Origin of the sequence: Neorhizobium galegae (genome assembly GCF_017877055.1) — a bacterium.
In the GTDB taxonomy this organism is placed as follows: domain Bacteria; phylum Pseudomonadota; class Alphaproteobacteria; order Rhizobiales; family Rhizobiaceae; genus Neorhizobium; species Neorhizobium galegae_D.
This window is the reverse complement of sequence record NZ_JAGIPG010000001.1, coordinates 287,157-344,827: the sequence shown is the minus strand read 5'-3', so window position 1 is coordinate 344,827 and position 57,671 is coordinate 287,157. Positions and strand designations below refer to the sequence as shown.

General features: G+C 63.3%; 47 protein-coding genes (1 of these 47 only partly in view). 18 read left to right on the top strand and 29 right to left on the bottom strand.

All coding sequences use genetic code 11. The features are described 5' to 3' along the window. The first annotated feature begins 107 nt into the window (after positions 1-107). The 3 genes from J2857_RS01375 to J2857_RS01365 all read left to right on the top strand — a co-directional run bounded on the left by J2857_RS01375 (position 108) and on the right by J2857_RS01365 (position 2,348). Complete coding sequence (locus tag J2857_RS01375) at positions 108-749, top strand: TetR family transcriptional regulator C-terminal domain-containing protein (protein ID WP_210008202.1); 642 nt, start codon at positions 108-110, stop codon at positions 747-749. A gap of 15 nt (positions 750-764) precedes the next feature. Beyond that, positions 765-1,973 carry a pyridoxal phosphate-dependent aminotransferase gene (locus J2857_RS01370; RefSeq protein ID WP_210008201.1) on the top strand — a complete coding sequence of 403 codons (1,209 nt, stop codon included), beginning with the start codon at positions 765-767 and terminating at the stop codon, positions 1,971-1,973. A 141-nt stretch (positions 1,974-2,114) separates the two neighbouring features. Next, positions 2,115-2,348, top strand: a complete 234-nt coding sequence (locus J2857_RS01365) for a tautomerase family protein (protein WP_038590168.1) — start codon at positions 2,115-2,117, stop codon at positions 2,346-2,348. Here J2857_RS01365 and J2857_RS01360 read toward each other — a convergent pair. Continuing rightward, on the bottom strand, positions 2,330-3,610 hold the full coding sequence (locus tag J2857_RS01360) for a DUF763 domain-containing protein (protein WP_210008200.1): 1,281 nt from the start codon (positions 3,608-3,610) through the stop codon (positions 2,330-2,332). The two genes, J2857_RS01365 and J2857_RS01360, sit on opposite strands and share 19 nt — an antisense overlap. 27 nt (positions 3,611-3,637) lie before the next feature. Continuing rightward, the gene (locus J2857_RS01355) at positions 3,638-4,810 is read right to left on the bottom strand and encodes an aminotransferase (protein WP_210008199.1); all 1,173 of its coding nucleotides are present in this window, start codon (positions 4,808-4,810) and stop codon (positions 3,638-3,640) included. Between the two features lie 103 nt (positions 4,811-4,913). Here J2857_RS01355 and J2857_RS01350 point away from each other — a divergent pair, with 103 nt between their 5' ends. After that, positions 4,914-5,576: a sulfite oxidase-like oxidoreductase gene (locus J2857_RS01350; RefSeq protein ID WP_210008198.1), complete on the top strand. Its 663-nt coding sequence runs from the start codon at positions 4,914-4,916 to the stop codon at positions 5,574-5,576. Positions 5,577-5,579: 3 nt separating this feature from the next. Here the strand turns inward: J2857_RS01350 and J2857_RS01345 are convergent, their stop codons facing one another. Continuing rightward, positions 5,580-6,179 (bottom strand): NADPH-dependent F420 reductase, encoded by a 600-nt coding sequence (locus tag J2857_RS01345; protein ID WP_210008197.1) that lies wholly within the window; start codon positions 6,177-6,179, stop codon positions 5,580-5,582. 111 nt (positions 6,180-6,290) lie between these two features. On the opposite strand from J2857_RS01345, the gene J2857_RS01340 reads away from it, so the two are divergent. Next, positions 6,291-7,244, top strand: coding sequence for a LysR family transcriptional regulator (locus J2857_RS01340; protein WP_210008196.1), 954 nt, complete (start codon positions 6,291-6,293; stop codon positions 7,242-7,244). A 34-nt stretch (positions 7,245-7,278) separates the two neighbouring features. Here the strand turns inward: J2857_RS01340 and J2857_RS01335 are convergent, their stop codons facing one another. From J2857_RS01335 to J2857_RS01325, 3 genes are read right to left on the bottom strand one after another with little or no spacing between them, the layout of a single operon-like run. Further along, complete coding sequence (locus J2857_RS01335; protein ID WP_210008195.1) at positions 7,279-9,567, bottom strand: xanthine dehydrogenase family protein molybdopterin-binding subunit; 2,289 nt, start codon at positions 9,565-9,567, stop codon at positions 7,279-7,281. Next, positions 9,564-10,547 carry an FAD binding domain-containing protein gene (locus J2857_RS01330; protein WP_210008194.1) on the bottom strand — a complete coding sequence of 328 codons (984 nt, stop codon included), beginning with the start codon at positions 10,545-10,547 and terminating at the stop codon, positions 9,564-9,566. The genes J2857_RS01335 and J2857_RS01330 overlap by 4 nt, the downstream gene beginning before the upstream one ends. Continuing rightward, complete coding sequence (locus tag J2857_RS01325; RefSeq protein ID WP_210008193.1) at positions 10,547-11,020, bottom strand: (2Fe-2S)-binding protein; 474 nt, start codon at positions 11,018-11,020, stop codon at positions 10,547-10,549. Before J2857_RS01325 ends, J2857_RS01330 begins: the two co-directional genes overlap by 1 nt. A 237-nt stretch (positions 11,021-11,257) precedes the next feature. Between J2857_RS01325 and J2857_RS01320 the strand changes: the two genes are divergently transcribed. Together J2857_RS01320 and J2857_RS01315 are read left to right on the top strand one after the other, a co-directional pair. Continuing rightward, a complete protein-coding gene (locus J2857_RS01320; protein ID WP_210008192.1) occupies positions 11,258-11,851 on the top strand; it encodes a TetR/AcrR family transcriptional regulator in 594 nt (197 codons plus the stop codon). A gap of 397 nt (positions 11,852-12,248) precedes the next feature. Continuing rightward, a complete protein-coding gene (locus tag J2857_RS01315) occupies positions 12,249-14,207 on the top strand; it encodes a methyl-accepting chemotaxis protein (RefSeq protein WP_210008191.1) in 1,959 nt (652 codons plus the stop codon). A gap of 32 nt (positions 14,208-14,239) precedes the next feature. On the opposite strand, the gene J2857_RS01310 is transcribed toward J2857_RS01315, so the two are convergent. The 3 genes from J2857_RS01310 to J2857_RS01300 all read right to left on the bottom strand — a co-directional run bounded on the left by J2857_RS01310 (position 14,240) and on the right by J2857_RS01300 (position 16,131). Continuing rightward, positions 14,240-15,067: a helix-turn-helix domain-containing protein gene (locus J2857_RS01310; RefSeq protein WP_210008190.1), complete on the bottom strand. Its 828-nt coding sequence runs from the start codon at positions 15,065-15,067 to the stop codon at positions 14,240-14,242. Then, on the bottom strand, positions 15,064-15,429 hold the full coding sequence (locus J2857_RS01305) for a nuclear transport factor 2 family protein (protein ID WP_210008189.1): 366 nt from the start codon (positions 15,427-15,429) through the stop codon (positions 15,064-15,066). The genes J2857_RS01310 and J2857_RS01305 overlap by 4 nt, the downstream gene beginning before the upstream one ends. A gap of 90 nt (positions 15,430-15,519) precedes the next feature. Next, entirely contained in the window at positions 15,520-16,131 is a 612-nt protein-coding gene (locus tag J2857_RS01300; protein ID WP_210008188.1) for a LysE family translocator, read from the bottom strand. Positions 16,132-16,268: 137 nt separating this feature from the next. Between J2857_RS01300 and J2857_RS01295 the strand changes: the two genes are divergently transcribed. Next, the gene (locus tag J2857_RS01295; RefSeq protein ID WP_210008187.1) at positions 16,269-17,420 is read left to right on the top strand and encodes a DSD1 family PLP-dependent enzyme; all 1,152 of its coding nucleotides are present in this window, start codon (positions 16,269-16,271) and stop codon (positions 17,418-17,420) included. On the opposite strand, the gene J2857_RS01290 is transcribed toward J2857_RS01295, so the two are convergent. The 5 genes from J2857_RS01290 to J2857_RS01270 form a co-directional block, all read right to left on the bottom strand. After that, complete coding sequence (locus J2857_RS01290; protein ID WP_210008186.1) at positions 17,417-18,199, bottom strand: ABC transporter permease; 783 nt, start codon at positions 18,197-18,199, stop codon at positions 17,417-17,419. The genes J2857_RS01295 and J2857_RS01290 overlap by 4 nt on opposite strands. A gap of 4 nt (positions 18,200-18,203) precedes the next feature. After that, positions 18,204-19,061: an ABC transporter permease gene (locus J2857_RS01285; RefSeq protein ID WP_210008185.1), complete on the bottom strand. Its 858-nt coding sequence runs from the start codon at positions 19,059-19,061 to the stop codon at positions 18,204-18,206. Next, positions 19,058-20,101 (bottom strand): ABC transporter ATP-binding protein, encoded by a 1,044-nt coding sequence (locus J2857_RS01280; RefSeq protein ID WP_210008184.1) that lies wholly within the window; start codon positions 20,099-20,101, stop codon positions 19,058-19,060. The genes J2857_RS01285 and J2857_RS01280 overlap by 4 nt, the downstream gene beginning before the upstream one ends. 89 nt (positions 20,102-20,190) lie before the next feature. Next, the gene (locus tag J2857_RS01275) at positions 20,191-21,228 is read right to left on the bottom strand and encodes an ABC transporter substrate-binding protein (RefSeq protein ID WP_210008183.1); all 1,038 of its coding nucleotides are present in this window, start codon (positions 21,226-21,228) and stop codon (positions 20,191-20,193) included. 92 nt (positions 21,229-21,320) lie between these two features. Next, entirely contained in the window at positions 21,321-22,295 is a 975-nt protein-coding gene (locus J2857_RS01270; protein ID WP_210008182.1) for an isopenicillin N synthase family dioxygenase, read from the bottom strand. A 116-nt stretch (positions 22,296-22,411) separates the two neighbouring features. Between J2857_RS01270 and J2857_RS01265 the strand changes: the two genes are divergently transcribed. The 4 genes from J2857_RS01265 to J2857_RS01250 are packed head-to-tail and all read left to right on the top strand — an operon-like array spanning position 22,412 to position 27,435. Then, positions 22,412-23,521, top strand: a complete 1,110-nt coding sequence (locus tag J2857_RS01265; RefSeq protein WP_245362975.1) for a carbohydrate kinase — start codon at positions 22,412-22,414, stop codon at positions 23,519-23,521. Positions 23,522-23,557: 36 nt separating this feature from the next. After that, the gene (locus J2857_RS01260) at positions 23,558-24,487 is read left to right on the top strand and encodes a pseudouridine-5'-phosphate glycosidase (RefSeq protein WP_210008180.1); all 930 of its coding nucleotides are present in this window, start codon (positions 23,558-23,560) and stop codon (positions 24,485-24,487) included. Positions 24,488-24,509: 22 nt separating this feature from the next. Next, positions 24,510-25,319 (top strand): enoyl-CoA hydratase/isomerase family protein, encoded by an 810-nt coding sequence (locus J2857_RS01255; protein WP_210008179.1) that lies wholly within the window; start codon positions 24,510-24,512, stop codon positions 25,317-25,319. A 10-nt stretch (positions 25,320-25,329) separates the two neighbouring features. Continuing rightward, the gene (locus J2857_RS01250) at positions 25,330-27,435 is read left to right on the top strand and encodes an acetate--CoA ligase family protein (RefSeq protein ID WP_210008178.1); all 2,106 of its coding nucleotides are present in this window, start codon (positions 25,330-25,332) and stop codon (positions 27,433-27,435) included. A 165-nt stretch (positions 27,436-27,600) separates the two neighbouring features. Here J2857_RS01250 and J2857_RS01245 read toward each other — a convergent pair whose 3' ends face one another. From J2857_RS01245 to J2857_RS01235, 3 genes are read right to left on the bottom strand one after another with little or no spacing between them, the layout of a single operon-like run. Then, positions 27,601-28,578, bottom strand: coding sequence for a nucleoside hydrolase (locus J2857_RS01245; RefSeq protein ID WP_210008177.1), 978 nt, complete (start codon positions 28,576-28,578; stop codon positions 27,601-27,603). A 27-nt stretch (positions 28,579-28,605) separates the two neighbouring features. Continuing rightward, a complete protein-coding gene (locus J2857_RS01240) occupies positions 28,606-32,082 on the bottom strand; it encodes an indolepyruvate ferredoxin oxidoreductase family protein (RefSeq protein WP_210008176.1) in 3,477 nt (1,158 codons plus the stop codon). Beyond that, entirely contained in the window at positions 32,083-33,495 is a 1,413-nt protein-coding gene (locus J2857_RS01235) for an FAD-binding oxidoreductase (RefSeq protein WP_210009981.1), read from the bottom strand. Between the two features lie 231 nt (positions 33,496-33,726). Between J2857_RS01235 and J2857_RS01230 the strand changes: the two genes are divergently transcribed. Together J2857_RS01230 and J2857_RS01225 are read left to right on the top strand one after the other, a co-directional pair. Then, positions 33,727-34,485, top strand: a complete 759-nt coding sequence (locus tag J2857_RS01230) for a FadR/GntR family transcriptional regulator (protein ID WP_210008175.1) — start codon at positions 33,727-33,729, stop codon at positions 34,483-34,485. 49 nt (positions 34,486-34,534) lie between these two features. Continuing rightward, positions 34,535-35,530: an MDR family oxidoreductase gene (locus J2857_RS01225; RefSeq protein WP_210008174.1), complete on the top strand. Its 996-nt coding sequence runs from the start codon at positions 34,535-34,537 to the stop codon at positions 35,528-35,530. Positions 35,531-35,751: 221 nt separating this feature from the next. Here the strand turns inward: J2857_RS01225 and J2857_RS01220 are convergent, their stop codons facing one another. The 9 genes from J2857_RS01220 to J2857_RS01180 form a co-directional block, all read right to left on the bottom strand. Further along, on the bottom strand, positions 35,752-37,134 hold the full coding sequence (locus J2857_RS01220; RefSeq protein WP_210008173.1) for a M20/M25/M40 family metallo-hydrolase: 1,383 nt from the start codon (positions 37,132-37,134) through the stop codon (positions 35,752-35,754). Between the two features lies 1 nt (position 37,135). Further along, the gene (locus J2857_RS01215) at positions 37,136-39,184 is read right to left on the bottom strand and encodes a hydantoinase/oxoprolinase family protein (RefSeq protein ID WP_210008172.1); all 2,049 of its coding nucleotides are present in this window, start codon (positions 39,182-39,184) and stop codon (positions 37,136-37,138) included. Next, entirely contained in the window at positions 39,171-41,057 is a 1,887-nt protein-coding gene (locus tag J2857_RS01210) for a hydantoinase B/oxoprolinase family protein (protein WP_210008171.1), read from the bottom strand. The genes J2857_RS01215 and J2857_RS01210 overlap by 14 nt, the downstream gene beginning before the upstream one ends. Then, on the bottom strand, positions 41,054-42,061 hold the full coding sequence (locus J2857_RS01205; protein ID WP_210008170.1) for an NADPH:quinone reductase: 1,008 nt from the start codon (positions 42,059-42,061) through the stop codon (positions 41,054-41,056). Before J2857_RS01205 ends, J2857_RS01210 begins: the two co-directional genes overlap by 4 nt. Positions 42,062-42,073: 12 nt before the next feature. Continuing rightward, positions 42,074-43,063 (bottom strand): ABC transporter ATP-binding protein, encoded by a 990-nt coding sequence (locus J2857_RS01200; protein WP_210008169.1) that lies wholly within the window; start codon positions 43,061-43,063, stop codon positions 42,074-42,076. Continuing rightward, positions 43,060-44,076 (bottom strand): ABC transporter ATP-binding protein, encoded by a 1,017-nt coding sequence (locus J2857_RS01195; RefSeq protein ID WP_210008168.1) that lies wholly within the window; start codon positions 44,074-44,076, stop codon positions 43,060-43,062. Before J2857_RS01195 ends, J2857_RS01200 begins: the two co-directional genes overlap by 4 nt. Next, entirely contained in the window at positions 44,073-44,987 is a 915-nt protein-coding gene (locus J2857_RS01190; protein WP_210008167.1) for an ABC transporter permease, read from the bottom strand. Before J2857_RS01190 ends, J2857_RS01195 begins: the two co-directional genes overlap by 4 nt. Continuing rightward, a complete protein-coding gene (locus tag J2857_RS01185) occupies positions 44,980-45,957 on the bottom strand; it encodes an ABC transporter permease (protein ID WP_040124667.1) in 978 nt (325 codons plus the stop codon). The genes J2857_RS01190 and J2857_RS01185 overlap by 8 nt, the downstream gene beginning before the upstream one ends. Before the next feature lie 120 nt (positions 45,958-46,077). Beyond that, complete coding sequence (locus tag J2857_RS01180; RefSeq protein WP_210008166.1) at positions 46,078-47,730, bottom strand: ABC transporter substrate-binding protein; 1,653 nt, start codon at positions 47,728-47,730, stop codon at positions 46,078-46,080. A 283-nt stretch (positions 47,731-48,013) separates the two neighbouring features. Here J2857_RS01180 and J2857_RS01175 point away from each other — a divergent pair, with 283 nt between their 5' ends. The 4 genes from J2857_RS01175 to J2857_RS01160 all read left to right on the top strand — a co-directional run bounded on the left by J2857_RS01175 (position 48,014) and on the right by J2857_RS01160 (position 54,003). Then, on the top strand, positions 48,014-48,814 hold the full coding sequence (locus J2857_RS01175; RefSeq protein ID WP_210008165.1) for an IclR family transcriptional regulator: 801 nt from the start codon (positions 48,014-48,016) through the stop codon (positions 48,812-48,814). Between the two features lie 177 nt (positions 48,815-48,991). Continuing rightward, the gene (locus J2857_RS01170) at positions 48,992-50,713 is read left to right on the top strand and encodes a M28 family peptidase (RefSeq protein WP_210008164.1); all 1,722 of its coding nucleotides are present in this window, start codon (positions 48,992-48,994) and stop codon (positions 50,711-50,713) included. A 265-nt stretch (positions 50,714-50,978) separates the two neighbouring features. Next, the gene (locus tag J2857_RS01165; protein WP_210008163.1) at positions 50,979-53,291 is read left to right on the top strand and encodes a xanthine dehydrogenase family protein molybdopterin-binding subunit; all 2,313 of its coding nucleotides are present in this window, start codon (positions 50,979-50,981) and stop codon (positions 53,289-53,291) included. Positions 53,292-53,382: 91 nt separating this feature from the next. Beyond that, positions 53,383-54,003, top strand: coding sequence for a nucleoside triphosphate hydrolase (locus J2857_RS01160; protein ID WP_210008162.1), 621 nt, complete (start codon positions 53,383-53,385; stop codon positions 54,001-54,003). 107 nt (positions 54,004-54,110) lie between these two features. Here the strand turns inward: J2857_RS01160 and J2857_RS01155 are convergent, their stop codons facing one another. From J2857_RS01155 to J2857_RS01145, 3 genes are all read right to left on the bottom strand, one after another. Continuing rightward, entirely contained in the window at positions 54,111-55,655 is a 1,545-nt protein-coding gene (locus tag J2857_RS01155; RefSeq protein ID WP_210008161.1) for an alkaline phosphatase family protein, read from the bottom strand. Positions 55,656-55,827: 172 nt separating this feature from the next. Continuing rightward, entirely contained in the window at positions 55,828-56,898 is a 1,071-nt protein-coding gene (locus J2857_RS01150; protein ID WP_210008160.1) for an ABC transporter ATP-binding protein, read from the bottom strand. Between the two features lie 22 nt (positions 56,899-56,920). Further along, on the bottom strand, positions 56,921-57,671 hold the 3' portion of the coding sequence (locus J2857_RS01145; RefSeq protein WP_210009980.1) for a carbohydrate ABC transporter permease. It continues 47 nt past the right edge of the window; 751 of the gene's 798 nt are visible here — the last part of the coding sequence; its start codon lies off the right edge, out of view; it ends in the stop codon at positions 56,921-56,923.

Here is a 57,671-nt window from a genome sequence, read left to right as displayed (position 1 = left end):
GGCCATGCGAAGGGATGGACGGGAAATTTGCTTGCGCGAATTATTCGAGCGTATAATAAGCGTCGGCAGCCGTGAGAAGAACGGCTGTGCCGTTCGGGAGATGAACCGTGAACCGCCGCACCTACCACAGGGCAAGCGAAGCCGAGCGGCGCGAGGATCTGATTGCCGCGACGCTCGATTGCATCGCCGAATCCGGCATCCAGGGTGCCACGGTCCGCCAGATTGCCATGCGTGCCGGTGTCACCGGCGGGCTCATCCGGCACTATTTCAGCGGCAAGGACCAGATGCTGCAGGCCGCCTACCGCAAGGTGATGGCCGGCATGACCGAGACGGCGGTTGCTGCCGCGATCGAGGGCGAGACGGCCCGCTCGCGCCTGCGCCGCTTCATCGTCGCCAATGTGACGCCGCCGGTGACCGACCCGCGCACGCTGTCGCTGTGGGCCGCCTTCATCAGCCATATCCAGACCGACCAGAGCTTCGCCGCCATCCACCGCGAGAACTATCTGTCCTTCCTGGAGGCGCTGGAAACCCTGTTGTCCGCCTTCTTCGTCGAAGAAAGGCGAGCGCTGAGCCCTGCCCAGTGCCGCACCTATGCGATCGGGGTCAACGCGCTGGTCGATGGCCTCTGGCTGGAGGGTACGCTTGCGGCCGATACGTTTGCGGAACACGAACTCGCAGAAAATGCCCTGATCTCGGTGGAGGCGCTGCTGCGCCTGCAACCCGGCGAGCTTACGGCCGAGCAACGATAAGAAAAGGAAACACCGATGCGCTATGCCTCGATCACCGACCGCCTCGCCCATCTCGGCTCCGGCCGCTGGGCGCTCCACCTGACCGCCCGCCGCATGCAGGCATCAGGCGAGGACATCATCGAACTCACCATCGGCGAACCGGACGCCAAGCCGGACAAGGCTCTGCTCGACGAGGCGACGCGCGCCATGTATGCCGGCCGTACCCGTTATTCCAACGGTCGCGGCGAACCATCGGTACTGAAGGCGCTGGTCGAAAAATATTCGAAGCGCCGCGCAGGTGTCACCGAGCGCAATTTCCTCTGTTTCCCCGGCACCCAGACCGCGCTCTACGGCGTCATGACCGGTCTCGTCGAAGCCGGTGACGGCGTGCTTGTCGGCGATCCCCTCTATGCGACCTATGAAGGCGTCATCGCCTCGACCGGCGCGCATATGATCCCCGTGCCGCTGCGCCCCGAGAAGAAATTCCATCTCCAGGCCGAGGACCTCGAACGGGCGATCACGCCGGAGGCCCGCGTCCTCCTCCTCAACACGCCGCACAACCCGACCGGCGCGGTGCTGACCGCCGCCGAGATCGCCGCCATCGGCGAGGTCTGCCGCAAGCATGACCTCTGGATCGTCTCGGACGAGGTTTACGAGCAGTTGATCTTCGAAGGCACGCCCTTCGCCTCGCCCTTCGATATTCCGGCACTGGCCGAACGCACCATCGCCGTCTCGTCGATCTCGAAATCTCACGCCGCCCCCGGCTTCCGCAGCGGCTGGGCCGCCGGTCCGGAAGAGTTCTGTGAAAGACTGCTGCCAGTCTCCGAGACCATGCTCTTCGGCGTGCAACCCTTCATCTCCGACATGACCGCCATGGCGCTGTCGCAGCATTTCGACACCGCCGACGTGATGCGGGCAAACTATCGCCGCCGCGCGACGATCGTCGAACAGGCCTTTGCCGGCAGCAACCTCGTCAAGCCGATGCCGCCGGAAGGAGGCATGTTCATCCTGCTCGACGTGACTGCCACTGGCCTCAACGGCGAGGAATTCGCCTGGGAACTGCTGCGCGAGGAGAAGGTGGCCGTCATGCCCGGCACTTCCTTTGGCGATCAGGCCGCAGGTTTTCTGCGCATCTCGCTGACGGTGCCGGATGATGTGGTTGCGACAGCCATGGACCGTATCGCAGACCTCGCGGGCCGCGTTGCATCCGCCGGCCGTGACCGCGCGATGACGCCGATGGCGTGAGCGGAATTCGGGTTGGCCCTTCCGCCAGGGGATAATCTGCCCACTCCGGACTTGCCGGCAGTTCCCGATTGATCTGCCAAAGCGAGGCGGTCTATCCTCGCTTCGGGTTGATTTGAAAACTGCACATTGGAGGAGCGCAACATGCCCCATGTTATCGTCAAAATGATCGAGGGCCGCTCCGAAGAGCAGAAGCAGGCGCTGACGGCGGAAGTGACCAAGGCGGTCATGACCGCCCTCGGCTCTGCCGAGAGTTCCGTATCGGTCGCAATCCAGGACTTCCCGCGGGACGCCTGGACGGACAAGGTCTACGTACCGGATATCCAGGGGCAACCGGAACTCGTCTACAAGAAGCCCGGTTACGATCCCTTCAAGTAATCGGCTGATCCCGGAAAATTGGCGATCTCTTCCGTCGGCGGCTCCCAACCGAAGACGCTGCGGCCGCCCCATTCGTGCGAGCGTCGGAACTCGCCGGCGACGATTTCCTTCAAGTCCGGGCCGGTCACATACCGTTCCATCTGGCGGGCCTGGTCGTCGAGCCGCTTCAGCGCCTGAAGCTCCTCCTCTCGGCCGAGCCTTGCCTTGCCGACCGCCGACTTCATCACCTTGATCGTTTCGTCATAGACTTTCAGCGGCACCGGAAACGGATGCCGGTCCTTGCCGCCATGGGCGAGCGAGAAGCGCGCTGGATCGGAAAACCGGCAGGGCGCGCCATGCACCACCTCGGCGACCATGGCGAGCGCCTTGACCGTCCGCGCCCCGACGCCCGGCATCAGCAGCAGGTTCTCGAAATCTTCAGGCCCGCGATCGGCCGCCGCCGCCAGCGTCCCATGCAGCCGTTTCATGTTGACGTCCTCCTCGCGGACATCGTGATGCGCCGGCATGATCAGGTGCGGCAGCATCGGCTGCGCCGTTTCCTTCGTCTTGCGAGCCGGTTCGATGGCGATCACCTCACGGACGATCCGGTCCGGCCCGAGCGTCGCGAGCAGGTCGAGCTGGCCTTTGCGGGAGGCCTCGGCGCGGTGGTCGGCGAGGTTGACAATCTCGCCCTGCTGCCGGCCCTCGATCGCCGCATGCGGGGAATCGACGAAGCTTTTCAGCCCCTCGGAAATCCAGTGGTAACGCCGGGCCTGGCGCTTGTCGCCGTTCATTCCCTGCTGCACCACCACCCATTTGCCGTCATCGGTGACGATGAAGCCGTGCAGATAGAGATCGAAACCGTCCTGCACCGCGGCGCTGTCCACCTTGGCGACCAGCCGGCTGGTGGTCGCAAGGCCGCTGCCGTCTATGCCGACGCGGTTGCCGATCGCGATCAGCTCGTCCGGCGTCTGCCTCGAATTTTTGCCGCGGCCGCCGCAGACATGGATGCCGAGTTCGCCGGCCATCGGCGCCAGCCCGCGTTTGAGGGCGCCGAGAACGCTGGTGGTGATGCCGGACGAGTGCCAGTCCATGCCCATGACGCAGCCGAAGGACTGGAACCAGAAGGGATGCGCCAGTCGCCGTAAAAGTTCGTCGCGGCCGTATTCGATGACGATCGCCTGGGTGATGACGGCGCCGAGCTTGGTCATGCGCTCGCCGAGCCACCGGGGAACCCGGCCGCCGTGAAGAGGAAGATCGGCGCTGCCTGCTCTTTGAACCATGCTCCGCTTATATACGGACGCCGATACTCACGATAGGGAAAAGTTCTGCAAACGTTCCCGCAGCAGCCCGATCGTCGGCACGTCCGCATTGGCAAAGGCGAAGCGCAGGTAATCCTGCTGGCTCTCCCCGAAATAGGCGCCCGGAATGCAGACGACGCCGGCCTGTTTCGCAAGCTTTTCCGCCACTTCCGCCGCGGTCCTGCCCGGGAAAGGATGCCGCACGAAGGCGAAATAGGCGCCGATCGCATCGAGCTTCCAGTCGTTGACGGAGCGCATCACCGCCTTCAGCGCATCGGCGCGGCGGCCGATCTCCTGGCGGTTTTCCTCGCGCCAGCCGGCGAGAAGCGGCAGCGCCTGGGCAACGGCAGCCTGGGCGGCGCGCGGCGCGCAGATCTGCAGGTTGTCCATGATCTTGGCGATCTGCTCCACCGCCACCGGGCCGGCCGTGATCGCGCCCAGCCGGTGGCCGGGGATGCAGAAGGATTTCGAAAAACTGTAGAGGCTGATCAGCATGTCTTCCCAGCCGTCGAGACTGAATAGCGTGTGCGGCGCCTGACCTGCCACGAGCAGAAAATCGCGATAGGTTTCGTCGAGGATCAGCCAGATACCCTTTTCCCGGCAGAGCCTGAAGATCACTTCGAGCAGCGACGGCGGATAGATCGCCCCGGTCGGGTTGTTTGGCGAGACGAGCGCCAGCGCCCGCACGTCGCCGGTGATCGCGGCTTCAAGCCGGACGAGATCCGGCAGGAAACCATTGGCGGCTTCGCACGCCACGAAAGCGGTCTTGACGTCCATCATCGCCAGCGTCGTTTCATGGTTGAAATAGAAGGGCTCGGTCATCAGCACCGTATTGCCGGGACCAGCCACCGTCATCGCTGCGCAAACGAAGGCCTGGTTGCAGCCGGATGTGATGTGAATGTTCTTGAGGCCGATGCCTGCGCCGTAAACTTCGGAGACATGTGCGGCATAGGCGGTCCGAAGCCCTGCCTCGCCCTCGATCGGGCCATAACCGGTGAACGCCGTCGAGGATGCCATCTCGCCAAGCAGCCTCAGCATCTCCGGATGGGCAGGATATCCGGGCACGGCCTGCGAAAGGTCGATCACCGGTCCCTTCGACCCGTCATAGGCACGCCCCCAGGCGGCGACGGACGGGACGGGCGGAGGGCTGAGCTTTTCGATAAGGGGATTGAAGGCAGGCATGATTTTCCGAGCGCAGAATTTCCAAAACAGACAATTGCCAAAACGGACAATTGATTGCCTTTCTTGTTTATCAGATTATCGGGCGACGCAAGGAGAACCGGATATGGCCGACGAGATTGAGCCCGAGGATTCGAAGCTCACCATCACCAAACGGAAATGGGCGGAGCAAGGCAAGTTCCTGACCGGCCGCATAACAAGACCGGAAACCGACCGGCTGCCGCCGGGCCAGCATCTGGTCAAGAACTGGCCGGTGCTGGACCTTGGCCAGCAGCCGCAGGTTTCGACCGAGCGCTGGAAACTCGACGTGCGCGGCCTCGTCAACAACCGCAGAACTTTGGACTGGGCGGCTTTCCAGGCCCTGCCGCAGACCGAGATGCGCTCCGATATCCATTGCGTGACCACCTGGTCCCGCTACGACAACAATTGGAAAGGTGTCTCGACCCGCGATTTCCTCGATCTCGTCGATCCGCAGGAAGAGGCCGTTGCCGTCATGCTGACCAGCTATGACGGCTACACCACCAACCTGCTGCTCTCGGATTTCGCCTCGCCGGACGCAATCATCGTCACGGAGTGGGAGGGCAAGCCGCTGAGTGAGGAGCATGGCGGGCCGGTGCGGCTGGTAGTGCCGCACCTCTATTTCTGGAAGAGCGCCAAATGGCTCAACCGGATCGAGTTCCTGGACCGGGATCAGGCCGGCTTCTGGGAGAAGAACGGCTACCATATGCGCGGCGACCCCTGGTCCGAGGAGCGTTATTCGGACGACTGAGGGTCAGCCGAAATTGACGAGATTCAGTCCAGGCAGCGGGCCGCCGGGGAACTGCGCCAGCTTGGCCCCGACCGCAAGAGGCCCGAGATCGATGCCGAAGAAACCGAGCTTCTCCGCCAAGGAGGCGACTTCCGTCTTTGCCGCCGCGTCGTCGCCCGAATAGAACAGCACCCGTTTTCCGCCCTCGGAAGACGGATCGGCCTCGACCAGCTTCGCGAACAGATGGTTGAAGGCCTTTACAACGCGTGCGCCAGGGACAAGATCCGAGACGATCTCGCTGGAAAGACGGCCATTGAGTTCGGCCGGCTTGTAGAGCGGCGCTTCGATCGGATTGTTCGCATCGATGACGATCCGGCCGTTCCAGGCCGGCAGGCCGGCGAGCGCGGTCGGCAGCTTCGACCACGGAACCGCGATCAGCACGATATCGGCGCTTGCGGCCTCTTCGATCGTGCCGGCCGAAATCCACGGCGAAAGCTCGGCCGCCAGTTCTGCGAGCGAGGCCGGGCCGCGGCTGTTGGCGATGGTGGCGCGCACGCCGCTACGGGCAAGAGCGCGGGCGAAAGCTGCGCCGATATTGCCGGCGCCGATGATACCGATAGTCATTATGTGATACTCCGCGTGTTTCGATGACGGGAATATCGCCTCTGGATTAGCCTTCGATAAGCCGGCAATAATGCCAATCACCTTCAATCGATCATTGAAAATCGGCTCACCATGGAAAGCCTCGCCAATCTGCAGTCCTTCGTGCGCAGCGCTGAACTCGGCAGCTTCTCCGCTGCGGCGAGGCGGCTGGCGCTGACGCCCGCGGCCGTCAGCCGCAATGTCGCGATGCTGGAGAAGAACCTCGGCACCCGCCTCTTCCAGCGCAGCACGCGAAGACTGACGCTGACGGAGGCGGGCGAGCGCTTCTTGTCGGAGATCCGCGATCACGTCGAGGCGCTCCAGGCCGCCATCGCTGCGGTCTCTTCGGAAGGCGTCGAACCGGCGGGCGTGCTGAAGGTCAGCATGAGCCCGCATTTCGGGACGGGTTATATCCTCCCTCTGCTGCCCGAGTTCATGGCCCGTTACCCGCTGATCCGGCCGGACTGGACGTTTGAGAACCGGCAGGTCGATATGATCGCTGAAGGATATGACGCCGCGATCGGCGGCGGCTTCGAACTGACGCCCGGCGCGGTCGCCCGGGTCCTGGCCCCGGCCCATATCGTCCTGGTCGCTTCGCCCGCCTACATGAGGGACAGGCCCATGCCGGCCAATCCGGCAGACCTTGCAAGCCTCGACGGCATCCATATGCGTTCCTCCAATACCGGTCTTATTCGCCAATGGGTGATGCGAAATGCCAGCGGTGACGAAATGCCGGTGGCCCTGAGGGAAAAGATGGTGCTCAACGACCCGGCCGCCATTGCTCACGCCGCAGGCCTCGGCCTCGGTGCCGCAATGATCGCGATGCCCGATGCCTTATCGTATATGGAGAGCGGTACGCTCGTCCGCCTGCTGCCCGACTGGTATGCGGATATCGGGCCGATCTCGATCTACTACGCCAGCAAGACGCTGCTGCCGGCAAAGACACGCGTCTTTATCGACTTCGTGGTCGAACATTTCCGGAAGGAGCGTCTGGCCGAACGTTTTGCCGGCAGCCTCGGGGCATCCAACATGCCGAAGCGAAAATAGGCGCACCCGGCCGAAACCGGACGCGCCAGATCGATCAGATCAGCTTTTCGAGCGTGATCGGCAGGTCGCGGACGCGTTTGCCGGTCGCGTGGAAGACCGCGTTTGCGATCGCCGGCGCGACGCCGACGATGCCGACCTCGCCCACACCCTTGCCGCCAAGCGCCGAGGCGCCGTAGTCGGGAACACCGACCGAGATTACCTCGATATGCGGCACGTCCGCGTTGGTGGGCACCAGATAGTCGCCCATATTGCCGTTGACGGTGCGGCCGTTGCGCTGATCGACGAGACCTTCCTCGAGCAGCGCCTGGCCGATGCCCATGATGATGCCGCCCCGCCACTGGCTTTCCACCAGCCGCGGATTGTAGAGCCGGCCGCAATCGAAGGCCGAGACAATCCGGGACACCCGTACCGTTCCAAAATCCTCGTCCACCCGCACTTCGGCGAAATGGGCGCACCAACTGTGCATGGAATATTCGCCCATGGTCGGCCCCTGAACCTTTGCCATGCTCGTCCAGGCCTGATGTTGCTCCTGGGCGGTAGCACCTTCCGGCAGCGTATTCCTCAGGATCTCGATCTCGTCGCGACCGAGCGCCGCCATCAGTTCCGAAAGCGTGAGCGACGGACCTTGATCGCGGGGAGCGGCAATTCGGCCACCGCTGAAGGTCAGCGTATTGGCGCCGGTATCGCGGAGCGGCGATTTCTCGTCGTTGAGCGCCAGCCCGATCAGTTCGTCACGGGCCGCCGTCGCCGCCTTGTGCACGGCACCGAGGATGGAGCCCGCCAGCATCGAGCCGCCGGCAATCGCCGCACCCGGCAGCCGGGAATCCCCAAGATGAACCTCGACCTGGTCGACGGGAATGCCGAACACTTCGGCTGCCGTCTGGGCAAGGATCGTGTAGGTCCCCTGCCCCATGTCGATCGCACCACTGACGACCTCGACGCGGCCATTGCCGAGGATGCGGATCATCGCCTCGCTCGGCGCCTGGATGACCGGGAACGTGCCGCAGCCGATGCCCCAGCCGATGAGCTGGTTGCCGTCGCGCATGGAGCGTGGTTCATGGCTGCGTTTCGACCAGCCGAAGGCTTCCGCACCTTCGGTCAGCGCTTCGCGCAGCCGGCGGGTCGACCACGGTTTCCCCGACTGATAGTCGTGATCGGCATAGTTCTTGAGCCGCAGTTCAAGCGGGTCCATGCCGAGCTTGTAGGCCAGTTCCTCCATCGCGCTTTCGATGCCGAAGGCACTGGGGTTCTTGCCTGGACCCCGCAGCGCGCCGGGCGTGACGGCGTTGACCGGCACGACCCGATGCTGCGACGAAAAATTCTCGACCTTGTAGAGGATCGGCGTCGCAGCACCTGTCTGCTCTGGCCAATCCGCATAGGTAGAGGTCTCGCTGGCGCCGCGATGAACGATCGCCTGCAGGATGCCGTCTTCCGTCGCACCGATCTTGATCCGCTGGCGCGTCGCGGCGCGACCGCCATAGTTGGTGAAATTCTGTGGTCGCGTCAGCGCAAGCTTTACCGGCCGGCCGAGCTTCCTGGACGCGAAGGCCGCCACCGCGCCATGGGCGAGCGCCGCCCCCTTCGAGCCGAACCCGCCGCCGATGAACGGAGAGATCAGCCGGACATTTTCATAAGGAATGCCAAACCATTCGGAATAGCTGCGCGCCATGCCATGCGACCACTGGCTCGGCTCCCAGACCGTGATCTGGTCGCCATCCCACTTTACGGTCAGCCCATGCGGCTCCATGGCGACGTGGTATTCACGCGGCGTCGAATATTCACCCTCGATCTGAACGGGTGCGTCCGCAAGTGCGGCCTCGGCATCCCCCCATCCGGAGGTGAGATTGTCCATCACCTTGCCTTCGCCGGCAGCCGTATCATTGAAGCTTGCGACATGCGGCGTCTGCTCATAGGTGATGCAGATCAGCCTTGCCGCCTCGACCGCCTGTTCGCGGCTTTCCGCGACGACGGCGGCGATCGACTGGCCATTGTATTGCACCTGCCGCGGCAGCGGATAATACGGCTGGTTTTCCGGGCGATTGCCACCCCAGTCGGAGGCAACCAGGAGACCCATGTCGTCATCCGGCGTCAGCACCATCAGCACGCCCGGGGCCGCAAGCGCCTTTTCCGCATCGACCGAAACGACGCGCCCAGCCGGAATGGTGCTCTGCACGAGGATGGCATAGGCGAGGCCTTCGACCGGATATTCCAGCGCATAGGTCGCGCCACCGGTGACCTTCAGATTGCCTTCGAAGCGCGTTTGACGACCGCCGACAGTCCCGTCGGAAGCATCGCCGTGTTTGCGGGGTTCCATGATGGTCATACGAGACCTCCAACTTTCAGGATGGCGCGGGCGACGACGCGCGGCGCAAGTTCGATCTTGTAGTGATTGGCGCCATGCGAAACGGCACCTTCCATGGCGAGCCGGCTCGCTACCTCGACGGTTTCAGGGCTGAGCACTTTGCCGGTCAGCGCCTGTTCGACGTTACGAGCCCGCCACGGCTTTGTGGCGACGCCGCCGAGAGCGACGCGGATATCGCGTACCGTCCTGCCGTCCGCCTCGAATTCCAGCCCGACGGCGGCACTCGCTGCGGCAAATTCATAGGACTGCCGGTCGCGGACTTTCAGATAGGTCGAGTTTTTCGCTGCGGCCGAGGCCGGCACGGTGATCGCGGTGATCATCTCGCCTCGTTCCAGCACGGTTTCGCGCTCCGGCGTATTGCCCGGCGTCAGGAAAAAATCGTCGACCGAGATCGTCCGACCTCCGAGTTCGACAACGGCGTCGAAAGCCACGAGGGCAACGGCGAGGTCACCGGGATAGCTCGCAATGCAGGTATCGCTCGTGCCGAGGACGGCATGGTTGCGGGTGACCCCGCCAAGCGCCGAACAGCCGGAGCCGGGATTGCGCTTGTGGCAGGCCGGAAACACATCCGGCTCGCGGAAATACGAACAGCGCGTCCGCTGCAACAGGTTACCGCCGATCGTCGCCATGTTGCGCAGCTGGGCGGAGGCCGCCAGTGACAGGGATTCCGAAACTGCCGGGAAAGCTGCACGGATGCCGGCGTGATCGGCGACCTCGCCCATCTTGGCAAGCGCGCCGATCGTTGCGCCGCCGGCATCGACGGTGATCCGTCCGAGCCCGGGGAGATGGGTGATGTCAACAACGGTTTCCGGCTCCATCACGCCGCATTTTGCAAGATCGAGAAGCGTCGTACCGCCGGCGAGCAGCATGGCGCCGGACTGCAGCGCCGCGTGGCGAGCCTCATCGGCAGACGAGGCTCGGTAATAGGAAAAATCTCTCATCACGCCATCTCCGCTGCTTCGCGCACCGCCGCGACGATGTTGTTATAGGCCCCGCACCGACAGAGATTGCCGGACATGTATTCGCGGATTTCCTCGTCGGATCCCGCATGACCCTCGCGGATGCAGGCAACTGCGGACATGATCTGGCCGGGCGTGCAATAGCCGCATTGGAATGCGTCATGCTCCACGAAAGCAGCCTGGACGGGGTGCAGCTCGCCGTTCTCGGCGGCGATCCCCTCGATCGTGGTGATCTGCCGGCCTTCGACCTGGGCCGCAAGCGTCAGACAGGAAAGCACACGGCTGCCGTCCACATGACAGGTGCAGGCACCGCACTGGCCCTGGTCGCAGCCCTTCTTGGTGCCGGTCAGCGCCAGATGTTCGCGCAGCGCATCGAGCAGGGTGACGCGTGGCTCGACATCGAGTTCGTGCCGCCTCCCGTTGATATCGAGCGAAAGATGGATGGTTCGTGTCATGGATCGAGCTCCTGCCATTGTCACGAGAATGAGAACTTTAAAGTCTGGAACGGACTGGCCAATTGGCTGTGATGCCCTAGATGATGTCCGGCGAGACAAACACCGGCACATTTCGGCATGACATCCGTCCTCCTCTGGACTAAGAAGTGGAAGGCAATCCGGATAACCGGAGGCGCCTCCGTTTAAACTAGTGGCTCACGGATTTTCGTCAAGCCCTCATTTGCCTGGAGCAATATTTTGGCCTCGGCCGAGCCGAAGACGACATCACCCGCATCGACCAGGCTTCGCGCCGATGCACGCCGCAACCACGAAAAGCTGGTCGAGGTGGCGGCCGCAGCCTTTGCGGAAAAGGGCGTCGAGACTTCGCTGGAAGATATAGCACGGCAGGCCGGCGTCGGCATCGGCACGCTTTACCGCCATTTTCCAAGCCGCGAGCATCTTGTCGAGGTGGTCTATCGCCGCGAGCTCGAAGGCCTGGCGAGCGCCGCCACGGAACTTGCAAGGCAACATTCGCCGGACATGGCGCTCGAGGAATGGATGCGGCGCTTCGTGGGCTACATCGCCACCAAGCGCGGCATGGCCAACAGCCTGCGCATCCTCATGACCTCCAACTCCTCTCTTTTTTCCGAGGGCTCGGGCCTCATCCGCGGCGCGCTGGAAAGTCTTTTGAAGACTGCAGCCGATGAAGGATGTATCCGCCGCGACATCGAAACGACCGATCTCCTGCACGCGTTGTCGAGCATCTATTCCATGCCGGAATCGCCCGAATGGCGTGAGCGGTCGCACCGCCTGATCGGTCTGCTGATGGACGGCCTGCGGACCCGCAGATAACACGTGCTACAGGCATCGGATCCGCATCGGAACCGCCTGTCACCTAGGCTAGATTTCGCATCTCGTTTGAACGGAAAATCAAGCAATCCAGGATTGACAGGTATCCTGTTACTACGCCCGCCCGATTCCAATATTATCATTATAAAATAAATGGATAGCAGAAGGGTAATTTCGGATTTTCTGCCTCAAAAAATCATCAAAAGTCATTCTATACTATCAAAATTCAATCTGTCGTTAAAGAGTTTGACCTTAATCTCCGGGTACCGCGCGACCGCCATCCGGTGTAGCGCAAGAGCCGGTATGAGACCGGTTCTCTTCCCACACTGCCAGATATCAGATCCGCGCGTGAAAACGCGTCGCCTCATTCGAGGCCTCACCATTTCCGGAGCCGAACCTCATGTCCCGACTCTCCATTCGCAGCTCGCTCATCGCCGTCTTCGGCGCGATTGCGGCGCTCGTCGCCGTTCTCGCCTGGGCGGCCATTTCCTCGCTCTCCAATGTCGCCGGAAATCTCACGACGATTTCGCAAAACTCGATGCCGAGCGTCCAGGCCTCGAAGAATATCGAGACGGCCCTTCTCGGAATGACGGTCGCTTATATGGGCCATCTGACGACGACCTCGGACTTCGGGATGGAGACTGCGGAAAAGCTGATCGCCCAGCAGTCCGGTGCTCTCAAGGCTGCTCTCCAGACCTACATGCCGCTGATCTCCAGCGATCAGGAAAAGCAGATCATCGACCAGATCCAGACGGGCATCGACAAATACGTCCTCAACGGGCAGAAGATGCTGGACTTCTCCCGCAAGGCCTCCGACGCGCGCGCCCGCGTTGAGATGGAAAAGATGCGCGTCACCATCCTGCCGGTCATGGAAGCCGTAACCAGGCTGGTCAAGTTGAACACGGACGAGGCGGCCCTCGAAACCGCCAAGGCGGAAACGACCTATTCCACCGCGCTCACCACGATGGAAATCATCCTCGGCATTGTCTTCCTGCTGATCGTTGGTGCCGCCGTCTACGTGATGTCCGGTATCGCCCGCCCCATCCAGCGCATCACGGCGTCGATGAGCGGCCTTGCCGCCGGCGACACCGCTACCGAAATCCCCTTTGCAGGACGCCGGGACGAAGTCGGCGCGATGGCCGGTGCCGTGGAAGTCTTCCGCCAGGCCGCGATCTCCAACAGGCAGCTTCAGGATCAGGCGGAGGAAGCCCGCGCCCAAGCCGAAGCCGACCGCATCCGCCTGCAGGAAGAGGCGGAAGCCTCCGCTCGGGACCGCCTCCAGCAAGCGACCTCCGGCCTCGCAGCCGGCCTGCGCCGCCTTGCCTCCGGCGATCTCGCCTTCCAGCTCAACGAGCCCTTCGCTCCGGATTTCGAAGCCCTGCGCGAAGACCTGAACTCCGCCGTGTCCGGCCTCGGCGCAGCACTCTCGGAAGTCGCCGGCTCCGCCCAGTCGATCGACAGCGGTTCGCGTGAAGTCAGCCAGAGCGCCGACGACCTTTCCAAGCGGACCGAACAGCAGGCAGCCTCGCTCGAAGAGACCGCCGCCGCCCTCGACGAAATCACCGCTAACGTCTCGAACTCTTCCAAGCGTGCGGACGAAGCAAAGATGATCGCCCTGCAGGCAAATTCCAGCGCCACCCAGTCGGGCGCGGTCGTCGCCAACGCTGTCGATGCGATGCAGCGCATCGAACAATCGTCCAACCAGATCTCCAACATCATCGGCGTGATCGACGAGATCGCCTTCCAGACCAACCTCCTGGCGCTGAATGCCGGCGTCGAAGCAGCCCGTGCCGGTGACGCCGGCAAGGGTTTCGCGGTCGTCGCCCAGGAAGTCCGCGAACTCGCCCAGCGTTCGGCCAATGCCGCCAAGGAGATCAAGGATCTCATCCGCAAGTCGGGTGCCGAGGTCCAGAACGGCGTCAAGCTGGTGCGCGAGACCGGCGACGCGCTGAAGACGATCGAATCCCACGTCGTCACCATCAACGAGCATATCAATGCCATCGCCATCGCCGCCCGCGAACAGTCGGTCGGCCTCGCCGAAGTCAATACGGCCGTCAACCAGATGGACCAGGTGACCCAGCAGAACGCCGCGATGGTCGAGGAAACCAACGCTGCCGGCGCCAACCTCGCCTCGGAAAGCACCAAGCTGCGTGATCTCCTCACCCGCTTCAAGCTTTCGGAAGGCGGCCAGCGTTCCGGAATGCGGCAGCGCCCGGCCTACGGCTCCGCTCCGGCCCCGGTCGGCCGAAATGCGGCTCCGCAGGAATCCCCGGCTCGCCGCCTTGCACAGCGCGTCAGCAAGTCCTTCGGCGGCGGCGCGGCTGCCGCAACCGCCGAATCTCAGTGGACGGAATTCTGATTCGCTGACCAAAACGTCTCTCTTTGAGGCGCTTAAATGTCGCTCTTCGACGGCCCGGCCTCTGCCATCTGGCGCAGGAGCCGGGCCGTTTCGTCATTGGCGGGAAAGAAGGATTCGACCGCCAGTTCCGACAGCGTCACATCCACCGGGGTTCCGAAGACCGTCGTGGTCGAGATGAAGGACAAAAGCCCGGCCTCCGTCCGCAATTCCATCGGCACTGCAATACCCGCATAGTCGTGTCTCGGCACTGATTTCGACGCCCCTTCCGGCTTCGGATAGCCGGACAGCTCTTCCAGCAGTGTCTGAAGAATACGGTCGCCCGTCGCAGCAATCTGCTGGTGCAGCCGTTCGAGCAGGTGGTTGCGCCATTCGACAAGATTGGCGATGTGAGACGCAAGGCCCCGCGGATGCAGGCTGAGACGCAGGACGTTCACCGGCCCCTCGATCAGCGACCGGTCCGCAACGCCTGCAAGCAGCGGCGCCACCGCGGCATTGGCGGCGACCAGCGTCCAGTGCCGGTCGATCGCGAGTGCCGGAAACGGCTCGTGGCCCTTCAGCACCATATCGATTGCCCGCCGCGCCGGCTGAAGTGCCGGATCGTCGAGCTTGCGTTCGGCAAAGACCGGCGCAAAACCGGCGGCGAGCAGCATCGGATTGCGCTCGCGGAGCGGCACTTCAAGCCGCTCCGCCAGATGCAGGAGCATGTCCCGGCTCGGGGCCGCCCGCCCGCTTTCGATGAAGCTCAAATGCCGCTGCGAGATATCGGCCTCCAGCGCCAGGTCGAGCTGGCTCATGCGCCGGCGGCGGCGCCATTCGCGCAGGAAGTCACCGAGAGGACGGGCGGGTGCAAGGGCCGTCATGCGGCAGCCGGGACCTGATCGAGGAACCCGTAGACCGACTTCAGCCGGCCGTTTTCCAGGATGGCGAAATCCGTGCCCTTGATCAGCGCCTCGCCACCTTCCGGGCCAAGCCCCCAGGAAAAGCGCAGATTGTCGTCATAACCGTCGGCCGCGCCGATCAGCGTGAAGCGGAACCCCGGAAACCGCGCCTGGACGCCCTCGACCAGCGATCCAATCCGCTCATGGCCTTCGCCGCGCATCAACGGATCGACGTAAAGCCCATCCTCCGCCCACGTCTCCGCGATCATCGCCTTGCGGCGGATGGCGTCGGTCTCGTTCCAGATTGCGAGATAACGTTCGGCATTGCTGTTCGCATCGGTCATGTCTTTTCTCCTTGAGATCGCCCGGCTCGTTGCAGGCAGGGGGATCATGCGGGAGGGCATGCATCGTCTCAATTACGCGGCAGGTAATAACTATCGCGCCGAAAACGCAAGCCTTGCACCGAGCACCACAAAGGCGCCGGCGAAGACGCGCCGCATCCAGGCAAGGATACTCGGCCGCGAGATCACGTGATTTCTCACGGAGGCGGCGAACAGCCCGTAGACGACGAAAATGCCAAAAGTCATCAGCATGAACGCGAGGCTGAGCTCGGTCATACGCAGAAGGGGCGCGGTCTCGTCCGGGCCAACGAACTGCGGCAGGAAGGCGAAAAAGAAAATCGACAGTTTCGGGTTGAGCAGATTGGCGAGGATGGCCGACACGATCACCTGCCAGGCGGATTTCGGCGTCCGGTCCGCTTCCACCGCAAGCGCCCCCTTTTCCTTCAGCACCTGCCACGCCATGAACAGGAGATAGGCGACACCGAGATATCTGATGAACTCGAACGCAAATGCGCTGGCATGCAGCAGCGCCGCGAGGCCGGAGACCGCCGCGATCATATGCGGCAGGGTACCGAGCGTGCAGCCGAAAGCGGCAACGAGGCTCGCCCGCGCTCCGCCCGACAGGCCGGCGGCGAGCGTGATCAGCACGCCGGTACCCGGCGAGGCGACGACGATGAAGGAGGTGATGAGAAATTCCAGGCTCATGGGTCGATCCTTTCGAGATGTTTGCCCACAGCTACCGAAGACCGGATCGTTGATCTTGAACGAAATTGCAGGCCGGCGATTGCCTGGGAGAGATGAGGAACCTATCGTTACCCCATCTCATACCGGACCCGGCTTTCATGACCTCTTCTCCCGACGACCCCGATATCGGCTTTGACGTTCCGGCGGCCATCGGCGACACCTTCGAAGATATCCAGACGCCGGCGCTGATCATCGATCTCGACGCCTTCGAGCGGAATGTCGAACGGATGAAAGCTTATGCCGAGGCGATGGGCGTGCGGCTGCGCCCGCATGCCAAGACCCACAAGTCGGCCGATGTCGCGCTGTACCAGATGGCGAACGGTGGCGCGGTCGGCATCTGCTGCCAGAAAGTCTCCGAGGCGGAAGCGCTGGTGCGCGGCGGCGTCACCGACGTGCTGATCGCCAACGAGGTCGCAGATCCAAGAAAGATCGACCGGCTGGCAAGGCTCGCAAAGAGCGCCCATGTCACCGTCTGCGTCGATGATCCGACTATCGTCTCGACGCTTTCCGAAGCGGCCGGCCGGCATGGCGTGACGCTCGACGTGCTGGTGGAGATCGATTGCGGCGCCCGCCGCTGCGGCGTACTGCCCGGCGTGCCGGCGGTCGAACTGGCAAAGACGGTCGCCACGGCCCCGAACCTCGCCTTCGCCGGCATCCAGGCCTATCACGGCGGTGCCCAGCATATCTACGATCCGGCCGAGCGCCGGGCCGCCATCGACAAGGCGGTCGGCATGGCCCGCGAAACAACGGACCTGTTGCGCGATGCCGGGCTTGAACCGAAGATCATCACAGGGGCCGGAACCGGCACCCACAATCTCGAAGGCGCCTCGGGCCTCTACAACGAAATCCAGCCGGGCTCCTACATTTTCATGGATGCCGATTACGCCCGCGTCCGCGCGACGGAAGGCAATGGCACGGTCGGCGGTTTCGAGCATGCGCTCCTCGTGCTGACCTCGATCATGAGCAAGCCGGCCTCCGGTCGCGCCATCTGCGACGCGGGCCTCAAGGCGCATTCGATCGACAGCGGCCTGCCGACCGTTTTCGAACGCCCCGATCTCAAATTCGTCAGCGCCTCGGATGAACACGGCAAGATCGAGGACCCGCGGGACACGCTGAAACTCAACGACCGGCTGCGCCTCGTGCCGGGCCATTGCGACCCGACCTGCAATCTCTACGACTGGTATGTCTGCGTCCGCAACGGCCGTGTCGAGGCGCTCTGGCCGGTCACCGCCCGCGGCAAGCTGTACTAGAAACGGTGGATGCGCAGGCCCAGCACCTTTTCCGAGATGACCACCACCGCCATCGTCAGCACGATCGAGCAGGTCGAGACGGCAGCCGCTTCAGGCGTGAAATTGGTGCGCAGGTAGTCGAACAGCTGGATCGGCAGCGTCGACATGCCGACCCCCTTCAGCATGAAGGAGATCGTGAAGATGTCGAAGGAGATGATGAAGGCGAACAGGCAGCCGCCGATCACCCCCGGCTTTATCAGCGGCAGCATGATCCGCCGGAACCGGGTGAACCGCCCTGCCCCGAGGCTCTGCGCCGCCAGGCTCCAGGCCGGATCGTAGCTCTCCATCGATGCCGAGACGTTGATGAACACGAAGGGCAGCGTGATCAGAACGTGGCCGACGATCATGCCGACGAGATTCTGGGTGCCGAGGCCGACCGAATAGACGAAGAACAGCAGCGAGATCGCGGTCAGCACTTCCGGCAAGAGCAGCGGCGCCAGCATGGCGACCCGCACGGTTTCCTTGAGCTTGCCGGCATGGGTCACATAGAACATCGCCGCCATCGTACCGATGATCCCGGAGATCACCATGGTCAGCGCCGCGATCCACAGCGAGGTGCGGATCGCCCGCATGAACACCTCGTTGTTGAAGAACACGACATACCAGCGGAAGGACAGCCCCTGCGGCGGGAAAGTGAGGAAGGCGCCTGCATTGAACGAAGCGATCACGACGACCGCGATCGGCGCCAGCAGGAAGGCGTAGATGATCAGGCAATAGACGGTGAAGAATGGTTTAGACATCGGCTCAGGCTTTCCATTTCATGACGGTCAGCCGTCCGAAGATAACGACGACGATCGCCCCGGTCACCGACAGCATCAGCGCCAGCGCCGAACCGAACGGCCACTGGAACGTATCGATCAGCGCATCCACCACCGTCACCGCCATGGTTTTCACGCGCAGGCCGCCGATCAGTGACGGCGTTACATAGGCGCTGAGCGACAGCACGAACACGAGGATGCAGCCGGCCTGGATGCCCGGCAGCGACAGCGGCAGGGTGATGCGCCGGAAGGACGTCACCTTCGACGCCCCGAGCGACCGGGCGGCGGACTCGAGGGACGGGTCTATGCCCTGGATGGCGCTCATGATCGGCAGGATCATGAAGGGCAGGAAGACATGCACCAGTGCGATGATGATGCCGAGCGCGTTATACATCAGCGGCAGCGGCCCATCGATCAGGCCCCACCCGGTCAGCGTGCGGTTGATGATGCCGTTATTGCCGAGCAGGATCGTCCAGCCATAGCTGCGGATGACGATGCCGACGAGCAGCGGCGACAACACCAACGCATAACCGAAGGCGCGAAAGGCCGAGGCCCCGCGCGCCAGCTGCCAGGCGACCGGGTAACCGAGGACCAGGCAGATGAAGGTCGTCAGGAAACCGATCCACAGCGTGTTGATCACCTGTTGGACATAAAAGAAGTCCGAGAAGAATTTTCCGTAATTGCCGAAGGTGAAGCCCGGCCCATAGGGCGTGCCCTGCCCCGGCATGCGGAAGCTCATGACGACGATATTGAGATAGGGCAGCACCAGGAAGACGCCGAGCAGGATCGCGGCAGGCGCGATCAGGAGCAGCGGTCCAATGCGTTTCTTGGCGGACGCATTCATGCCGCACTTCCAAGCGGCCAGAACCGATCGGCCGGCGCATGCACGAGCACCTCGTCGCCATCGGCAAACCGCGTGCGCGGAAAGGTCTGGACGTTGACGACGGTCCCGCCTGCCAGTTCCAGCCGGTAATCGACGAGACTGCCCGAATAATAACTGGACAGAACCTTGGCCGACGCGCCTGTGGCGCCTGAGTTAACCGGCAGAAGCTCGACCGCTTCCGGACGCAAGGCCAGCATCAGCTCGGCACCGTCGGCAAAATCTCCGCTGACCGGCACGTCCCCGAAGGCCGTGGAAACGACCCGGTTGCCGACCTTGCCGCGGATGATGTTCACCTGTCCGACGAATTCGGCCACTTCCAGATTGGCGGGCCGTTCGTAGATGTCCGAGGGCGTGCCGATCTGGGCGATACGGCCGCCGAACATCACCACGACCCGGTCGGACATGGTCATTGCCTCGGCCTGGTCGTGGGTGACGTAGACTGTGGTAATGCCGACCCGGCGCTGCAGGTCGCGGATGAAGACGCGCATCTCCTCGCGCAGCTTGGCGTCGAGATTGGCGAGCGGCTCGTCGAGCAGCAGGATCTTCGGCTCGATGACAAGCGCCCTGGCAAGCGCCACGCGCTGCTGCTGGCCGCCCGAAAGCTGGCGCGGATAACGCTCCGAATAACCGGTGAGCTGCACCATATCCAGCACCTTGGCGATGCGGGTGCGGATCTCGTCCTTGGGCGTCTTGCGCATTTCCAGCCCGAAGGCGAGGTTCTTTTCGACCGTCATATGCGGGAAGAGCGCATAGTTCTGGAAGACCATGCCGATATCGCGCTTTTCGACCGGCATATGCACGACATCACGGCCGTCGAAGCGGATCGCCCCTTCGGTCGCATCCTCGAAACCGGCGATCATCTTCAGCGTCGTCGTCTTGCCGCAACCGGACGGCCCGAGCAGCGAGATGAACTCGCCCTCCGCTATTTTGATCGAAATGCTGTTGACCGCAGGCCCCTGCCCATAGTCCTTGGTCAGCTTTTCGATGCTAACCTCTGTCATGAAATTCCACTTTCCATTTGAAGAGCCGGACCCCGAAAAAGCCGATCATGGCCTGCCCTCATGGCAGGCCATGATCGCAGTTGGGGAAATCACTTGACGGTCTTCGCCCAGCGTTCGGCGAGCTCGCCCTGCTTCTCGTTGACGAAGCCCCAGTCCCAGGTGAGGATCTTGTCCATGTCGGCACCGGAAACCGGCACGTCGACCTTGAGCTCGGCCGGCACGACCACCTTGGAATTGGTCGGCGAGATGAAGAATTCCTTCATCATCATTCCCTGCACTTCCGGCGAGAGCAGGAAGTTGGCGTATTGATAGGCCAGTTCCTTCTCCGGGGCATTGGCGAGGATGTTGATCGTCTGGTCGAACATGAACATCCCTTCCTCCGGGATGATACAGTCGACCGGCAGGCCCTGGCGGCGCAGGCGAGCGATTTCGCCGAAGTCGAAAGGTGCGACGACGATTTCGCCGGAAGCCAGGCCGGTCGACATGTTGAAGTCCACCTGGATCACCGAGCCAAGCTTCTGAAGTGCTGCAAAACCGGCATCGACGTCATACTGGTCCTTGCCGAAGATCTTCGAGAACAGCAGCAGCTCCATCTTGCCGGCACTGTTGGCGAAGTTGTAGAGGCCGATCTTGCCCTTGAACTCCGGATTGTTCCAAAGGTCCTTCCAGGACTTCGGCTTGGTCTTCACCAGGTCGGTGCGGTAACCGATGCCGATCGGCGAAACGGCGCCGATCGCGCCCCAACCGTCGGTCTTCTTGGCAAGCGGATAAAGGTCGGCGTAGTTCGGCAGCTTGGTGAGGTCGAGCTTTTCGAAAAAGCCTTCCTTGCGCAGGCCAGAGGCGAAGACCTCGTTGGTCATCACGATCGAATAGGGTGGCTTGGCGGTGCCCGCCGCCCGCAGGTTGGCGCCCCAGACGCGGCCGTTGCCGACGTCGAGCGTCACCGCCGCACCCGTCTGCTTGGTGAAGGCGGGAGCGACGGTCGAGCGCCAGTACTGTTCCCACACGCCGCCGAGCGTCGGCACGACCAGCGTCTTTGCTTGAGCCCGCGCCGGAAGGCCGAAAAGGCCCGCCGCAGCGAGTGCACTCATCCCGGCAAGCGTCTGTCGCCTTGTCAAATCCATCATGTCCAGTTCCCCTTGTTGCGATCTTGATGCTGCGATCTTTGATCTATAGGTGCAGGCGGTGTTCCGCTTCTGCGCACGAGTTCGGTTATTGGTCAGCCTTTCGAAAAAGCCTGTTTCGTCTTCAGGTCGATATATTCGCCATAGCTGATCGGCTCATATTTGGCGCCACCCTTTACGAAGGGGGGCAAGCACTCAATTACCGTATCCTTGGACGGATTGAGGAAGAACGGGATCGACTGGCGGCGTGCCGTACCCTTGAAACCGGTCGGCGGATTGGCGACGCGGTGCGGCGTCGAGACCCATTCGTCATTCGTCCAGCGCATGAACGCGTCGGCGATGTTGATTACGTAGGCGCCCTCGATCGACGGGGCGTCCAGCCAGTCGCCGTTGCGGTTCCGCACCTGCAACCCGCCGGCCGAAGCCTCCGAGCGCAGGATGGTCATGAAGCCGTAATCGGTATGCACGCCGGCGCGCATCTGGCCCGGCAGCGGCGATTCGTCCTGTTCGGGATAGTTGATGACCCGCAGCGCCGAGAGATGGTTTTCGAAGGAGGGCTCGAAATAATCCTGATCCAGCCCAATCGCCTGGCAGAAGATGCGGCGCATATGCTTGGCGAGAATTTCCATTTCCTTGAAATAATCTCGGAATGCCTGTTCCAGACCGTCCGGCCAGTCCGGCCAGGTGTCGCCGGGAAGGTTCTGGCCGAAGTTCAGGCTTTCCTTGTAGTCGCCGGGCGTCTTGAGCCCAAGCGTCGCGGCAAGCGCCTCCTCGGCAATCGGCGAAAAGGAAACGCCACCGAGAATGCCAGTACCGCGCCCTTGCGTCTTCTTCCAGTCCTGCGGGTAATCGAAGAAGGCGCGGGCGAGATTGTAGAGCCTCGATGTCGCCTGGGGCGAAACGCCGTGACCGGTAACGAGGAAGAAGCCAGTATCGCGACAGGCCGTTTCAATCGTCTTCACAACCGCGGCAGCACCTGCCTCGTTGCGGATGAAGGGGCCGACATCGATCACCGGAATGCCGGGTACGGCACCATGGGATGACGCGGGATTGGCACTAGAAACGGGCACGGCCTTCCTCCAATTCACATCTGACAAACAGATGTTGACAAAAACATCTGTTGTTGTCCATATCAAAATTAACGAAGTTGCAACGCGGTTCCCGACCCAAGGACGATCGACTGAACATGGATGACCTTGCGCCACAGGAAGCGGCCGTCCTGGCAATCATCAAGGACAACCCGTTCGCGGGCCAGCAGGAGATTGCCAGCATGCTCGGGCTGGCGCGCTCGACGGTCGCCGCCCACATCGTGCAGTTGATGCAGAAGGGCTATATCCTCGGCCGCGGTTATGTGATGCCGGCCGAAACCCGCGCCGTCTGCATCGGCGGCGCCGTGCTGGACCGCAAGTACCGCGCCAAGCAGGATCTGGTCTTCGAAACCTCGAACCCGGTCGATGGCGTCCGCAGCCTCGGCGGCGTTGCCCGCAACGTGGCGGAAAATCTCGCTCTTCTCGGCACCACGACCAGTTTCGTATCGATCGTCGGCGACGACGAAGGCGGGCGGGCGGTACTGAAGCACATGCGCGACCGCGGCATCGATGTCAGCCAGATCATCACCACTACCGAACGCCCGACGGCGGAATATGCCGCCATACTCGATACCAAGGGCGACCTTGTGCTGGGCATTGCCGACATGAGCATTTTCGACCTGCTGCTGCCGAGCCATATCGAGCGCATCTGGCCGCATCTCGCCGCCGCAAGCTGGGTATTTTCCGACTGCAACCTGCCGGCCGAAACGCTTTCCGCTCTGATCGCCAAACGCCAGGGCGCCCGCTTCCGGCTGGCGATTGACGCGGTCTCGACGCCCAAGGCCGCGCGCCTGCCAAGGGATCTCACCGGCATCGACCTCCTGTTCATGAACATCGACGAGGCGAACGCGGTCCTCGGACGCAAGGCGCATGAAACGATCGACGACGCTAAAGAGGCGGCACTTGCCCTGCAGGCCGCCGGTGCGCGCGAGGCGGTCGTCACCATGGGTCCACGCGGCATTGCGGTGGCCGGCACCGAAGGCGCCAGAACCTTCCCGGCCGTACATGCCCGGCCGGTCGATATCACCGGTGCCGGTGACGCGATGATCGCCGGCACGCTGCACCGCATCCTGCACGGCGAAGATACCTATCACGCGGCCCGCACCGGCGCGCTGCTCGGCACGCTGACGACGGAAAGCACCGCGAGCGTCCATACGGAATTGTCCGAACGCTTCCTGGAAGCCAATATGCACCGACTGGCTGGCTAATTTCCGGCCGCTCGAAACGATCTAAGGAATACCGAAATGGCCCTCATCAAACCGAAGCTGAGCCGCGAAGTGGCCGAAACCATTGCCGCCGGCGGCCCGGTCGTGGCGCTGGAATCGACCATCATCACCCATGGCATGCCGTACCCGGCCAATCTCGAAACCGCACTGGGCGTCGAGGCGGTGATCCGCGAGAACGGCGCGATCCCGGCCACCATCGCTGTCGTCAACGGCGAGCTGCGCGTCGGCCTCGAACACAGCGAACTGGAGGAACTGGCCCAGGCGAAGGGCGTCGTAAAAGCCTCCGGCCGCGACCTCGCCGTCGCCATGGTGCGCGGCCAGTCGGCCGGTACCACGGTTTCCGCCACCATGCTGATGGCCGATCTCGCCGGAATCGATATCTTTGCGACCGGCGGCGTCGGCGGCGTGCATCGCGGCGCCGAACAGACATTCGACATCTCCGCCGATCTGACCGAACTCGGCCGCACGAAAACCGCCGTCGTCTGTGCCGGCGTGAAATCCATCCTCGATATCGCCAAGACGCTGGAATATCTCGAAACCCAGCGCGTGCCGGTGATCGCTTATGGCACCGACGATTTCCCGGCCTTTTTTACCCGTAAAAGCGGCTTCAAGGCCGACCACCGGCTCGACACGCCGGAGGAGATCGCCAGGGCCATGTACCTGCACCACCAGCTCGGCACCGGCACCGGCCTTATGATCGCCAACCCGATCCCGGAAGCCGCCGCGCTGACGCCGGAATTCATCGACGGCACGATCAATGACGCGGTGCGCGAGGCGGACGAGCGCGGCATCGGCCGCAAGGAACTGACGCCTTTCCTGCTCGCCCGCATCAACGAACTGTCGAAGGGCGAGAGCCTCAAGGCCAATATCGAACTGGTGAAAAACAATGCGCGGCTGGCCGCGAAGATGGCCGTCGCCTACGCGGCGCTGAAGAAGGCCGGCAAATAGTTCAAGAACAAGGGGAACTGCCATGAGCTACGAGACGATCCTTTACGAGAAGGATTTGACTGACAAGTTCGCGACGATCACCATCAATCGCCCCGACAAGATGAATGCGATGAACAAGACGGTGATCCGCGAGATTGACGCAGCTGTCGCAGCTGCCGTCGCAGACCCGGACGTCAACGCCCTCGTCATCACCGGCGCGGGCCGCGCCTTCTCCTCCGGCTACGACCTGCAAGGCGACGATTTCGACGTCGATATCGACTTCTGGCGCGTGGACATGACGGAAAATGCCGAGGCACTGCTCAATATCTGGCGCGCCCCGATCCCGGTCATCGCCTCGGTCAACGGTTACGCTCTTGCCGGCGCGCTCGAACTGATGATGTGCTGCGATCTGGCGATCGCCGCCGACAACGCCAAGTTCGGCGAACCGGAAGTACGCCACAATTCCGGCCCCCCGGCGCTGATGATGCCCTGGCTGCTCGCCACCCGCGACGTGCGCTGGCTGATGTTCACCGGCGACATGGTGGATGCCGAGGAGGCGCTCCGCATGCACCTGATCAACAAGATCGTGCCTGCCGACCAGCTCAAGGAAAAGACCGAGAACCTCGCCCGCAAGCTTGCCCGCATGCCGGTTCCGGCGCTGAAATACACCAAGGCCTCGATCAACAACCAGCAAATGGTTGCGGGTCTCATGCCGTCTTTCCAGTACAATATCGAGGCGATCGCCGCCCTCCACGTGACCAGGCAGGGCCGCGAATGGATGGCGAACCTCGCAAAAATGTCGCTGAAGGAATATCTCGCCTTCCGTGACGATCCCTTCAAGGGCCTCGACTGAGGCCCCGGCCATGACGGCCAACACGCCTGAGGCGATGCAGGCCCTCATGGCGCCGCGCTCCATTGCAGTCGTCGGCGCCACCGAGCGCGCCGACGCCTCCTCCAGCTACGTGATGAAGAACCTGATGCGCTTCGGCTATCAGGGGCAGATCATTCCGGTGCATCCGAAGGCCGGGACGATCTTCGGACTTCCCGCCTCGCCCTCCCTCTCGGCACTGACCGATGTACCCGATGTCGCGGTGATCGGCATTGCCGCCGACAAGGTGATCGCGGCCCTTGAAGAGGCCGGAAGCACCGGCGTCAAGGCGGCGGTCGTGCTGGCCTCCGGTTTCGCCGAACTGGACGAAGCCGGCCGCGGGCGGCAGCGGCAACTGGTGGAAATCGCCGAGCGCTACGGCATGGCGATCTGCGGCCCGAACTGCCTCGGCCTCTTCAATCTCGGCTCGGGTGCCGCACTCTATTCCTCCAGCCTCTCGACCAATCTCGAAAAAGGCCGCTTCGCGATTCTCTCCCATTCCGGCGCCAGCGCCATCGCGCTCGGCAATACCGGAAGATTCGGGCTCAGCCATATCGTCTCCGCCGGCAACAGCGCCGCGACCGACATTCCGAACTACCTCGATTTCCTCGCCACGGATGACGATACCAGCGCCGTCGGCATCGTCATCGAGGCCATCCGCGAACCGGAAAAACTGGCCGCCGCGATGGAGAAAATGCATTCGGCCAACAAGCCGGTGATCGCCCTCCGCGCCGGCCGCTCCGAGCGTGGCGCCCAGGCGACCGCCGCCCATACCGGTTCACTCGCCGGCAGCAACGACGCCTACCGTGCCTTCTTCCGCCGGGTCGGCATTATCGAAGTGCCCGACATGGACGGCTTCATGGAAACGGCGACGCTCTGCCTGAACCTGAAGCAACGGCCTGTAAAACCGGGCGTCGCAATCGTCGGCGTCTCCGGCGGAGGGGTGGCGCATGTTTCCGATATCGCCGACGACGTCGGCCTTTCGCTGCCCGACCTGCAGCCTGAAACGGTTGCCCGGGTAAAGGCGCTGCTGCCGCCCTTCGCCACTCCCCAGAACCCGCTCGATACGACCGGCGTGGTCTTCGCCGACGGCGGGATCTATCGCGACGTCCTGCACGCGCTCGCGGACGATCCGTCGATCGGCCTCATCGTTGCAACGCAGGACGCACCCGCTGGCCTAGACGATTTCTGCGCCTCCGAATATCTCGGTATCGCCGAAGCGGTTTCCGAATATGCCGCAACGGGCAAGGTGCCGGTCGTGTTCATGAGCAACCTCTCCTCCGGCCATCACCCGGATCTCGAGGCAAAGCTTTCGAACGTGCCGGTACTGCGCGGCACGAAAAGCGCGCTGACGGCCGTTCGCACCCTGATCACCCGGAGCCACGCCGTCTCCTGGCCCGGCAAAGTGGCGGCGACAAAGAAGAACCTCCCCGCAGGGGCTCTGACCGAGCGCGAAGCCAAACAACTGCTCGCTGCGGACGGACTGCCGGTTCCCAGGGAACAGCTCGTCACCAGCGCCGACGCGGCTGCCGAAGCTGCAAAGCAGCTCGGCTTTCCTGTGGTGATGAAGATCGAGTCGCCCGATATCCTGCACAAGACCGAAGCGGGCGGCGTAAAGCTCGGCATCGCGTCGGAAGCGCAAGCCCGCGCCGCATTCGATGCGATCATGGCAAACGCCCGCGCCTATGCTCCCGACGCCGCGCTGCGCGGCCTCTCGGTGCAGGAAATGGTCACGGGCGGCATCGAGGCACTGGTCGGCCTTGTCCGCCACGAACCCTTCGGTTTCGGCATCGTCGTCGGCATCGGCGGCGTGCTGGTGGAACTGGTAAAGGACAGCACCTTCGACCTCCTGCCCATCGACCTCGCCCGCGCCGAAGCGATGATCGGCGAGACAAGACTGGCATCGTTGCTGGAAGGTTATCGCGGTGCGCCGAAGGCGGATCGAAAGGCGCTCGCCGAACTCTTGGTCCAGGTATCGGATTTTGCCGCCCGATACGGCGGCGATATAGAGGCGATCGATCTGAACCCGGTGGCGGTCTTGCCCGATGGCGAGGGCGTGCGCATTCTCGATGCGCTAATCATTCCGCGGAAGATGCCATGACGGTGAGCTGGCGCTCGTTACTGGCACGACGCTCCACACACCCTCATTCCTGTGCTTGTCACAGGAAACCAGCCAGCCCAAGTCCTTGGGCTGAAAGGACTCTTCCGCGCCGCAGACGCGGCGCTGCCTCATCCCTGTGACAAGCACAGGGATGAGGGTTGAGAGTCAGACCAGCCGCAACTTCGGACTAGCCGCCGCCTCCGCCCGGCCGAACCATGACAGCCGCTCGGTCAGCAGCGCATAAAAACCGTCGGCATCGACATCGCGCATGAACATCGCGTTCTTCGGCCGGCCGGACACGCCCCACCAGTCGGCGACCGTCATGCCCTTGGTGAGTTCGGACTCCGTCTCGATCTCCACATTGCAGAGCCGGCCGGAATAAAGCTCCGGCTTCAGCAGATAGGCGATCACGTTCGGATCGTGCAGCGGCCCGCCGTCGCTGCCGTATTTCGCCACGTCGAAGCGCTCGAAATAATCGAGCCAGCCGACCACGGCGTCGGATAGCGGCGTGCCGATCGCCTGGATCGCGGCAACGCGGGCGCGGGTCGTCAGGGTCTTGTGGGTGACGTCAAGCGGCATCATCACGATGGGCACGCCCGAGCCGAAGACGACGGCAGCGGCCGGCGGGTCGACATAGATGTTGAACTCGGCGGCCGGCGTGATGTTGCCGCCCTCGAAAAGCCCGCCGCCCATCAGCACCACGCGCCGGATGCGGCCGGCAATTTCCGGCACCCTGGTGAGCGCCTTGCCGAGATTGGTCAGCGGTCCGAGCGTGCAGACGGTCACGCTGCCGGCCGGCTCGCTCTCAATGGTCTCGATGATGAAATCGATGCCATGTTTGTCCTGAAGCGGCATGGTCGGTTCGGGCAGGTCTGCACCGTCGAGCCCGGTCGCGCCATGCACGTGTTCGGCCGTGACCAGCGGCCCGCTCATCGGCCGGTCGCAACCAGCAAACACCCTGATGTCGGGACGACCCGCGAGCTCGCAGATTTTACGGATGTTCCTGGTCGTCAGCGACAACGGCACGTTGCCCGCCGCCGCGACGATTCCCAGCACCTCGATTTCCGGGCTTGCGAGCGCCAACAGGATGGCCAGCGCGTCGTCCTGGCCGGGATCGGTGTCGATGATGATCTTTTCTGCCATGCGGAAAACTCTCAGGAACGAAAACGGTTAAGCGACATGGGTGAGCGGCTCCCTCGCCCGCCATTTCGCAAGGAGATCGGTTTTGCGCTTTTCATAGCGCTGGACGGCGGCCAGTTTGACGTGGCCGAAACCGCGAACCATGTCCGGCAGTCCGGCAAGCTCGACGGCGACCGAGTGGCCGTGGGCATCGAGCCCCGCGGAAAGCTCGGTCACCAGAGCGAAATAGTCCTCGACCAACTGCCGCTCCATCCGCCGCTCGGCGGTACGGCCGAACGGATCGAAGGATGTGCCGCGCAGGAATTTCAGCTTTTCGAGCACACCGAATACAGGTCTGATCCAGCCTCCGAAAGCCATCTTTGCCGGATGACCGGTGCGCTGATCGACCTTGGCGATCAGCGGCGGCGCGAGGTGATGCTTGATCTTGAAATCGCCTTCGAACTGCTCGGCAAGCTTCTTTTCAAAACTCCGGTCGCGATGCAGCCGGGCGACTTCGTATTCGTCCTTGTAGGCCATCAGCTTGAAGGCGTTCTTCGCCACCGCCTCGGCAAAACCGCTCATGCCGCGCAGCTGCGCCTCGGCCGATTTCGCGACATCCACGAGACCGGCATAACGCGCCGCATAGGCGGCATTCTGGTAGTCCGTGAGGAAGGCCGTTCGACGGGCGACGATCTCTTCCAGCGTCTCGGCCTTCGGCTCGATCTTGGCCAGACCAGCCGCATGGGCGACGGCTTCCGGATCGACGGCGGCACGGCGGCCCCACCCAAAGGCGGCGCGGTTCATGGTAATGCCCGTGCCGTTGAGTTCGATCGCCTTGTCGATCGCGGCGAGGCTGATCGGCACCAGCCCACGCTGCCAGGCATGGCCGAGCAGGAACATGTTGGAGGCGATCGCATCGCCAAGCAGCGCCGTCGCCATATCGGTTGCCGCAACGGTTTCGACCGCATCGTCGCCGGCGGCACGGCGCAGCGATTTCAGCGTCGCCTCCTGCCGGAAATCGATGGTCGTGTCCTTCACGAAGGAGGCGGTCGGCGCGAAATGGTCGTCGATGATGGCCCGCGTCTTGTTCTTCGCAAACGAGGCGAGCGAGTTCTTCTGGGCGGCCACGACGATATCGAAGCCAAGCACGAGATCGCTCTCGCCGGGACCGACGCGCACCGCATTGATCTGCATCGGATCCTTCGCCAGCCGGATATGTGAGACGACCGAACCGTTCTTCTGGGCAAGTCCGGTCTGGTCGAGCGTGACCAGAGCCAGCCCATCGAGAAGCGCCGCCTGCGCGAGTATAGCGCTGACGGTGATGACGCCCGTGCCGCCGATGCCGGCGAGCAGCATGCTGTAGGGCATCTCGAAGGTCGCGGTGAACACCGGCAGCGGCAGGTCGCCCGTCTTCACCGACTTCGACTTTGCCGCCGGCTTGCGGATGCTGCCGCCCTCGACGGTGACGAAGCTCGGACAGAAGCCCTTGATGCAGGACAGATCGGTATTGCAGCTCGACTGGTTGATGCGCCGCTTGCGGCCAAATTCGGTTTCCTGCGGCTCGATCGAAATGCAGTTGGAGACGGCGGAACAGTCGCCGCAGCCTTCGCAGACCAGTTCGTTGATGAAGGCACGTTTGTCCGAGACCGGATAGGCGCCGCGCTTCCGCCGGCGGCGCTTTTCCGCGGCGCAGACCTGATCGTAGACCAGCACCGTCACGCCGGGAATATCGCGCAACTCACGCTGCACCGCGTCGAGCTCGTCGCGATGATGGATGGACACTTCGCGCGGCAGATTGCCCTGCCAGACCTCCGGCCGCTCGGCGACCACCACGACGCGCGCCGCACCTTCGGCCAGCATCTGCCCGACGATCCCCGGTACGGTGACATCGCCATCATGCTTCTGCCCGCCGGTCATGGCGACGGCATCGTTATAGAGGATCTTGTAGGTGGCGTTGACCTTGGCCGCGATCCCGGCGCGGATGGCGAGCAGGCCCGAATGGAAATACGTGCCGTCGCCCATGTTGACGAAGATATGCTTCTCGTCGGTGAAGGGCGACAGGCCGATCCAGGCACCACCCTCGCCGCCCATCTGGGTGAAGGTCGAGGTGTTGCGGTCCTCGTTGCCGATGATCATCATATGGCAGCCGATACCGGTCGAGGCGCGGCTCCCCTCCGGCAGGCGGGTCGATATGCTGTGCGGACAGCCGGAGCAGAAATAGGCCTCGCGCTTCAGCGCCGTCGCCTCGACGCCCATGGCGATCGACATTTCCTCGATGAAACGCGCCTTGGCCTGCAGCGCCTCATCGAGATTGTCGAGCCGGGAGAGGATCGCTTTCGCGACCGACAGCGTGCCGATCTCGCCGATCGCCTGCAGCAGCGTCGCACCACTCTCGCCGGCCTTGCCGAACACGCGGGGGCGACGGTCGGCGGAGAGATTGAAGAGCTGGGCCTTGATCTGGTCTTCGAGGATCGAGCGCTTTTCCTCGACCACGAGCAGTTCGTCCACGCTCGATGCGAAATCCGCAATGCCCTGCGGCTCCAGCGGCCAGACCAGACCGACCTTGTAGAGCGCGATCCCGAGTTCAGCGGCCCGGACCTCGTCGATGCCGAGCAGCGCCATGGCGCCGAGAAGATCGAGCCAGGATTTGCCGGTCGAAACGATCCCGAGCCGGGCGCGACCCGTACCACCCCAGATGGGGCGGTCGATCCGGTTGGCGCGGGCAAAGGCCTGCACGGCGAGCATCTTGCGCTCGAGCCTGAGCTCCATCGCATGCGGCCCGTCCGGCCAGCGCAACGACAGGCCGTCCGGCGCGAAAGTCTCGTCGGGGATAATGATCTGCGGCTTGTCCGGATCGAGATCGACCGTCGCCGAACATTCGACGATCTCGGTCTGGCACTTGAAGCCGATCCAGGCGCCGGAATAACGGCTCATCGCAAAACCGAGCAGGCCGTATTCGATATATTCGCCGACGCCCGCGGGTGACAAAAGCGGCACCATGGCCGAGATCAGGTTGTGCTCGCTCTGGTGCGGCAGAGTGGAGGAAACGGCACCGTGATCGTCGCCGACCAGCAGCAGAACGCCGCCGTTCGGGTTGGTGCCGATCGCGTTGGCATGGCGGATCACGTCCATGCTGCGGTCGACGCCCGGCCCCTTGCCGTACCACATGCCGAACACGCCGTCGTAACGCACGCCATCGAACATGCCGGTCTGCTGCGTGCCCCAGACGGCGGTGGCTGCCATGTCCTCGTTGAGGCCCGGATGGAATTTCACATGCGCCGCATCGAGAAATTTCTTCGCACGTCCCATCTCGCGGTCGAAACCGGCGAGCGGCGAACCACGATAACCGGACACATAACCGGCGGTATTCAACCCCCGCGCCAGATCTCGGCTCCGCTGGATCATCGGCAGCCGCACCAGCGCCTGCGTGCCCGACACCAGAATGCGCCCCTTTTCCAGAGTGTAGCGGTCGTCGAGGCTGACCTTGCTGTTCAAGAGGTTCGTGTCCTGCGCGGCATGGATAGACATCTAGGCTCGCTCCGCCTGCAGCACCGGGGCCGGCGCCTCGAAGACCCGGCCGCGATTGAGAATGTAGTTCGGATCGAACGCGGCTTTCAGCCGGCGCATCATGGCGATCTCGGCTTCGCTTCGGGCGTATTTGAGGTATTTCACCTTGTCCGTGCCGATACCGTGTTCGGCGGAAACACCGCCGCCTACCGCCTTTATGCCCGAGAAGATCGCTTCGGCGACCTTTTTCTCCTGGCTGCTGAACATGCAGTAATGCAGATTGCCATCGCCCAGATGGCCGAAAATATAGGTCCGCGCCTCCGGATCGATCTCCTCGACGGCGTGCGCCGCCTTGTCGAGAAATTCCTGCATGCGGGACAGAGGCACGGAAATATCGAACCCGATCGTCACCCCGTTGCCGAACAGATAGTCGTTGATGCCGTCGCGAATGCCCCAGAGCCCGTTGAACTCGCGCATCGAATTGGAGAGCACAACATCGGTCGCGAGACCGTCTTCCAAGGCGGCTGCCAGGGCCGCTTCGAAACGCTCGTTGTCCTGATCCGGCGCCTGCCCCTGGATCTCGACCATGGCATACATGCCGGCCCCTTTTTCGACCGGCGGACGGATGCCCATATAATCGACCGTGCCTTCATAGATATTCGGAAAGATCGCCTCGAAGGCGGAGAGCAGACCGGACAGCTCGACCCGGAGCTTCGCCAGCAGTTCCTGCGCTGCTTTGAGCGACGGCAGCGCCACGAAGGCGTTGCGCTCGACCAGCGGTTTCGGATGCAGCTTCAGGCAGGCGCGGGTGATGACGCCGATCGTGCCTTCGGTGCCGATGAACAGCGGATTGAGGTCATAGCCGGAATTGTCCTTCGCCAGACCCTTGAGCGAGGAGAGGATCGTGCCATCCGGCAGCACCGCTTCCAGCCCCATGACCTGCGCCCGGTACATGCCATAGCGCAGAACCCGGATACCACCGGCATTGGTGGCAATATTGCCGCCAACCGTCGCGGTGCCGCGGGCGCCAATATCGACGCCGAAAAACAGGCCCGCATCGCTCGCCGCCTGCTGGACGACCTGCAGCGGCGTGCCCGCCTTGACGATCATCGTCTGGGCCGCCGCGTCGATCGACTCGATGCCATTCATCCGTTCGAGCGAGATGGAGACCTCGCCTTCGACCGGCCGGGAGGAACCGGAAAGCCCGGTGCGGCCGCCTTGCACGACGATCGGCTGGCGGAGTTCATTCGCAACAGAGAGAATGGCGGAAACGTCTTCGGTGTTGCGCGGACGCAGGACGGCGGCTGGTCGACTGCCACGAGCAGTCGCATCGGCGGCATAACCATCGGAAACCGCATCGCCGGCTAGGATCGCGGCGGCATCCAGCCGGTTTTCGAGGCTGGAGAGAAGACGGTTCACGCGGTCGGAGGACAAGGTGCTCTCCTCCGCAATGCCGCCTTCACTGCCCTGCGCTCCGGCTCCACCGAATGCGGTTGCGCCCATTCTCTCGTTCCCTCTTTTCTTGGGGCGAAGTTATTCCCATTCCCCTATTTGTCAAACCTATATTTAAAAAGCAGTAGCCTTTTCACCGCCGCCATGGCATCACTATAGACAGGAGACTGAGCCCCGGGAATGCGCGGGCCAGGAATACGCGGGAAGGATGACATGATCCTCAAATACGACGAGGTTGTCCGCACGGGCATCGCCAGGCAAGTGTCCGACAACATCCGTTCCGCGATCATGGACGGCCGGCTGAAGATCGACGAACGCCTGCCGACCGAGGAAGAGCTCGCCAAGAGTTTCGGCATTTCCCGCCCGACCGTGCGCGAGGCGCTGAAGCGTCTCGCCGCCCAGAACCTCATTCATTCCAAGCGCGGCCCGACCGGCGGCAATTTCGTCAAGCGGCCGGATCCGGAGGGCCTTTCGAAGGCAATTACCGGGGCTGCCACACTGCTCGTCGGCATCGGCGCCTTCGATATCGAAGAAATCATCACCGCAAGGCTGGAAACGGAAGCCGTATGCTGCCGGCTGGCCGCTGCAAACCGCAGCGAAGCCGACCTCGCAGCGATGCAGGCGGAAATCGCCCTGCAACTGGACGAGGCGGTCAGCGACGAGGATTTCTGCGCATCCGACGTGCGCTTTCACCGGGCGCTGGTGGAATCGACCGGCAACGGCCCCCTGAAACTGATGATGTACACCGTCATCGAAGCCTTCATTCCGATCACCAACATGATCGTCTTCCGGGTCCGCGAACGCCACCACGTCGCCTCGCTGCACCAGGAAATCGTCGATGCGGTGCGCGACCGTGCAGATGCCAGAGCTGCCGATGCGCTGGCCCGGCTGCTCGCCTATGTGCGCGAAAGCTATTCCGCCGTGCTCGACGCGCGCGCCAGGCGCGATGCGCCTTCGCAGGCCTCCGCCTAAATTCAATCACGCCAGAATATCGGGCACACCAGAACATCGGGAGAGAAACATGACCGAGACCTTCACCGCCATGGTCATCGACGCCATCGACGGCAAGCCGAAAGGTGCCTTCAGAGAAATCTCGATCGCCGACCTTCCCGACAATGACGTGCTGGTCGAGATCGCCTTTTCGACGCTGAACTACAAGGACGGCTTGGCGATCACCGGCAAGGGCCGCATCGCCCGGCGCCTGCCGATGATCGGCGGCATCGACCTTTCCGGCACCGTGGTCGAATCCCGTTCCCCGGAATGGAAGGCCGGCGACAAGGTCGTTCTGAACGGCTGGGGCCTTTCCGAAACCGAATGGGGTGCCTTTGGCCGCTACCAGCGCGTCAAGCCGGAATGGCTGATCCGCCTGCCCGATGCCTTCTCGATGGAACAGGCGATGGCGATCGGCACCGCCGGTTATACCGCGGCACTCTGCGTCGACGCGCTGGAGAAATGGGGTTCGATCAAGCCGGGTGAAGGCGAAGTGCTGGTGACCGGTGCGGCCGGCGGCGTCGGCTCGGTGGCAATCGCGCTCCTGGCGGCCCGCGGCTACAATGTCACCGCCTCCACGGGACGGCCGGAAACCCACGACTATCTCGCCTCGCTCGGCGCCACCAATTTCATCGACCGCGCCGTGCTTGCCGAAAAGGGCGGCCCGCTGCAGAAGGAACGCTGGACCGGCGGCGTCGACAGCGTCGGCTCGACGACTCTCGTCAATGCGCTCTCCCAGACCATGCGCGGCTGCGCCATCGCCGCCTGTGGCCTCGCCGGTGGCGCCGACCTTCCGGGAACCGTGCTGCCGCATATCCTGCGCGCCGTGACTCTGATCGGGGTCGACAGCGTCATCGCCACCCGGGAACAGCGACTGTCGGCCTGGGCGCGGCTGGCCCGCGATCTCGATCCCGCCAAGCTTTCGGACATCACGACGACAGAGCCGATGTCGAACCTGCCGCAGTTGGCAGAGGACATCATCGCCGGCAAGATCCGGGGCCGGGTGGTGATCGATGTGACGAAGTAGGCCGTAGTTTCTACTTGGCAGCCCACGCCATCAAGCGCGGATCAAAGCCCCTTCCTCACCGCCGTCGTCCCCGGGCTTGACCGAGGATCCAGGCCAAGCCCACCAAGGTTGGCTGCATTGAGGCGCGTCACCAAGCGGATGGATCCTCGGACCAAGCCCGAGGATGACGACGGGGCGGCGGGCCGGAGGCGGTATGTGACAACACAAGCCTCTGCCCCAAATTACGTATCAATCTTCATCTCACCCAGCTTCGTCAGCAGCGCTGCCCCAGTCTTGATTCCGGCGATGAACAGATCCAGCTTCAAATTTTCGTTCGGCGCGTGGTTCGCCTCATCCGCATTGGCGTAAGGCACCACGAACGCCGGCTTCTTCAGGATCTTCGTGAACACATAATCCGGCAACGAGCCCCCAACTGTCGGGTAGAGCAGCGGTTCGACGCCGCGGGCGGTGAAGATCGCGTCCTGGATGACCGGTGCGAACGGGCTGTCCATCGGCGTCTTCGACGGCAGCATGGCGTTGAGCGGTACAAACTCCACGTCCGGCGCATGAGCCGCGACATGCGCCCGCACCTTCTCGAACACGTAATCCGGCGTCAGGCTTTCCACGAGGCGGATATCGCATTTGGCAAACGCCTCGCAGGGCAGAACCGTCTTCTGGCCCGGGCCGCCGTAACCGCCATGCAGGCCGTTGATCGTCAGCGTCGGATGGAACATCAGCCGGTCGAAATAACCGCGGTCGAGCGGCGCGTCGAGTTCCTTGATGCCGAGATCGGCCTTGATCGCGTCGAGATCGAGCGGCAGCTTGCTGACTGCCTCACGCTCCATATTGGTCGGCGGGACGATGACGTCATGCAGGCCATCGATGGTGATCTCGCCCTTGTCGTTCTTCATCGTCGCCAGCAGATGCACCAGCTTCCAGATCGCGTTCGGCATGACGCCGCCGAAATTGCCGGAATGGGCATCACGATTGGCGGTCTTGGCACGCAGTTCGAAGGACGCGACGCCGCGCACGCCAAAGGTGATGATCGGCGCATCCGATTCATGCAGCGGGCCATCGGAGGTAACGACCAGATCGGCGGCATTCAGCTTGTCCGCATGCTCGGCGACGAACTCGGCGATATGCGGGCTGCCGATCTCCTCCTCGCCTTCCAGCAGGAAGATGACGTTGCAGGGCAGTTCGCCAGTCACCTTCAGATGCGATTCCAGCGCCATCAGCTGGGCGAAATGCTGGCCCTTGTTGTCGCCGATGCCGCGCGCATAGATGCGGCCGTTGCGGATGGTCGGCTCGAACGGCGGGCTGTCCCAGAGTTCGTAAGGCTCCGGCGGCTGCACGTCGTAATGGCCGTAGAGAAGCACGGTCGGCTTGCCCGGCTGCTTTTCCATTCGGCCGAGAACCATCGGATGGTTCTTGGTCGGTATGGTGGTCGCCTCCATGCCCATGCCGTTCAGCATGTCGACGAGGATGGCCGCCACTTCCGCGATGCCCTTGTTCTGCGCGCTGATCGAGGGATGCCGGACATAATCCATCACCCGTTCGATGAAGCTTTCGCGGTTTTCCTCGATATGCGCGAAGACGCGGTCGAGATCGGTCTGGGCTTCCGTCATGTCATGCATCCTGCTTGCGGGTGAGAAGAACGGCGCCGGAACCGTGAACCGTGCCGCTCCAGCCGGGCGCAACCAGTGTCGTCGTGTCGAGCTGGGTGAGGATCATCGGCCCCTGGAACGTTGCGCCGGCACCGAGCGTCGAACGGTCGACGACCGGAACGCTCGCCACGCCGCTTTCGAAATGCACCGGCACATGGTCGAACGGGGTGACATCGAAGCCCTTCTCCAGAACAGCCGGCGGCGGTTCGACCGTCATGCCGGCGGCTTCGACGCGCAGGGTCACCAGTTCGATCGCGGCTTCCAGCGCAAAACCGTAGAGCGCCTTGTGCTCGGCGGCGAAGGCGGCTTCCACAGCCTCGCGGGTTTCGCCCCAGGTCACGGCAAGCTCGCCGCCCTGGCCGTGATAGCGCAACAGCGCAACGGTCGCGATGCGTCGGTCCTTTTCGGCCACGCCCTCCATGTCGAACCAGGCGGATGCCTGGGCCTTGAGTTCGCCGACGATGCCGTTGGCGGTGGCCACATCAATGGCGCCGGCCTTCGGCAGCGTCCGGCTGAACTCGGCCTTGAGGTCGGCGGCCAGCAGGCCGTCGGCGCAGAGAATGCCCGGAGCCGGCGCGATCATGATGCGGGAAATGCCAAGCAGTTCGGCAAGCGCGCAGCCATGCAGCGGACCGGCACCACCGAAGGGCACCAGCGTGAAATCGCGCGGATCATGGCCACGCTCGACCGAGACGACGCGCACGGCGCCGACCATGTGGTTGTCGACGATCGCGAGGATACCGCGCGCGGCCGTTGCCGTCGAAAGGCCGAGCGGCGTCGCCACCTTGCCGTCGACCGCCTTGCGGGCGGCATCGGCGTCGAGCGCCATGCGGCCCCCGAGGAGGCGGGCCGGCAGATGTCCGAGCACGACATGCGCGTCGGTCACCGTCGGGTTCTCGCCACCATGGCCATAGGCTGCGGGGCCTGGACGGGCACCGGCGCTCTGCGGGCCGACGGTCAGCGTGTCGTCCGCCACCTTGGCGATCGAACCGCCACCGGCGCCGATCGTCACCATGTCGACCATCGGCAGCGGCAGCGGCCATTCGCCGACCTTGCCGTGCTGGGTGAGGCCGATCTTGCCGTCCTTGATCAGGCAGATATCGGCGCTGGTGCCGCCGATATCGACGGTGATGATGTCCTTGATACCGCAGGCAGCCGCGACGGAGCGCGCCCCGACCACCCCGGCCGCAGGGCCTGACAGTGCCGTCAGCGCCGGAGCCTGGCGAATGGTCGCCGCTCCGGCGACACCGCCGTTCGACTGCATCAACAGCAGTGGAGCGGCAACCTTCTCGTCCTCAAGCCGCTTTTCGAGCCGGCCCACATAGGTGGTGACGCCCGGCATGACGGTGGCATTGAGCACGGTCGTCAGCGTGCGTTCGAACTCGCGCACGACAGGCAGAACGTCGGTCGAGGTGGTAACAGCGAGATGCGGCAGTTCCTCGCGCAGTATTTCGGCTGCGCGCTTCTCATGCACCGGATTGGCAAACGCGTGCAGCAGGCAGACGGCGACCGCCTCCACATCCATGCCGCGGATCGCCTTTGCTGCAGCCCGCACGCTATCTTCATCCAAGGCATCGAGTACCCCACCGCCGGCGGCGATGCGCTCGTCGATCTCGACGATGCGCGAGGCGGGCACAGGCCGCGCCGGCTTCACCCAGGTATAGAGGTTCGCCTTGCGGGGAATGTCCTGGCGGCCGATGTTCAGCACATGGCGGAAACCCTTGGTGGTGACCAGCGCCGTGCGGGCGCCCTTGTCTTCCAGGATCATGTTGGTCGCGACAGTCGTGCCATGCAGGACCTGACCCAGCGAGGAAGCCTCGCGGCCGGCGTCGGTGAGCGCCAGGCGAATGCCGTTGAGGAAGGCTTCCGAAGGATCGGAGGGCACGCTCGGCGTCTTTGCCCGCCAGACCTTGCCGGTGGCACGGTCGAGAAGCGCGACGTCGGTGAAGGTGCCGCCGATATCGACTGCGACGGAAAGGGACGTATCGATAAAGGTCTCAGGCGAGGACATCGACATACTCCTGACGATGGAATGCACGGGTAGCGGGTCGGTTGGCGCGAAGTGCGGCCGTAGCCGCCTGGTCAACCTTGGTGCCCTTCACGACGACGCCATAGAGGCGCTCTGCGGATTCGGCGCTGACGAAACCGCCGAGCACGTCTTCGAGGATCGCATCGAGATCGCGGTCGAACGGATGGCCGTAGCCCCCGCCCCCGCCGGTCTCCATGCGCAGCACGTCACCCTTGACGAGCCTGTTGCCGTCCGAAAGCGGCGGCACGATGCGCTGGTCGGGCCGGCCCGGATTGATGGTGACGCGGCCGGTGCCGCCGCCCATGCCGCCATTGATGCCCCAGGGTGGGTTCTTGACGCTGTCGATGCGCACGGCGAGCATCATGTCTTCCGCGAGGATTTCGTATTCGCGGATGATGCCGCAGCCGCCGCGGAATTTGCCGGCCCCGCCGGAATCCTTGACGATGCCATAGGTGCGCAGCCGCACCGGATAACCGACTTCGAGGAACTCGACAGGATAGTTCTCCTGCGCCACGAAATAGACCGCGTCGATACCGTCCGAATCCGGCCGCGCGCCGTAACCGACGCCGATGCCGTCGGCGAGCAGGAAGCGCTTCAGGTCGCCTGCGTCATCCTTGTAGTTGCCGCGCATGATGGTGATGACATAGGCCGAGTTGGAGGCCGGCGCCTTGCCGCCCGCCGTGTTGACGAGGCCGTTCAGAGCCGACAGCACGCGCATCATGGTCAGGCCGCGCATGCCGAGTGCCGCGGGGAAGTTCGGCTGCAGGAAGGAGCCCTGGCGCAGGTTCACGGCATCCAGCGCCTGCGGACCGCCGGCATTGCAGACCTGGCCCGGATCGCCGCCGAGATAGAAGAGACCGAGCGCCATGCCCGGTACGCCGCGGTTCATCAGGAAATTGATCGGACCGGGTGCCTGATCGTCGGACTCGGTCGCATCGAAGGTGAACTTGTCCTCGCCATTCGCGAGCTTTTCACGGGTCAGCGAGAGACGCATCTTGAACGGGCCGTTACCATGGCCGTCGCTGTCGATCGCGTCGGTGAATTTGTGCGTGCCGTAGTCGAAGGTCTCGGCGAGCCTGGAGCGCACCAGCTTGCGGGTGCGGGTCAGCAGCTGCGCCAGCGCATCTTCAACAACGTCGGAGCCGAAGCGGTCGAGGATTTCGCCGATGCGCTTCACGCCCACATCGACGCTCGCCATCAGCGCGCGCATGTCGCCGATGCTCTGTTCGGGAAAGCGCGAATTGCGGTGGAAGATGTCAAGCGTCGCGTCGTTGGTGACGCCCTGGTCCATCAGCTTGGTGACCGGAATGATGATGCCTTCCTGGTAGATGTCGGTCGCATCCGGGCTGATCGAGCCCGGCCGCATGCCGCCGATATCGGCGAAATGCGCCCAGCTCATCACGAAGGCGCAACGCTTGCCGTCTTTGAACACCGGCGCGAGCAGGACCTGGTCGTTGGAATGCGAAACCGCGCCGCGCGAGCCGTAGCAGTCATTGTACCAGTAGAGATCGCCGGGTTTCATCGTGTCGGCCGGGAACTTGTCGAAGACCGGGCCGGTCATGTCGCCGAAGACCGGCACCATGGAACCGACCGCCATGACGCCTTCGCCATCGAACAATGCGGTATAAAAGTCTTTCTTCTCGCGGATGAAGGCGGAGATGGCGGTGCGCTCGAGAAGCGCTTCCATTTCCGACTGGGCGGCGGCGATCGCGCCGCGGATGATTTCGAGCGAAACGGGATCGCAGACGGATCCTTCCGGTTTTACCGCCCTCGTGGGCGTGCTTTCGCTTTCCTTGGGATTGTACATCTCGGAATCCTCGTTGGATGCTGTGGAATGGATCGATCGGGTGCTCATTGGGCACCTCCGATCAGAACGACGACATTGCCGAGACTTCCCCGCTCGACGCGCTCATGGGCCTTGGCGATTTCGTGGAGCGGGAATGTCGCGCCGATGGCGACCTTGAGCCTGCCGGCATCGGCAAGCTCGGCGATCATCTTTTCGCCCGCCAGCCGCTGATCCTCCGGGATCAGGAAACCCTGGATGAAGCGCAGGTTGGCGCCCTTGGCCGCGAAGGCGTAGTAGGGAAGCACAGGCGTCGGATTGCTGCTCGACGAGTAGGAGGCGACGGTACCGTTGCGTTTCAGCACGGCCGCGTCGAGTTCCAGGTTCGCCCCGAAATCGACCTCGACGACGCGGTCGACACCTTCTCCGTTGGTCAGTTGGAGGATACGGGCCGATACGTCTTCCGTCTTGCGGTCGATTGTTGCGAAGGCACCGGCTTCCTTCACATGCGCCGCAGCCTCCGCCGTGCTGACAGTGCCGATCACCCGCGCACCGCCGGCAACCGCCATCTGCACCGAGAAATGGCCAACTGCGCCGGCCGCGCCGTTCACGAATATCGTCTGACCGGTCACCGGGCCATCGGCGAAAACCGCGCGATAGGCGGTCATCGCCGGCACGCCGAGATTGGCGCCATCGGCAAAACTCAAGGCATCGGCAAGCTTCACCGCCTGATGCGATGCAATGGCGATGAATTCGGCGGCGGTGCCAAAAGCACGGCCCGTCTCTCCATAACCGCCCTGGGCATTCCACATCCAGACCCGCTCGCCGATGCGGCCTTTGTCGACACCCGCGCCGACCCCGACGATCTCGCCGGCACCATCCGTATGCGGGATGATCAGCGGATGATCCATGCCCATGCCGCGCCAGCCGCCGCGGCGTTTCACGTCGGCCGGATTGATGCCGGACGCATGCACGCGCACCAGCACCTCGCCGGGACCGGCGACCGGTGCAGCCATCTCAGCCACGGAGAGAACCTCCGCGGCGGGACCGGTGCGTGTGTAGGAGGCGGCAAGCATCGATAACTCCAATCAGTACAGGTGGCAGGCAACGGTGCGGGTGCCGACCGGTTTCGGCAGCGGTATTTCGGATGCGCAGCGCGCATGAGCTGCCGGACAGCGGTCACGAAACACGCAGCCGGAGGGCGGATTGCGCGGGTCCGGCGCGCCGCGGCCGATCGGCAGCGGATCATGGCTCTGGTCCGGGTTCGGCACCGGAACGGCGGCGACCAGCGCCTTGGTATAGGGATGCAGCGGTTCGCGAACGATATCCTCGGTCGGCCCGTCTTCCATGATCCGGCCGAGATACATGACGATCGTCCGCTCGCAAACGTAACGCACCAGCGCCAGGTCGTGGCTGATATAGATGGCGGTGAGGCCCAGCCGGTCGCGGACGTCGCGGAAAACGTTGAGCACGCCGGCACGCACCGACACGTCAAGCATCGAGACCGGCTCGTCGGCTACCACGAATTCCGGCTGCAGGATCAGCGCCCGCGCCATCACGACACGCTGCAGCTGGCCGCCGGAGAGCTGGTGCGGATAACGGTCGAGGAACTGCGCCGGCTCGGGCAGCTTCACCAGTTCGAGCGCGGTGATGATCCGGCCCTCGCGCTCGCGCCTCGGGATGTCGGCATTTTCCAGCGGCTCAGCCAGCGTCTGGCGGATGGTGAAGCGCGGATTGATCGCATCGAACGGGTTCTGGAAGATCAGCTGTGCCTTGGAGCGGAATTTCTTCAGCCCGCTGCCCCGGACGGCACCGATCTCCTCGCCGTCGAAATGGATCGTACCGCCAGTCTTTTCCTCGAGCTTCAACAGCAGCCGGCCCATCGAGGTCTTGCCGCAGCCCGATTCACCCAGAAGGCCGACGCTTTCGCCCCGCCGGATATCGAAGCTGACGCCATCGACGGCTTTCACCACCGTCGACTTGCCGCGCATGGCCGCGAATGCACCACCCACGGCATAATGCAGCTTGGCATCAAAAACCGAGACCAGGATATCCGGCCTTTTGGCGATCATGTTCATGCCGGGACCATCCATGTCTCCGTCTTGGCGGATTCGATACGCAAGGCAGCACTCTCATGGGCGCGGTGACAGAGCACCGGATGATCCGGCGCAACCTCGATGACCGGCGGCTCGGTGCCGCAGATGTCGAGCGCGAAAGGACAGCGCGGCTTGAACCGGCAGCCGGCCGGCGGCGAAGCAAGGTTCGGCGGCGCGCCTTCGATCGGGGTCAGGATGCCGGAGGCGGCCCCCTGCAGATCCGGAAAGGCATTGCGCAGGCCCATCGTGTAGGGATGCGACGGCGCGGTCAGTGCCGCCTGCATGGTGCCGGATTCGGCCACCTTGCCCGCATACATGACGACGGTGCGGTCGCAGATATAGGCGACGACCGAGATGTCGTGGGTGACGAGGATCACCGAAACGCCGAGCCGCGTCTGCAGCTCCTTGAGCTGGTCGAGGATCTGCCGCTGCACGATGACATCCAGCGCCGTCACCGGCTCGTCGGCGATGATCAGCTTCGGGTCGAGGGCGAGTGCCAAGGCGATGGCCACGCGCTGGCGCATGCCGCCGGAGAACTGGTGCGGATAATCGTTCAGGCGGTTCGCATCGATGCCGACCATCTCGAACAGTTCTTCGGAACGGGCACGGGACTGTTTGCGGTTCAGGCCGCCGCGGCGGCGCAGCACTTCGTCGAGCTGGTATTCGACCGTATAGACCGGATCGAGCGAATTCATGGCGCTCTGGGGAATGAAGGCGATGTCGCGCCAGCGCAGCGCATTCATCTCCTTTTCGGGGATCTTTGCGAGATCCTTGCCGTCGAACAGGATCTGTCCGCCGGTGATCGCGGCATTTTCGGCAATCACCCGCGTCAGGGCACGGGCAATGGTCGTCTTGCCGCAGCCGGATTCGCCGACGAGGCCGGTAATCGAGCCGCGCGGGATGTCGAAGCTCGCGCCATCCACGGCATGGACGAAATTGCGCCCCACCTGATAGCTGACCCGAAGGTCCCGGACGGAAAGAAGGGGTTCGCTCATCGGCTCAACTTCGGGAAGAGGATGTTTTCATAACCACGGGTGATGAAGAAGCCCGCGCTGACGACGAGGATGATGCAGATGCCCGGAGGCACGAACCAGTAATAGGCCTGCTTGGCGAGCGCCTGGCTGGCAAATGCATCCTGCAGCATGTAGCCCCAGCTGATCGAGTTGGGGTCGCCGAAACCCAGGAAACTGATCGACGCTTCGGTCAGGATCGCCCAGCCGATCGCGATCGATCCGTAGAGGAAGGAGAGCGGCAGGATGTTCGGCGCGATATGGCGCAGGATGATCTTGAAATCGGAAGACCCCGCCACCCGCGCTGCCTCGACATAACCGCGGGTCCGAAGCGTCAGCACCTGGCTGCGGATGACGCGGGCGGTATCGCGCCACAGGACCAGCGCCATGGCGATGACGACGTTCCAGATCGACGGCTTCAGGAAGGCCGCAAGCACGATGACGAAGGGCAGGAAGGGAATGCCGAAGGCGATATCTGCAAGCCGCATCAGGATGGCATCCACCCAGCGGCCGAAATAACCGGCGACGAGACCTATGACAGAGCCGATCAGCGCCACCATGAAGGCGGCAGTGATGCCGATCAGCAGCGCCGAGCGGCTGCCGTAAACGAGCTGCGAGAAGATATCCCGGCCGAGGCTGGTGGTTCCCATGATGAAACCGTCCTGCCCCGGCCGGAGGTCCGCCGCGAGATCGTAGGCTGGCGTGTAGAGGATTTCGGTCGGGTCATGCATGGCGATCTGATCGGCAAACACCGCCACGACGATGAACACCAGATAGATGAGAAGACCGGCGGCCGCGAACGGGTCGTTCATCGGCAGTCTGAGTGCACGGAACATCCGGGCAAGGATATGGGGGCGCCTCGGCTTGATGATGGCGGGTGCTGCGATCTCAGGCATGGGAAATCCTTGGATCGAGGAAAGCGTAGAGCAGGTCTGCAGCCAAGTTCATGAAGATCACCACGAGCGCGATCATCAGGAAGGCGCCCTGCGCCAGCGGATAGTCGGAAGCCGCTACCGCGTTGACCAGTTCGCGGCCGAGGCCGGGCCAGGAGAATACCGATTCCACCACGACATTGCCCTGCAGCTGATAGCCGACGGCAATCGCGAACGAGGTCATCACCGGCAGCAGCGCATTGCGGGCAGCATGACGCACCACCACGGTCCAGTTGGACAGGCCCTTGATGCGGGCCATGGTGACGAAGTCCTCCTTCATCACGTCGAGCATGTTGGAGCGCATCAGGAGAAGCGGCAGGCCCTGGCTGTAGATCGCCAGCGTCGCTGCCGGCAGCGCCAGATGGGCGAGGAAATCGCGCGAGGTATAGAGGTCGAGAAAGCCGGAATATTCATTGCCCGGAGCGCGCGTGCCGCCGGCCGGCAGCCAGCCGAGCGAAAACGAGAAGATCGCCAGCATCACCATGCCGAGCCAGAATTCCGGCATGGCGCGGGTGGTCAGCACCAGCGGAATGGCCGCCTGCTCCACCCAACTGCCGCGGCGCCAGGCAAGATAGGCACCGGCGAGAATGCCGAAGACGTAAGCGACGATCAGCGAGGAAAAGGTGAGGATCAGCGTGTTCGGCAACAGGATCCAGATGCGCTGCCCGACCGGCTCGCGGTAGCGAAAACTCTGGCCGAGCTCGCCCTGCAGAAGGTTGCCGAGATAGATCAGGTACTGATGCCACAGCGGCTTGTCGAGGCCGAACTGGGCCATCAGCTGCTGCTGCTGCTCGAGCGTAAAGGTCGGGTCGATATAGGCGGCCATCGGATTGCCCGGCATCAGCCGAAACATCAGAAACAGGATGGTCACCACCGCCCATAAAACAAGAGCGAGCTGCAGCAACCTGCTGCCCACAGCCTTGAAATTCTTCATCTGAAAAGATTCCTTCTCTTGGCTCGGTGCCCCTTCGGGAGGAAAGGCGAGGCATGCCGATGTCAAGCGTCAGGCAAAAAAGGGAGGCGGCGCCAGGAGAGCCCGCCGCCTCCGCGAGGATTACTTGGCGACGACGGTTTCCTTGGTATCGCCCGGATAGCGAAGCTTGCCACCGTCCAGCGTATAGCCGGCATCCTTCAGGGTCTTGGCCGCAACGGCCTGTCCGGCCTTGAAGCTGTCGACGACCGACTTGTCATGCCAGTATTCGAGCGCCGGAGAGACGATGGAGTTCGAGGCGACCGCGAAACCGCGATAGGCAGCCTTGACGATCAGCTGGCGATCGACCGCTTCGGAAAGCGCACGACGGAAAGCCGGGTCGTTGAAGGGCGGGCGGCGTTCGTTGAAGGCGATGTAGCGAAAGCCCATGTCGACGGTGGAAACCACTTCCAGGTCGCCGTCCTTCTTGGCGGCATCGATCAGCACCTGCGGATCGCCGGTGAACTCGCCCATGAAGTTGATCTCACCCGAGCGCAGCATGCCGAGTGCGGCTTCCGCGTTCGGTACGATACGCAGGATCCAGCGATCGACCTTCGGCGCGGCGAAGTGGTCCTTGTTGGCGGCAAGCGTGACGGACTCGTTCTTGGCCCAGCTGGTGAACTTGAACGGACCGGAGCCGATCGGCATCTGCTCCTGATAGCTTTCCGCAGTCTCCGGCTTGGTGGCGAGATCCTTGAGGATCGGCTCCCAGATATGCTTCGGGATCAGGTTGACCTTGGCAAGGCTGGACGTCACGAAGGAGGCGGCCGGTTTCTTCAGCTTGAAGGTGATGACATCGCCGTTGATGGTGATCGCATCGATATTCGTCGCAAAAGGCTTGTACATCGGGGCTTCGCCGCCGACTGCCGCTTCGAACGAGAACTTGACGTCCTCCGGCGTGACCGGCTTGCCGTCATGCCACTTCATGCCGGATTTCAGCTTCACATCGACCGTGGTGCCGTCCTTCCAGGTGAAGCCTTCGGCGGCCCATGCCTTCGGCAGGCCGTCCGGGCCGACGCGCAGCAGGCGGTCCCAGACGAGTTCGGTGATCCAGCTGTCGACGCTGCCCGAGATATAAAGCGGATTGATCGCCTTGATATTGTCGGACGAGTTGATGATCAGGTCCTTCTTGGGTCCAGCCGGCTCGATGCCGAGGAAGGTCCAGGTGTTGCGGATGCCGATGCCACTCTGGTTGACGACCGATTCCGGCTTCCAGACGGTCTTGTCGAAAGCGAAGGTCGACTTCGGATGCACCAGCATCATGTAGGGCTGATCTTTCGACAGGATCTCCTGCGCCTTGAAGACGAGCGCCTTGCGCTTGGCCGGATCGATCTCGCCGCGCTGGGCTTCGGCGGTCGCATCGTAATCCTTGTTCAGGTAGCCCGCGAAATTGTAGCCATCCTTGGCGGTCGAGGAATGGAAGAGGTTGAAGATGAGCTCGTCCGGATCGGAGCGCTCAGGCCGGCCGACCATCTGCCAGGCGGTCGAGTCCCACTGGTCGCGCTTGTACCAGACTTCGTCGGACATCTGCTCCCAGGGAATGGCCCGGACTTCGACATCGAGGCCGAGCTTGCGCCATTCCTGGGCGATCAGCTGGACGGACTGGAATTCCGCCTGCTGGCCGGCCTGCGGGCGGGAGAGGATGGTGATCTTGCGGATCGGATCGCCGGCCCAGGCAGGCAGAGCGATGGCTGTTACCACAAGAGCTGCGAATGCACTTCTCAAAACGGACTTCATGGTCGTTCTCCTCTGAATAGCTTGACTATTCTCTTGTTGGCGAAGGGTTTTCTCCCTCCGCATCGCAAATCCGAAATCGGCCATCGAACACGTTTCCCGCGCATTCGACGCCGATACTCAATTCACAGAATTCTCAATGAGTGCGCCGTAAGGGTTTGCAACCCGCCTCTCAATGTTTTATTCTGTGAAACATCGTTTCGCATTGAGAGCGAGTAAAACACATTCCAAGAAGATTGCAAGAAGCTTCAAGCAATCCAAATCACATGCCGGAGGAGACCATCCGATGACCGAACCAAAAGACTACAAGATCGCGGCGGTGGACCGGGCGCTCGCCCTTCTCGAAGCGCTTGCCGACCGCCCGGACCAGGGCGTCACCTCGCTTGCAAAATCGCTGGGGATGACCAAGTCGCTGGTGTTCCGCCTGCTCCACACGCTGGAGGAACGCGGCTTCGTGTCGCGCGATCCGGAACGCGCCGAATACGCGCTCGGCTACCGCATCGGCGTGCTCGGCGAGCGTCTCGGCAAGGACGGCGCCCTGCTTTACGCCGCCCGGCCGGTCATGGATGCGCTCCGCGACCAGACATCCGAGAACGTCAACCTTGTGGTGCGCGAAGGCCTGAAGAGCTACGTTCTGGCGACCCGCGCCGGCCGGCATTCGATCCGGCTTTTTGCCCAGGCCGGACGCAATGGCCCGCTGCATGCGGGCGGCGGATCGCTGCTTCTGCTGGCTTACGCGGATCCGTCGGTCATCGACGCGGCACTCTCCCAGCCCCTCGAAGCCTTCACGCCCTATACGATCACCGACCGGGCGAAACTGCGCCAGGCCCTCGAGCGCATCCGTGCCAACGGCTACAACATCGTCCTCAACGATCTCGACGAAGGCGCTTTCTCCGTCGCCGCCCCGATCACCGGCGCCGACGGCACGATCATCGCCTCGATCTCGGTCGCCGGCGCTGTCGCCCGTTTCGACGAGGAGCGCCGCGAAAGCCATTTGAAAGCCGCACTCGACGCCGCCGCGGAAATTTCCGAGCGCCTTTCGATCCACGGCCCCGGCGAAAGCGGCCTCGTGAAATCAAGGGCTTGAGGCCCGGTCGGGCCTATCTCCAATCATTCGGAAATTCGCGGGCGCCATGGCGCCCGTTTTCGTCAGTGCGATTTCTAGCCCATCGAAGCCGCTTGCGAGGTCTTCGAACCTCTGTTAGCGTTTTCGTGTTTTGTGAAACGCTGTTTCATCAGATAAAACAATCGGGGAGTACCGGATATGAACGAGATCGAATCTGCCGTTCTGGGAGCGGTGAAGCTGGATGAACCCTGGGCTCTGGTGGAGAGCTTTGCGACCTACAAGCGCGAGCATCCGACCGATGTGAACCGCGCCATGGACGAGGTCGCGGCGCGGCTCGCCAAGCACGGTGTCGAGGTCAAGATGCACGAGGCAGACCTGTTTCTCAGCCTGCCGGGCCTTGCCCGTGTCGAAGCCGGGGGCAAAACCTTCCGCGCCAAGCCGCCGTCCTATTCGCTGGATGCATCGAAGGGCGTGAAGGGCGAGATCGTCTATATCGCCAGCCTCCAGCCGAAAGCGATCTCGACCATGTTCGAGAAAACCGTCGATGGCACCGGCGAACTCGCCGCCAGGGTCCGCGGAAAAGTGGTCCTGTCGGAAGGGTTCGCCAATCCGGGTCTCGTTTCGCAGTTCACCGAGCTTGGCGCGGTCGGCGTCATCGCCATCAACCCCGGCGTCGATATCCACTGGGGCACCTGCACTACCGTCTGGGGCACGCCCGATCTCGACGACCTGCCGCGCAAGCCGTCGATCCCGGCCGTTGCCGTCAACCGCGAGAGCGGCGATGCGCTGATCGAGCTTGCCAGGACCGGCACCGAAGTCACCATCTTTGCCGACATGGAAGAGGGCTGGTTCAAGTCGAAACTGCCGGAAGTCTTCATCAAGGGCACCGAGGAACCCGACAAATACGTCTTCCTGCACGGCCATCTCGACAGCTGGGATGTCGGCGTCGGCGACAATGCCACCGGTGATGCAACGATGCTCGAAATCGCCCGCGTTCTCTGGGCCAACCGCGACAAGTTGAAGCGCTCGATCCGCATCTGCTGGTGGCCCGGCCACTCGACCGGCCGTTATGCCGGCTCCACCTGGTTCTCCGACAATTTTGCGCTCGACCTTGACGAAAACTGCGTCGCCTCGGTCAATTGCGACAGCCCCGGCTGCCGCTGGGCAACCGAATTCATCAACCTCTGCATGATGACCGAGACGGAAGCCTTCCTCTCCGACGTCATCGAGGAAGTGGCGGGCAAGAAAGCCGAGGCAGAACGCCCGCACCGAGCCGGCGACTATTCCTTCAACAATATCGGCCTGTCGAGCTACCTGATGCTGTCCTCGACCATGACGGAACGGGACCGCGAGGAGAAGGGCTACTACACGGTCGGCGGCTGCGGCGCCAATATAGCCTGGCACACCGAAAACGATACGCTGGAGATCGCCGACAAGGACATCATGCTGCGCGACATCAAGGTTTACCTGCTCGCCGTGCTGCGCAATGCCAACGCAAAGATCCTGCCCTTCGACTGGCGCGCGACCGCCAGGGAGTTCCTTCACACAGTCGACACCTACCAGAAGAAGGCCGGCAACCGCTTCGACCTTTCGCCGAGCCGCAAGGCGGTCGAGTCCTTGGCCGAAGCACTCGCCGCATTCTACGCCGGGATCGACAGCGGCAAGATCGAGCCGAAGGCCGCCAACCACGTGATCCAGAGGCTCGCCCGCATCCTGGTGCCGCTCAACTACACCCGCGAGCAGCGCTTCCGCCACGACCCGGCTTTGCCCATCCCGGAATTGCCCGCCATCTCGACGGCCGCCGACCTCGACAAGCTCGGCCCTGAAAAGCTCGGCTTCGCCAGGACGCAGCTTGTGCGCGGCCAGAACCGCGTGATCTCGGCTCTGCGTCAGGCCGAACAGCTGGTCCGCGCGGCTTGATCACCAACGGATAGACTAAGCCCGTGCCGAGAGACCGGCGCGGGCACCTGTGATGCTCTCCTCATTGCCACGCCTGTCAGCAACCCTGAAATTATAGTGATAGTATAAAATCGCATTTGTCTCAGTTGAATTCATGCATTAGCGTCCGCTGCCGGCAGCAGTCTGCGGCCGTCGGATGGGATACCCATCCACCGGGCGTTTGAATCTCGGCACGGAGGCCGAAGAGGCGCATCCGGCAGAAATCGCCTGGCGTGGGAGAGTGTTTTTGAGCAGTGATCATGAGGTCTTCACCGGTCGCCGGGAAGACATAAGGTTTATTACCGGCCAAGGCGCATATACCGCAGACAAGGTGCTGGACAACCAGCTCTACGCCGCATTTTTAAGAGCCGATCAGCCGCACGCACGCATCGTGTCGATCGATGTCGAGGCGGCACTCGAGGCACCCGGCGTCCATATCGTGCTGACCGGCAAGGACGCGTTGGAGGCCAGCCTGATCGCCCCCGGGCCGCTGGTCTCCTTCCCCGGCGTCGATGGCATGAAGATCAAGGCACCGAACCGATATGCGCTTTCGACCGACCGTGTCCGCTTCGTCGGCGAACCGGTTGCCATGGTCGTGGCCGACAGTGCCGAAGCGGCGGCCGATGCGGCCGAGCTGATCGCGGTGGAATACGAGGACCTGCCGGCGATCGTCGATCCGGAAGCGGCACTGGAAGCCGGCGCGCCGCAACTTTTCGACGACGTGCCGGGCAATCTGGTTTTCCTGCATGGTTTCGGCGACGAGGCCACGACCGACGAAGCCTTCGCCAAGGCGGCGCATGTCGCGACGCTGACGGTCGAGTCTCAGCGCGTCGCCGCCAACCCGCTGGAACTCAAATCCTTCATGGCGTCTTACGATCTGAGAACGGATGTCTTCGACGTCTACTCCGCCAGCCAGGGCACGGGTCTCGCAGACGGGTTGGCCCGCTTCACCGGCCACCCGCCGGAAAAGGTGCGGCATCACATGGGCGATGTCGGCGGCAGTTTCGGCATCCGTGGCGCGGCCTATCCCGAATATGCAGCGATCATGCTCGCAGCCAGGAAACTCTGTCGGCCGGTGCGCTGGACGGCCAGCCGAACCGAAAGCTTCCTCGCCGATTATCACGGCCGCGCTGTCAGGTTCACCGGCGAGCTTGCTCTCAGCGAAACCGGCGATTTCCTCGCCATCCGGATGAATATCGTCTGCGATCTCGGCGCTTATCATTCGCCGCCCGGCGCGCTGATCAATGTGCTCAACCCGATGCTGACGGGCACCGGATGTTACCGCATCCCGGCGGTATTCGGCCTCAACCGCCTCGCCTTCACCAATACCTCGCCGATCGCCGCCTATCGCGGCGCCGGCCGCCCGGATATCAACTATTTCGTCGAACGCCTGGTCGATCAGGCCGCCAGCGATATCGGCATGGACCGCATCGAGCTTCGCCGGAGGAACCTGATCCCGGACGACGCCTATCCCTACAAGACGCCGACCACGGTTTACGACAGCGGCAGCTATGTGGCGATGCTCGAAGAGGCCGTTTCGATCTCCGACTGGAGGGGTTTCGAAGCCCGCCGGAAGGAATCGGAAAGGCGCGGCAACCTGCGCGGCATCGGCATGGGCATCTTCATCGAACCGTCCGGCGGCGGCCATATGCCGGAGGAAACCGAGATCCGCTTCGAGGCGGACGGCACGCTGACGCTCTACACGCTTTCCGGCTCCGCCGGCCAGGGCCACGAAACGGTGCTGCCGCGGCTGGTCGCCAGGGAACTCGGCATCGACGAGAATCTGATCAACCTGCGCGCCAACAGCGTTCATGCACCTCACAAGCTCAAGGGTGCGGGCACGATGGGGTCGCGCACCATGGCCTCGCACGGCGCGTCCCTGACCATCACCTCCCGCGAAGTTGTGAAGAAGGGCCTGAAACTCGCGGCCGAAGCGCTGGAAGCCTCGGAAACCGACATCGAATTCGACCACGGCCACTACAAGGTGGCCGGTACCAACATGTCGATCTCGCTCCTGGAACTGGCGGCCCGCAACGTCACGCCGGACGGCAATGCGCTCGACACGCTGGCGTCGATCCAGCCGGAGCGCAATTTCCCCGGCGGCGTGCATGTCGCCGAAGTGGAGATCGACCCGAATACCGGCGAGACCAAGGTCACCTCCTATATCGGCGTCGACGACGCCGGCCATGTCGTCAACCATACCCTGCTTGAAGGCCAGATGCATGGCGGCCTCGCCCAGGGCGCGGGTCAGGTCTTCGGCGAGCACATCGTCTACGACCGCGACAGCGGCCAGATGCTGACCGCCACCTTCATGGACTATTTCATGCCGCGCGCCGATTTCATGCCGACGCCGCGTTTCTTCGATCTGCCGACCCCCTCGCCCACCAATGTGCTCGGCGTCAAGGGCGGCGGCGAAGCCGGCACGACCGGCGCGCTGCCGACGCTGATGAACGCCATCCTGGATGCGCTCCGCCCGGCCGGAGTCAGGGATTTCGACATGCCTGCAACGCCTTACAGGGTCTGGGATGCCCTGAAGGCCGCCAGGGCGGGCGCTCGATAGGCGAGCGCCTCTTCCCTTCGTGCATTGCGTCAACGCCTTGCGGGACGCTAGAAGTTCATTTCGACAAAATGAACCGCAAGGCTTCGACGCAATGACATTGGACGATATCACCAAGACGGTCATCGACCGGGCGAGCGACAAGCGACGTTTCATCGTTGCGGTCGCCGGCCCGCCAGGCGGCGGAAAATCGACGCTCGCCGACGCCCTGCACGAAGCCCTGCTAGCGCGAGGGGAAACCGCCGAAATCCTGCCGATGGACGGCTTCCACATGGACAACGGCCTCCTCGAAGCCCGCGGCCTGCTGCCCCGCAAGGGCGCGCCACAGACTTTTGACGTGCGCGGTTTTGCGGATGTCCTGAGAGCGGTGCGGCAGGGAGACGAGGAAGTTCTGGTGCCGGTCTTCGATCGATCGCGCGAGATCGCCATCGCCTCGGCCCGCCCCATCTCTCCCGACACCCATATCGTTCTGGCGGAAGGCAACTACCTGCTGATCGACGAGGCACCCTGGTCGCGGCTCGCCGAGATGTTCGACCTCACGATCTTCGTTGGCCCTTCGGAGGAAGTGCTGCGCGAGCGGCTGAAGGCTCGCTGGGTGCATTACGGGCTCGACGAAGCGGGGATCGCGTGGAAACTCGACGGCAACGACCTGCCGAACGGCCGCTATATCCTCAACCATTCGCGGGCAGCCGATATCAGACTCGACAGCTTCTGAGGCGGCATGGCTTACCATACACCGGTTGCATCAGCGCTGCGGGCGCGCGGCGTCTCGATACTTAGGAAAGCGCCCGGTCATCGCCGGGCGCTTCATCTGGAACGAGGTCAGGCCTGCAATTCCGCGACCTTCGGCTGACCGGCATTCGCTGCCGGCGTTTCAGTCAGAAGGTCCGCCTCGTCGATATAGGCACGGCCTTCGACATGGCCGATGGCGATCCGCGAAGTCTTCCCATCGACCGATGCCGTGAATTCGGTGACTTCGGGTGCGTCCACGGTTCCGGCGTCATCGAAAAGCTCGAACATCGGCCGGCCGGTCATGCTGGCGGCGGGCTGGAGGCCCAGCATTTCGAGAACGGTCGGGGCGATGTCGTAGATCGCAGTGCGAGATGCGATCACCTGTCCGCCGCTTTTGAGGCCTGCGCCGTCGCCGATCAAGACCGCCGCAAGCTCGGTCGAATGCAGGCCGCCATGCGACCCGCCGCCGAGCGGAATACCGCTATAGCTGCCGGCATCGCAGATCGAAGTGCCCGGCACGCCGAACGCGTTCTCCGCATCGTCGCCCTTCAGATTGATATAGAGATCCGGCGCGCGGGGATGCGCAGCACCCGTCAGCCCCAGCGCCAGCGTGCCCGCAAGGATGCCCTCAGGCGACCCCGGCTCGGTGGCCCGGGTAAAGGTCGCGCCATACCAGGGCTGGACGGCAAGTGCATCGAAAACGCCCTGCAGAAGACCCTTGTCGAATGTCCGGAGCCAGAAGCCCGGTGCGCGGCCGCGGCGGTAAAGCACGTCGATGCCATCGTCATATCGCAGGCCCGCGGAGATACCCGCTTCCTTCAGCGCATCGCCGACCGAGATGAATTCCACGATGGTAGAATGACCATGATCGGAGGTGACGAAAATGACGATGCCGTCTTTTTCGGGCTGTTTGTCACGCCATTCCAGGAGGTTGCCGATCGCCACATCGCAGTCGCGCATCGAGGTGAGCATGCCCTCGGCGCCGAGGCCGTAGCGGTGCGACGCGCTGTCGACTTCCGTCAGCCAGATGATCGCCACATCCGGCTTCCTGGCGGGCCAGACGGTATCCGTGAACACTGCGACAGCCTGCTTTTCCGCGCCACGATCAAGACCGTTTGCCGGCATCCTGTGCTGTTCGGCGATGTCGACGGCAAGCTCTGGCGGGAAGCCGATCGCCGGATGGCGAACATTGTAGCCGGCCTGGTCCCGGTCGGCGCCCTTCCAGTTGAGCGCGGTGAACGAACCCTGCCCGCTCGACGTCACGACCGCGAACGACTTGCCGTTCCTGGCGAGCGTTTCGGAGAGGTTGGTGGCGGTCACCATGCCGCCGGTCAGCCGCTTCTCGCCGGCCCGCCAGTCGTGGATCGTATCCGTGCCGGTCAGCCGGCCGGATCCGTCGCGGGAGTAGAATTCGTTGCCGAGCACGCCGGTGGTTTCCGGCCGCGCGCCGCTGGCAAGCGCCGTCAGGGCGCCCCGCGTCTCGCTCGGGAACACCGTCCTGTGGTCCTTGCTCGATACGCCCCGCGCCCGCATCCCTGCGAGATTGGGCATGGTGACCTCGTTGATCATATCGGGGCGCAGCCCATCGATGCCCACGACGATGACATGGAGGGCGTTGGGGCGGATGTCAGCCATTGTCCTTGACCTTTTCTGCGGGTGCGGGAATCGCAAATCGCCTGCGTTGCCGGGTTCTAGGTCGCCGACATTTCAACAGCGTGACATCTTCGAATTATCGCATCTGCCGGCAAAGCCGCACCAACGGCCCATCAGAAAGGCAGACGAGCCGACACGTGCGGCAAAGGCCGGACTAGAGGGCCACTCCCGTTTCGCGGTCGAAGACATGCACCTGCTCGGCCGGAATGTTAGCTTCGAACCGTGCGCCGTAACGGGCCGGATATTCGCCATCGACGATCGCGACCACCGGGTGGCCGGCAAGGTCGAAGATGATGTGGGTCTGCGCGCCGGTCGGCTCGACCAGCAGGGTCTGGCCGGCAAGCGCCGTTCCACCCACGCCGGGGCTTAGATGCTCCGGACGCAAGCCGACCTTGATCGCCTGGCCGCGTTTCACCTTGCGGTCCGGCGCTATGCGGATCGCGGTTCCGTCGCCAAGCCGCGCGGAGGGTTCGCCGCCATCGCCGTCCACGGTGCCGTCGAGAAGGTTCATCGCCGGAGAACCGATGAAGGCGGCGACGAAGAGATTGGCCGGCTTCTTGTACAGTTCCATCGGAGTGCCTTCCTGCTCCACCTTTCCCTGGTTGAGGACAACGATCCGGTCGGCAAGCGTCATCGCCTCGATCTGGTCGTGGGTAACGTAGATCGACGTCGTCCCGACCTTCTGGTGCAGCTGCTTGATCTCGGCGCGCATCTGCACGCGCAGCTTGGCGTCGAGATTGGAGAGCGGCTCATCGAACAGGAAGACGGCCGGGTTGCGGACGATCGCCCGGCCCATGGCGACGCGCTGGCGCTGACCGCCGGAAAGCTGCGCCGGCTTGCGGTCGAGAAGCGGCATCAGGTCGAGCATGCGGGCGGCTTCGGCGACGCGTTCGGCAATCACCGGCTTCGGGGTGCCGGAAAGGCGCAGGTTGAAGCCCATGTTCTCGGCGACCGTCATGTGCGGATAAAGCGCATAGGACTGGAACACCATGGCGATGTTGCGTTCTCGCGGCGTAAGCTCGTTGACGACAGCATTGTCGATGACGACGTCCCCGCCGGTGATTTCCTCAAGCCCGGCAATCATGCGCAGCAGCGTTGATTTTCCGCAGCCGGAAGGCCCGACCAGCGCGACGAACTCGCCGTCTTCGATCGCCAGCGACACGCCGTGGATGACCGGGAGTGCGCCATAGGCCTTGCGGACTTGTCTGAGTTCGACGGATGCCATGCGAATTACTCCGGGTCGGGGCTCAGGACTTCACCGCACCGGCGGTCAGACCGGCGATGATGTGCTTCTGGGCCAGGAAGAAGGCGATGATGGTGGGCAGGATGGTGAGCGTGATGAAGGCCAGCACCAGCTGCCATTCGGTGCTGAATTCGCCCCGGTAGATCATGATGCCAAGCGGCCATGGATAGCGGCTCTCGGAATTCAGCATGATCAGCGGCACGATATAGCTGTTCCAGCTGCCGACGAAGGAGATGATGCCGACGGTGGCGATGATCGGCCGCGACAGCGGCAGCGTGATATGCCAGAAGAACCGCATGTAGCCGCAGCCGTCCACGAAGGCCGCGTCGAAGAGTTCGGACGGCAAATTGCGGAAATAGTTGCGGAACAGCATGATGCTCATGCCCATGCCGAACGCGACCTGCGGCAGCACCACCCCCCAGTATGTATCGATGAGCCCCAGATCGCGGATGCGGATATAGAGCGGCAGGATCGCGGTCGCTGCCGGAAACATCAGTCCGATCAGGAAATAGTTGACCAGATGACTGGAGCCGAAGAAGCGGATATGCGCAAAACAGAAGGCCGCCATGGCGCCGAACGTCAGCGTCAGGAACACCGTCAGCAACGCGATGATCAGCGAATTGCTCATCTGCAGCCAGTAGCGTTTGCTGACGATGATGTCCGTGTAGTTCGACCACTGCCATTCCGTCGGCAGGCCGAAAGGATTGCCGCGCAGTTCGCCCAGCGTCTTGAAGCCGCCGAGCGCGGTGCTGATG

Coding starts and splice junctions, on each gene's coding strand:
- J2857_RS01195 (WP_210008168.1), bottom strand. CDS start 44,076: ATGAGCGAACCCCTTCTTTCCGTCCGGGACCTTCGGGTCAGCTATCAG.
- J2857_RS01265 (WP_245362975.1), top strand. CDS start 22,412: ATGGATGACCTTGCGCCACAGGAAGCGGCCGTCCTGGCAATCATCAAG.
- J2857_RS01160 (WP_210008162.1), top strand. CDS start 53,383: ATGACATTGGACGATATCACCAAGACGGTCATCGACCGGGCGAGCGAC.
- J2857_RS01260 (WP_210008180.1), top strand. CDS start 23,558: ATGGCCCTCATCAAACCGAAGCTGAGCCGCGAAGTGGCCGAAACCATT.
- J2857_RS01300 (WP_210008188.1), bottom strand. CDS start 16,131: ATGAGCCTGGAATTTCTCATCACCTCCTTCATCGTCGTCGCCTCGCCG.
- J2857_RS01330 (WP_210008194.1), bottom strand. CDS start 10,547: ATGAGAGATTTTTCCTATTACCGAGCCTCGTCTGCCGATGAGGCTCGC.
- J2857_RS01180 (WP_210008166.1), bottom strand. CDS start 47,730: ATGAAGTCCGTTTTGAGAAGTGCATTCGCAGCTCTTGTGGTAACAGCC.
- J2857_RS01150 (WP_210008160.1), bottom strand. CDS start 56,898: ATGGCATCCGTCGAACTCAGACAAGTCCGCAAGGCCTATGGCGCACTC.
- J2857_RS01355 (WP_210008199.1), bottom strand. CDS start 4,810: ATGCCTGCCTTCAATCCCCTTATCGAAAAGCTCAGCCCTCCGCCCGTC.
- J2857_RS01295 (WP_210008187.1), top strand. CDS start 16,269: ATGACCTCTTCTCCCGACGACCCCGATATCGGCTTTGACGTTCCGGCG.
- J2857_RS01335 (WP_210008195.1), bottom strand. CDS start 9,567: ATGACCATCATGGAACCCCGCAAACACGGCGATGCTTCCGACGGGACT.
- J2857_RS01365 (WP_038590168.1), top strand. CDS start 2,115: ATGCCCCATGTTATCGTCAAAATGATCGAGGGCCGCTCCGAAGAGCAG.
- J2857_RS01290 (WP_210008186.1), bottom strand. CDS start 18,199: ATGTCTAAACCATTCTTCACCGTCTATTGCCTGATCATCTACGCCTTC.
- J2857_RS01215 (WP_210008172.1), bottom strand. CDS start 39,184: ATGTCCTCGCCTGAGACCTTTATCGATACGTCCCTTTCCGTCGCAGTC.
- J2857_RS01170 (WP_210008164.1), top strand. CDS start 48,992: ATGAACGAGATCGAATCTGCCGTTCTGGGAGCGGTGAAGCTGGATGAA.
- J2857_RS01360 (WP_210008200.1), bottom strand. CDS start 3,610: ATGGTTCAAAGAGCAGGCAGCGCCGATCTTCCTCTTCACGGCGGCCGG.
- J2857_RS01190 (WP_210008167.1), bottom strand. CDS start 44,987: ATGCCTGAGATCGCAGCACCCGCCATCATCAAGCCGAGGCGCCCCCAT.
- J2857_RS01240 (WP_210008176.1), bottom strand. CDS start 32,082: ATGTCTATCCATGCCGCGCAGGACACGAACCTCTTGAACAGCAAGGTC.
- J2857_RS01340 (WP_210008196.1), top strand. CDS start 6,291: ATGGAAAGCCTCGCCAATCTGCAGTCCTTCGTGCGCAGCGCTGAACTC.
- J2857_RS01315 (WP_210008191.1), top strand. CDS start 12,249: ATGTCCCGACTCTCCATTCGCAGCTCGCTCATCGCCGTCTTCGGCGCG.
- J2857_RS01345 (WP_210008197.1), bottom strand. CDS start 6,179: ATGACTATCGGTATCATCGGCGCCGGCAATATCGGCGCAGCTTTCGCC.
- J2857_RS01285 (WP_210008185.1), bottom strand. CDS start 19,061: ATGAATGCGTCCGCCAAGAAACGCATTGGACCGCTGCTCCTGATCGCG.
- J2857_RS01175 (WP_210008165.1), top strand. CDS start 48,014: ATGACCGAACCAAAAGACTACAAGATCGCGGCGGTGGACCGGGCGCTC.
- J2857_RS01310 (WP_210008190.1), bottom strand. CDS start 15,067: ATGACGGCCCTTGCACCCGCCCGTCCTCTCGGTGACTTCCTGCGCGAA.
- J2857_RS01225 (WP_210008174.1), top strand. CDS start 34,535: ATGACCGAGACCTTCACCGCCATGGTCATCGACGCCATCGACGGCAAG.
- J2857_RS01250 (WP_210008178.1), top strand. CDS start 25,330: ATGACGGCCAACACGCCTGAGGCGATGCAGGCCCTCATGGCGCCGCGC.
- J2857_RS01200 (WP_210008169.1), bottom strand. CDS start 43,063: ATGAACATGATCGCCAAAAGGCCGGATATCCTGGTCTCGGTTTTTGAT.
- J2857_RS01210 (WP_210008171.1), bottom strand. CDS start 41,057: ATGAGCACCCGATCGATCCATTCCACAGCATCCAACGAGGATTCCGAG.
- J2857_RS01155 (WP_210008161.1), bottom strand. CDS start 55,655: ATGGCTGACATCCGCCCCAACGCCCTCCATGTCATCGTCGTGGGCATC.
- J2857_RS01185 (WP_040124667.1), bottom strand. CDS start 45,957: ATGAAGAATTTCAAGGCTGTGGGCAGCAGGTTGCTGCAGCTCGCTCTT.
- J2857_RS01255 (WP_210008179.1), top strand. CDS start 24,510: ATGAGCTACGAGACGATCCTTTACGAGAAGGATTTGACTGACAAGTTC.
- J2857_RS01370 (WP_210008201.1), top strand. CDS start 765: ATGCGCTATGCCTCGATCACCGACCGCCTCGCCCATCTCGGCTCCGGC.
- J2857_RS01220 (WP_210008173.1), bottom strand. CDS start 37,134: ATGACGGAAGCCCAGACCGATCTCGACCGCGTCTTCGCGCATATCGAG.
- J2857_RS01325 (WP_210008193.1), bottom strand. CDS start 11,020: ATGACACGAACCATCCATCTTTCGCTCGATATCAACGGGAGGCGGCAC.
- J2857_RS01205 (WP_210008170.1), bottom strand. CDS start 42,061: ATGCTTGCCGCCTCCTACACACGCACCGGTCCCGCCGCGGAGGTTCTC.
- J2857_RS01275 (WP_210008183.1), bottom strand. CDS start 21,228: ATGATGGATTTGACAAGGCGACAGACGCTTGCCGGGATGAGTGCACTC.
- J2857_RS01350 (WP_210008198.1), top strand. CDS start 4,914: ATGGCCGACGAGATTGAGCCCGAGGATTCGAAGCTCACCATCACCAAA.
- J2857_RS01305 (WP_210008189.1), bottom strand. CDS start 15,429: ATGACCGATGCGAACAGCAATGCCGAACGTTATCTCGCAATCTGGAAC.
- J2857_RS01245 (WP_210008177.1), bottom strand. CDS start 28,578: ATGGCAGAAAAGATCATCATCGACACCGATCCCGGCCAGGACGACGCG.
- J2857_RS01280 (WP_210008184.1), bottom strand. CDS start 20,101: ATGACAGAGGTTAGCATCGAAAAGCTGACCAAGGACTATGGGCAGGGG.
- J2857_RS01230 (WP_210008175.1), top strand. CDS start 33,727: ATGATCCTCAAATACGACGAGGTTGTCCGCACGGGCATCGCCAGGCAA.